The 57,117-nt window shown below is 71.9% G+C and carries 48 protein-coding genes and 1 pseudogene (1 of these 49 cut by a window edge); 29 read left to right on the forward strand and 20 right to left on the reverse strand.

Annotated features, from left to right (window positions below):
- The 7 genes from ACWD0A_RS20300 to ACWD0A_RS20330 form a co-directional block, all read right to left on the reverse strand.
- Positions 1–863, reverse strand: partial view of an acyl-CoA dehydrogenase family protein gene (locus ACWD0A_RS20300; RefSeq protein ID WP_307712602.1) — the 5' portion only. The gene continues 343 nt to the left of window position 1, outside the view; the window shows 863 of its 1,206 coding nt (coding positions 1–863); its start codon is at positions 861–863; the stop codon falls past the left edge of the window.
- Positions 864–865: 2 nt separating this feature from the next.
- Positions 866–1,378, reverse strand: a complete 513-nt coding sequence (locus ACWD0A_RS20305) for a MaoC family dehydratase (protein WP_451299950.1) — start codon at positions 1,376–1,378, stop codon at positions 866–868.
- 16 nt (positions 1,379–1,394) lie between these two features.
- Positions 1,395–2,369, reverse strand: coding sequence for an HpcH/HpaI aldolase/citrate lyase family protein (locus tag ACWD0A_RS20310; RefSeq protein WP_451299952.1), 975 nt, complete (start codon positions 2,367–2,369; stop codon positions 1,395–1,397).
- Entirely contained in the window at positions 2,366–4,378 is a 2,013-nt protein-coding gene (locus tag ACWD0A_RS20315; protein WP_307712599.1) for a protein meaA, read from the reverse strand. The genes ACWD0A_RS20310 and ACWD0A_RS20315 overlap by 4 nt, the downstream gene beginning before the upstream one ends.
- A gap of 17 nt (positions 4,379–4,395) precedes the next feature.
- Positions 4,396–5,733, reverse strand: coding sequence for a crotonyl-CoA carboxylase/reductase (gene ccrA / locus ACWD0A_RS20320; RefSeq protein WP_451299954.1), 1,338 nt, complete (start codon positions 5,731–5,733; stop codon positions 4,396–4,398).
- A 384-nt stretch (positions 5,734–6,117) separates the two neighbouring features.
- Complete coding sequence (locus ACWD0A_RS20325; RefSeq protein ID WP_451299956.1) at positions 6,118–6,969, reverse strand: TetR family transcriptional regulator; 852 nt, start codon at positions 6,967–6,969, stop codon at positions 6,118–6,120.
- Between the two features lie 97 nt (positions 6,970–7,066).
- Positions 7,067–8,848: a 3-hydroxyacyl-CoA dehydrogenase family protein gene (locus tag ACWD0A_RS20330; RefSeq protein WP_451299958.1), complete on the reverse strand. Its 1,782-nt coding sequence runs from the start codon at positions 8,846–8,848 to the stop codon at positions 7,067–7,069.
- Positions 8,849–9,181: 333 nt separating this feature from the next.
- Between ACWD0A_RS20330 and ACWD0A_RS20335 the strand changes: the two genes are divergently transcribed.
- The gene (locus tag ACWD0A_RS20335) at positions 9,182–9,748 is read left to right on the forward strand and encodes an adenylosuccinate lyase (protein WP_451299960.1); all 567 of its coding nucleotides are present in this window, start codon (positions 9,182–9,184) and stop codon (positions 9,746–9,748) included.
- Positions 9,749–9,850: 102 nt separating this feature from the next.
- Here the strand turns inward: ACWD0A_RS20335 and ACWD0A_RS20340 are convergent, their stop codons facing one another.
- On the reverse strand, positions 9,851–10,882 hold the full coding sequence (locus ACWD0A_RS20340; protein WP_451299962.1) for an Rv2578c family radical SAM protein: 1,032 nt from the start codon (positions 10,880–10,882) through the stop codon (positions 9,851–9,853).
- A 140-nt stretch (positions 10,883–11,022) separates the two neighbouring features.
- Here ACWD0A_RS20340 and ACWD0A_RS20345 point away from each other — a divergent pair, with 140 nt between their 5' ends.
- The 15 genes from ACWD0A_RS20345 to ACWD0A_RS20415 all read left to right on the forward strand — a co-directional run bounded on the left by ACWD0A_RS20345 (position 11,023) and on the right by ACWD0A_RS20415 (position 30,770).
- A complete protein-coding gene (locus tag ACWD0A_RS20345) occupies positions 11,023–11,466 on the forward strand; it encodes an SRPBCC family protein (RefSeq protein ID WP_451300067.1) in 444 nt (147 codons plus the stop codon).
- Positions 11,467–11,678: 212 nt separating this feature from the next.
- Positions 11,679–14,078, forward strand: a complete 2,400-nt coding sequence (locus ACWD0A_RS20350; RefSeq protein ID WP_451299964.1) for an MFS transporter — start codon at positions 11,679–11,681, stop codon at positions 14,076–14,078.
- 188 nt (positions 14,079–14,266) lie between these two features.
- Positions 14,267–16,660: an ATP-binding SpoIIE family protein phosphatase gene (locus ACWD0A_RS20355; RefSeq protein ID WP_451299966.1), complete on the forward strand. Its 2,394-nt coding sequence runs from the start codon at positions 14,267–14,269 to the stop codon at positions 16,658–16,660.
- Between the two features lie 185 nt (positions 16,661–16,845).
- Positions 16,846–18,090, forward strand: coding sequence for a hypothetical protein (locus tag ACWD0A_RS20360; protein WP_307712589.1), 1,245 nt, complete (start codon positions 16,846–16,848; stop codon positions 18,088–18,090).
- Positions 18,090–19,685, forward strand: a complete 1,596-nt coding sequence (locus ACWD0A_RS20365; RefSeq protein WP_451299970.1) for a substrate-binding domain-containing protein — start codon at positions 18,090–18,092, stop codon at positions 19,683–19,685. The genes ACWD0A_RS20360 and ACWD0A_RS20365 overlap by 1 nt, the downstream gene beginning before the upstream one ends.
- Positions 19,669–20,442, forward strand: a complete 774-nt coding sequence (locus ACWD0A_RS20370; RefSeq protein WP_451299972.1) for a hypothetical protein — start codon at positions 19,669–19,671, stop codon at positions 20,440–20,442. Before ACWD0A_RS20365 ends, ACWD0A_RS20370 begins: the two co-directional genes overlap by 17 nt.
- Positions 20,443–20,480: 38 nt before the next feature.
- Entirely contained in the window at positions 20,481–20,990 is a 510-nt protein-coding gene (locus tag ACWD0A_RS20375) for an Lrp/AsnC family transcriptional regulator (RefSeq protein WP_177149154.1), read from the forward strand.
- Positions 20,991–21,129: 139 nt separating this feature from the next.
- Complete coding sequence (gene ddaH / locus ACWD0A_RS20380) at positions 21,130–21,960, forward strand: dimethylargininase (RefSeq protein WP_451299974.1); 831 nt, start codon at positions 21,130–21,132, stop codon at positions 21,958–21,960.
- On the forward strand, positions 21,957–23,183 hold the full coding sequence (gene rocD, locus ACWD0A_RS20385) for an ornithine--oxo-acid transaminase (RefSeq protein ID WP_451299976.1): 1,227 nt from the start codon (positions 21,957–21,959) through the stop codon (positions 23,181–23,183). The genes ddaH and rocD overlap by 4 nt, the downstream gene beginning before the upstream one ends.
- 82 nt (positions 23,184–23,265) lie before the next feature.
- A complete protein-coding gene (locus ACWD0A_RS20390; protein WP_451300069.1) occupies positions 23,266–24,102 on the forward strand; it encodes a M55 family metallopeptidase in 837 nt (278 codons plus the stop codon).
- The gene (locus tag ACWD0A_RS20395) at positions 24,095–25,429 is read left to right on the forward strand and encodes a M20/M25/M40 family metallo-hydrolase (protein ID WP_451299978.1); all 1,335 of its coding nucleotides are present in this window, start codon (positions 24,095–24,097) and stop codon (positions 25,427–25,429) included. Before ACWD0A_RS20390 ends, ACWD0A_RS20395 begins: the two co-directional genes overlap by 8 nt.
- 13 nt (positions 25,430–25,442) lie before the next feature.
- Positions 25,443–27,440 (forward strand): prolyl oligopeptidase family serine peptidase, encoded by a 1,998-nt coding sequence (locus ACWD0A_RS20400; RefSeq protein ID WP_451299980.1) that lies wholly within the window; start codon positions 25,443–25,445, stop codon positions 27,438–27,440.
- Positions 27,437–28,372: a S66 peptidase family protein gene (locus tag ACWD0A_RS20405; protein ID WP_451299982.1), complete on the forward strand. Its 936-nt coding sequence runs from the start codon at positions 27,437–27,439 to the stop codon at positions 28,370–28,372. The genes ACWD0A_RS20400 and ACWD0A_RS20405 overlap by 4 nt, the downstream gene beginning before the upstream one ends.
- A gap of 153 nt (positions 28,373–28,525) precedes the next feature.
- A complete protein-coding gene (locus ACWD0A_RS20410) occupies positions 28,526–30,307 on the forward strand; it encodes a CocE/NonD family hydrolase (RefSeq protein ID WP_451299984.1) in 1,782 nt (593 codons plus the stop codon).
- A 112-nt stretch (positions 30,308–30,419) separates the two neighbouring features.
- The gene (locus ACWD0A_RS20415) at positions 30,420–30,770 is read left to right on the forward strand and encodes a hypothetical protein (protein WP_451299986.1); all 351 of its coding nucleotides are present in this window, start codon (positions 30,420–30,422) and stop codon (positions 30,768–30,770) included.
- 6 nt (positions 30,771–30,776) lie between these two features.
- Here ACWD0A_RS20415 and ACWD0A_RS20420 read toward each other — a convergent pair whose 3' ends face one another.
- Complete coding sequence (locus ACWD0A_RS20420; RefSeq protein WP_451299988.1) at positions 30,777–31,217, reverse strand: ATP-binding protein; 441 nt, start codon at positions 31,215–31,217, stop codon at positions 30,777–30,779.
- Positions 31,218–31,402: 185 nt separating this feature from the next.
- On the opposite strand from ACWD0A_RS20420, the pseudogene ACWD0A_RS20425 reads away from it, so the two are divergent.
- A pseudogene (locus ACWD0A_RS20425) lies at positions 31,403–32,238 on the forward strand (helix-turn-helix domain-containing protein).
- Positions 32,235–32,447, forward strand: coding sequence for a DUF397 domain-containing protein (locus ACWD0A_RS20430; RefSeq protein ID WP_451299990.1), 213 nt, complete (start codon positions 32,235–32,237; stop codon positions 32,445–32,447). Before ACWD0A_RS20425 ends, ACWD0A_RS20430 begins: the two are co-directional and overlap by 4 nt.
- On the opposite strand, the gene ACWD0A_RS20435 is transcribed toward ACWD0A_RS20430, so the two are convergent.
- On the reverse strand, positions 32,439–35,288 hold the full coding sequence (locus tag ACWD0A_RS20435; protein ID WP_451299992.1) for an AfsR/SARP family transcriptional regulator: 2,850 nt from the start codon (positions 35,286–35,288) through the stop codon (positions 32,439–32,441). The genes ACWD0A_RS20430 and ACWD0A_RS20435 overlap by 9 nt on opposite strands.
- Before the next feature lie 151 nt (positions 35,289–35,439).
- Here ACWD0A_RS20435 and ACWD0A_RS20440 point away from each other — a divergent pair, with 151 nt between their 5' ends.
- The gene (locus ACWD0A_RS20440; protein WP_451299994.1) at positions 35,440–36,081 is read left to right on the forward strand and encodes a L,D-transpeptidase; all 642 of its coding nucleotides are present in this window, start codon (positions 35,440–35,442) and stop codon (positions 36,079–36,081) included.
- Positions 36,082–36,173: 92 nt separating this feature from the next.
- Positions 36,174–36,773 carry a hypothetical protein gene (locus ACWD0A_RS20445; RefSeq protein ID WP_451299996.1) on the forward strand — a complete coding sequence of 200 codons (600 nt, stop codon included), beginning with the start codon at positions 36,174–36,176 and terminating at the stop codon, positions 36,771–36,773.
- A gap of 103 nt (positions 36,774–36,876) precedes the next feature.
- Here ACWD0A_RS20445 and ACWD0A_RS20450 read toward each other — a convergent pair whose 3' ends face one another.
- Positions 36,877–37,941 carry an adenosine deaminase gene (locus ACWD0A_RS20450; RefSeq protein ID WP_451299998.1) on the reverse strand — a complete coding sequence of 355 codons (1,065 nt, stop codon included), beginning with the start codon at positions 37,939–37,941 and terminating at the stop codon, positions 36,877–36,879.
- A gap of 42 nt (positions 37,942–37,983) precedes the next feature.
- Entirely contained in the window at positions 37,984–38,730 is a 747-nt protein-coding gene (locus ACWD0A_RS20455) for a GntR family transcriptional regulator (RefSeq protein WP_451300000.1), read from the reverse strand.
- A 224-nt stretch (positions 38,731–38,954) separates the two neighbouring features.
- On the opposite strand from ACWD0A_RS20455, the gene ACWD0A_RS20460 reads away from it, so the two are divergent.
- Complete coding sequence (locus ACWD0A_RS20460; RefSeq protein ID WP_451300002.1) at positions 38,955–40,412, forward strand: MFS transporter; 1,458 nt, start codon at positions 38,955–38,957, stop codon at positions 40,410–40,412.
- A gap of 451 nt (positions 40,413–40,863) precedes the next feature.
- Entirely contained in the window at positions 40,864–41,421 is a 558-nt protein-coding gene (locus tag ACWD0A_RS20465; protein WP_451300004.1) for a GNAT family N-acetyltransferase, read from the forward strand.
- A 9-nt stretch (positions 41,422–41,430) separates the two neighbouring features.
- Here the strand turns inward: ACWD0A_RS20465 and ACWD0A_RS20470 are convergent, their stop codons facing one another.
- Together ACWD0A_RS20470 and ACWD0A_RS20475 are read right to left on the reverse strand one after the other, a co-directional pair.
- Positions 41,431–41,781, reverse strand: coding sequence for a VOC family protein (locus tag ACWD0A_RS20470; protein WP_307712574.1), 351 nt, complete (start codon positions 41,779–41,781; stop codon positions 41,431–41,433).
- Between the two features lie 53 nt (positions 41,782–41,834).
- Positions 41,835–42,644: a methyltransferase domain-containing protein gene (locus tag ACWD0A_RS20475; RefSeq protein ID WP_451300006.1), complete on the reverse strand. Its 810-nt coding sequence runs from the start codon at positions 42,642–42,644 to the stop codon at positions 41,835–41,837.
- A gap of 146 nt (positions 42,645–42,790) precedes the next feature.
- Here ACWD0A_RS20475 and ACWD0A_RS20480 point away from each other — a divergent pair, with 146 nt between their 5' ends.
- Positions 42,791–43,234: a protein-tyrosine phosphatase family protein gene (locus ACWD0A_RS20480; protein WP_451300008.1), complete on the forward strand. Its 444-nt coding sequence runs from the start codon at positions 42,791–42,793 to the stop codon at positions 43,232–43,234.
- 157 nt (positions 43,235–43,391) lie between these two features.
- On the opposite strand, the gene ACWD0A_RS20485 is transcribed toward ACWD0A_RS20480, so the two are convergent.
- Positions 43,392–44,894, reverse strand: coding sequence for a phosphatase PAP2 family protein (locus ACWD0A_RS20485; protein ID WP_451300010.1), 1,503 nt, complete (start codon positions 44,892–44,894; stop codon positions 43,392–43,394).
- 230 nt (positions 44,895–45,124) lie between these two features.
- On the opposite strand from ACWD0A_RS20485, the gene ACWD0A_RS20490 reads away from it, so the two are divergent.
- A complete protein-coding gene (locus ACWD0A_RS20490; protein WP_451300012.1) occupies positions 45,125–46,342 on the forward strand; it encodes an aminotransferase class I/II-fold pyridoxal phosphate-dependent enzyme in 1,218 nt (405 codons plus the stop codon).
- Positions 46,343–46,362: 20 nt separating this feature from the next.
- A complete protein-coding gene (locus ACWD0A_RS20495; RefSeq protein WP_451300013.1) occupies positions 46,363–47,403 on the forward strand; it encodes an MBL fold metallo-hydrolase in 1,041 nt (346 codons plus the stop codon).
- Positions 47,404–47,427: 24 nt separating this feature from the next.
- Here ACWD0A_RS20495 and ACWD0A_RS20500 read toward each other — a convergent pair whose 3' ends face one another.
- Together ACWD0A_RS20500 and ACWD0A_RS20505 are read right to left on the reverse strand one after the other, a co-directional pair.
- Complete coding sequence (locus tag ACWD0A_RS20500) at positions 47,428–48,087, reverse strand: DedA family protein (RefSeq protein WP_451300015.1); 660 nt, start codon at positions 48,085–48,087, stop codon at positions 47,428–47,430.
- Complete coding sequence (locus ACWD0A_RS20505) at positions 48,084–48,866, reverse strand: MBL fold metallo-hydrolase (RefSeq protein ID WP_451300017.1); 783 nt, start codon at positions 48,864–48,866, stop codon at positions 48,084–48,086. The genes ACWD0A_RS20500 and ACWD0A_RS20505 overlap by 4 nt, the downstream gene beginning before the upstream one ends.
- Positions 48,867–49,010: 144 nt before the next feature.
- Here ACWD0A_RS20505 and ACWD0A_RS20510 point away from each other — a divergent pair, with 144 nt between their 5' ends.
- The 4 genes from ACWD0A_RS20510 to ACWD0A_RS20525 all read left to right on the forward strand — a co-directional run bounded on the left by ACWD0A_RS20510 (position 49,011) and on the right by ACWD0A_RS20525 (position 53,860).
- Positions 49,011–51,173: an alkaline phosphatase family protein gene (locus tag ACWD0A_RS20510; RefSeq protein ID WP_451300019.1), complete on the forward strand. Its 2,163-nt coding sequence runs from the start codon at positions 49,011–49,013 to the stop codon at positions 51,171–51,173.
- A gap of 2 nt (positions 51,174–51,175) precedes the next feature.
- Positions 51,176–52,306, forward strand: a complete 1,131-nt coding sequence (locus ACWD0A_RS20515) for an APC family permease (RefSeq protein WP_451300021.1) — start codon at positions 51,176–51,178, stop codon at positions 52,304–52,306.
- A complete protein-coding gene (locus ACWD0A_RS20520) occupies positions 52,266–53,309 on the forward strand; it encodes a zinc-dependent alcohol dehydrogenase family protein (RefSeq protein ID WP_451300023.1) in 1,044 nt (347 codons plus the stop codon). The genes ACWD0A_RS20515 and ACWD0A_RS20520 overlap by 41 nt, the downstream gene beginning before the upstream one ends.
- 131 nt (positions 53,310–53,440) lie before the next feature.
- On the forward strand, positions 53,441–53,860 hold the full coding sequence (locus ACWD0A_RS20525) for a hypothetical protein (protein WP_451300025.1): 420 nt from the start codon (positions 53,441–53,443) through the stop codon (positions 53,858–53,860).
- Here ACWD0A_RS20525 and ACWD0A_RS20530 read toward each other — a convergent pair.
- The 3 genes from ACWD0A_RS20530 to ACWD0A_RS20540 all read right to left on the reverse strand — a co-directional run bounded on the left by ACWD0A_RS20530 (position 53,850) and on the right by ACWD0A_RS20540 (position 56,614).
- Positions 53,850–54,653, reverse strand: a complete 804-nt coding sequence (locus ACWD0A_RS20530) for a helix-turn-helix domain-containing protein (protein WP_451300027.1) — start codon at positions 54,651–54,653, stop codon at positions 53,850–53,852. The two genes, ACWD0A_RS20525 and ACWD0A_RS20530, sit on opposite strands and share 11 nt — an antisense overlap.
- 33 nt (positions 54,654–54,686) lie before the next feature.
- Entirely contained in the window at positions 54,687–55,106 is a 420-nt protein-coding gene (locus ACWD0A_RS20535; protein ID WP_451300029.1) for an SsgA family sporulation/cell division regulator, read from the reverse strand.
- Positions 55,107–55,558: 452 nt separating this feature from the next.
- A complete protein-coding gene (locus tag ACWD0A_RS20540) occupies positions 55,559–56,614 on the reverse strand; it encodes a phosphatidylinositol-specific phospholipase C domain-containing protein (protein WP_451300031.1) in 1,056 nt (351 codons plus the stop codon).
- Between the last annotated feature and the right edge of the window lie 503 nt (positions 56,615–57,117).

Genomic DNA, 57,117 nt, shown 5'->3' on the forward strand with positions numbered 1-57,117 from the left:
CCGAAAGTGTGACGCTGCTGGGCATACGAGACACCCAGCTCGAAGGCGCGCTGCGCGACACCGCAACCACGGGCGGCGACGTTCACGCGGCCGACCTCCACGCCGTCCATCATTTGGTAAAATCCTCGGCCGGTGACCCCGCCGAGCACCCGATTGGCCGGAATGCGCAGTCCGTCCATGATGAGCTCGGTCGTGTCGACGCCCTTGTAGCCCATCTTGTCGATCTTCCCGGGGATGGTGAGGCCCGGACGGACCTCGCCGAAGCCCGGCTCCTTCTCGACGAGGAAGGTCGTCATCGACTTGTGCGGGGCCGTGCCCTCGGGGTGTCCTTCGTCACTCCGGCACAGGACCGCGACGAGGGTGGACGTGCCGCCGTTCGTCAGCCACATCTTCTGGCCGTTCAGGACGTACTCGTCGCCGTCCTTCACGCCCTTGGACGTGATCGCCGAGACGTCCGAGCCGAGGCCCGGCTCCGACATCGAGAACGCACCGCGCACCTCGCCGAGCGCCATGCGCGGCAGGAAGGTGTCCTTCTGCTCCTGCGTGCCGTGCTGCTTGAGCATGTACGCCACGATGAAGTGCGTGTTGATGATGCCCGAGACGGACATCCAGCCGCGGGCGATCTCCTCGACGCACAGCGCGTACGTGAGGAGGGACTCACCCAGGCCGCCGTACTCCTCGGGGATCATCAGGCCGAACAGGCCGAGCTCCTTGAGGCCGTCGACGATCTCTTGCGGGTACTCGTCCTTGTGCTCCAGCTCCGTGGCGACAGGAATGATCTCCTTGTCGACAAAGTCACGGACGGTGGACAGGATCTCCTGCTGGACATCGGTCAGACCTGCGGTCTGGGCGAGTCGGGCCATGACTACTTCTCCTGCGCCTTCAGCTCGGGGCGGCCGGGCTGCTCGCCGCCGCGCTCCTTGATGTACGTCTCCGTCGGGACCATCACCTTGCGCCGGAAGACGCAGACGAGGGTGCCGTCCTGCTTGTAGCCCTTGGTCTCGACGTAGACGATGCCGCGGTCGTTCTTCGACTTCGACGGGTTCTTGTCGAGGACCGTGGTCTCGCCGTAGATCGTGTCGCCGTGGAAGGTCGGCGCCACGTGCCGCAGCGACTCGATCTCCAGGTTGGCGATGGCCTTGCCGGAGACGTCCGGCACGGACATGCCGAGCAGCAGCGAGTAGATGTAGTTCCCGACGACGACGTTCTTGCCGAAGTCCGTCGTCTTCTCCGCATAGTTGGTGTCCATGTGGAGCGGGTGGTGGTTCATGGTGAGCAGGCAGAAGAGGTGGTCGTCGTACTCGGTGACCGTCTTCCCGGGCCAGTGCTTGTAGACGGCCCCGACCTCGAACTCCTCGTAGGTGCGTCCGAACTGCATGTCGCTCAGGGCCTTTCTAGTTGGCGGGGATGTCGAACTTGGTGGTGCGCTGCATGCCGGCCGCGCGCCCCTTGCCGGAGATGACCAGAGCCATCTTGCGGCTGGCCTCGTCGATCATCTCGTCGCCGAGCATCGCCGAGCCCTTCTTGCCGCCCGCCTCGGACGTGTAGTAGTCGTACGCGTCCAGGATCAGCTCGGCGTGGTCGTAGTCCTCCTGGGAGGGCGAGAAGATCTCGTTGGACGCCTCGACCTGGCCCGGGTGCAGCACCCACTTGCCGTCGAAGCCGAGCGCGGCGGCGCGCTGGGCGACCGCGCGGTAGCCGTCGATGTTGCGGATCTGGAGGTAGGGACCGTCGATCGCCTGGAGGTTGTTGGCGCGGGCGGCCATCAGGATCTTCATCAGGATGTAGTGGTACGCGTCGGCCGGGTAGCCGGGCGGCTGCTCGCCGACGACCAGGGACTTCATGTTGATGGAGGCCATGAAGTCGGCCGGGCCGAAGATGATCGTCTCCACGCGCGGCGACGCCTGGGCGATGGCGTTGACGTTGTTGAGGCCCTGCGCGTTCTCGATCTGCGCCTCGATGCCGATCTTGCCCAGCTCGAAGCCCATGGTCTTCTCGATCTGGGTGAGCAGCAGGTCGAGCGCGACGACCTGCTCGGCGGTCTGCACCTTCGGCAGCATGATGCAGTCGAGGTTCTGGCCGGCGCCCTCGACGACGGTGACGACGTCGCGGTAGGTCCACTCGGTGGTCCAGTCGTTGACGCGCACGACCCGCGTCTTGCCCGTCCAGTCACCCTCGTTCAGGAACTTCACGATGGTGTGCCGGGCCTCCGGCTTGGCGAGCGGCGCGCAGGCGTCCTCCAGGTCCAGGAAGACCTGGTCGGCCGGCAGGCCCTGGGCCTTCTCCAGGAAGCGCGGGTTCGAACCGGGCACGGCCAGGCAGGAACGGCGCGGGCGGAGACGGTTGACCGGGTGCACAGGCGTGCTCATGCGTGGACCTCCAGGGGGTCGAGCTTGTTCGCTTGACGGATCTCGTCGACGATACGGCCGATGATCTCCGTGATTCCGAAGTCCTTCGGAGTGAAGACGGCGGCCACACCCGCCGCCTTCAGTTCGGTGGCGTCGGCATTCGGGATGATGCCACCCACGATCACCGGGATGTCGGCCGCGCCCGCCTCACGCAGCCGCTTCAGCACGTCCGGCACCAGCTCGGCGTGCGAGCCGGACAGGATCGACAGACCGACGCAGTGCACGTCCTCCGCGAGGGCGGCGGAGACGATCTGCTCGGGGGTCAGCCGGATGCCCTGGTAGACCACCTCGAACCCGGCGTCGCGGGCCCGTACGGCGATCTGCTCGGCGCCGTTGGAGTGGCCGTCCAGGCCGGGCTTGCCGACGAGCAGCCGCAGCCGCCCCGCACCCAGCTCCTCCGCCGTGCGGGCCACCTTCTCGCGTACCAGCGCGAGAGGGGTGCCCGCCTCGGCGGTGACCGCCACCGGGGCGCTGCTGACGCCCGTCGGCGCACGGAACTCGCCGAAGACGTCACGCAGCGCCCAGGCCCACTCGCCGGTGGTGACGCCCGCACGCGCACACTCGACGGTGGCCGCCATCAGGTTCTCGGTGCCCGCCGCGGCCTTCTTCAGCGCCGCGAGGGCTTCCGCGGCGCGGGACTCCTCACGGCCGGCGCGCCACTCGTGCAGCTTGGCGACGACGCGTGCCTCGTTCGCCGGGTCGACCGTCATGATCGCCGTGTCGAGGTCCGCGGTGAGCGGGTTCTCCTCGGTCGTCTCGTAGATGTTGACGCCGACGATCTTCTCGTCGCCGGCCTCGATCCGCGCGCGCCGCTCGGCGTGCGAGGAGACCAGCTGCGACTTGAGGTAGCCCGACTCGACGGCCGCCATCGCGCCGCCCATCTCCTGGATCCGGTCGATCTCCGCCAGGCACTCCTCGACGAGGGCGTCGACCTTGGCCTCGATCACGTGCGAACCGGCGAAGATGTCCTCGTACTCCAGCAGGTCCGACTCGTGCGCCAGCACCTGCTGGATGCGCAGTGACCACTGCTGGTCCCAGGGGCGGGGCAGACCCAGCGCCTCGTTCCAGGCGGGCAGCTGCACGGCACGCGCGCGGGCGTCCTTGGAGAGCGTGACGGCCAGCATCTCCAGCACGATGCGCTGGACGTTGTTCTCCGGCTGCGCCTCGGTCAGACCGAGCGAGTTGACCTGGACGCCGTAGCGGAAACGGCGCTGCTTCTCGTTCTCGATGCCGTAGCGCTCACGCGTGACCTTGTCCCAGATGCGGCCGAAGGCGCGCATCTTGCACATCTCCTCGATGAAGCGGACGCCCGCGTTCACGAAGAACGAGATCCTGGCGACCACGTCGCCGAACTTCTCGGCCGGCACCTGGCCCGAGTCCCGCACGGCGTCCAGCACGGCGATCGCGGTGGACATCGCGTACGCGATCTCCTGCACCGGCGTGGCCCCGGCCTCCTGCAGGTGGTAGCTGCAGATGTTGATCGGGTTCCACTTGGGGATGTGGGCCACCGTGTACGTGATCATGTCGGTGGTCAGGCGCAGCGAAGGACCGGGCGGGAAGACGTGCGTCCCGCGCGACAGGTACTCCTTGACGATGTCGTTCTGGGTCGTGCCCTGAAGCCTGGTGATGTCCGCACCCTGCTCCTCAGCGACCACCTGGTACAGCGCCAGCAGCCACATGGCCGTGGCGTTGATGGTCATCGAGGTGTTCATCTGCTCCAGGGGGATGTCCTGGAACAGCCGGCGCATGTCGCCCAGATGGGAGACCGGCACACCGACCCGGCCGACCTCGCCGCGGGCGAGGATGTGGTCGGGGTCGTAACCGGTCTGTGTCGGCAGGTCGAAGGCGACCGACAGTCCCGTCTGGCCCTTGGCGAGGTTGCGCCGGTACAGCTCGTTGGACGCCTCGGCGGTCGAGTGACCGGCGTACGTCCGCATGAGCCAGGGCCGGTCCTTCTTGCGCTCTGTCATCTGGGAACCCCGGCCCCTCAGACGTTCCGGAAGCGGTTGATGGCGTCGATGTGCTTCTCGCGCATCTCCGGGTCCTTGACGCCCAGACCCTCCTGCGGGGCGAGCGCGAGGACGCCGACCTTGCCCTGGTGGAGGTTGCGGTGCACGTCGTACGCGGCCTGGCCGGTGTCCTCGAGGGAGTAGACCTTCGAGAGCGTCGGGTGGATCTTGCCCTTGGCGATCAGGCGGTTGGCCTCCCACGCCTCGCGGTAGTTGGCGAAGTGCGAGCCGATGATCCGCTTCAGCGACATCCACAGGTAGCGGTTGTCGTATTCGTGCATGTAGCCCGAGGTCGAGGCGCAGGTGGTGATGGTGCCGCCCTTGCGGGTGACGTAGACGCTCGCGCCGAACGTCTCGCGGCCGGGGTGCTCGAAGACGATGTCGATGTCCTCGCCCCCGGTGAGCTCGCGGATGCGCTTGCCGAAGCGCTTCCACTCCTTCGGGTCCTGGGTCTGCTCGTCCTTCCAGAACTTGTAGCCCTCGGCGTTGCGGTCGATGATCGCCTCGGCGCCCATCGACCGGCAGATGTCCGCCTTCTGATCGCTGGAGACGACGCAGATCGGGTTGGCGCCGCCGGCGAGCGCGAACTGCGTGGCGTACGAGCCGAGTCCGCCGCTCGCGCCCCAGATCAGGACGTTGTCGCCCTGCTTCATTCCGGCGCCGTTGCGGGAGACGAGCTGGCGGTACGCGGTGGAGTTCACGAGTCCGGGCGCTGCTGCCTCCTCCCAGCTGAGGTGCTTGGGCTTGGGCATCAGCTGGTTGGACTTGACGAGCGCGATCTCCGCGAGGCCGCCGAAGTTGGTCTCGAAGCCCCAGATGCGCTGCTCGGGGTCGAGCATCGTGTCGTTGTGGCCGTCGGAGGACTCCAGTTCGACCGAGAGGCAGTGCGCGACGACCTCGTCACCCGGGTTCCACGCGTTCACGCCCGGACCGGTGCGCAGGACGACGCCCGCGAGGTCGGAGCCGATGACGTGGTAGGGGAGGTCGTGGCGCTTGGTGAGCTCCGACAGCCGTCCGTAGCGCTCCAGGAAGCCGAAGGTGGACAGCGGCTCGAAGATCGAGGTCCACACGGAGTTGTAGTTGACCGAGGAGGCCATCACGGCCACCAGTGCCTCGCCCGGGCCGAGCTCCGGCACGGGCACGTCGTCGAGGTGGATCGACTTGCGCGGGTCCTTCTCCCGGGTCTCGAGACCGGCGAACATCTCCGTCTCGTCCTTGTGGACGGTGATCGCGCGGTACGACTCGGGGAGCTTCAGTGCGGCGAAGTCGGCGGACGTGGTGTCCGGCGACTGGATCGCGTCCAGGATTTCCTTCACGGTGTTGCCTCCGGCGAGAAGCGTCCATGGGCGGACGCTGAGGGGTACGTCGGGTGGTGCTGCTGTGGAGGTGTGCCGTCGGTTCGGCGGATGATGCTGCTGGCAGCGCTGGTGGGCGCGAAAGGTGCCTGTGACGCAGGCGTCCGGGCGGGGCAGCCGCGAGGGTTGCTGGGACAGCCGGCGTACGAGTGTGCTCTGCACGCCGGCCGCCCGGACAACATCAACGTATGGCACGCCGTGCCAGGTGGCAAGACACTCCGTGCCAAGAATTTCTCTCAGATGCAATCCGCTGGACACATATGAGCGATGATCGATCGAATGAGGGAGCAAAAATGGCGAAGACCGCCCGAATCGGGCGGTCTTCGCCTGGGTGAGCCGGGAGGCTCAGCCCTCCTTCAGCGCCTGTTCGATCGTGCGCATGACCTCGCTGAGCGGTGCGTCGGTGCGGGCCACGGCCACCAGGACCTCACCCTCGGTGCGCACGTCCGCCGACGGCGGCTCGGCGGCCGGGGAGGTGTGCGCCGCCTTGCGGCCGGCTCCTATGCCGGTGCCGAACGTGTCGCGGACGATGGCGAACGCGTGGTCCAGCTGGGCCTCGACGTCGCCCTGCCCGCCCGCCCGCAGCCAGCGGCGCAGCACGTGGTTGTGCGCCGTCACCACCGCGGATGCGGCCACCTCCGCCAGCAGCGGGTCGTCGTTGCCGTCGTGGTGGTCCCGCTCGTCGAAGTGGGCCAGCAGATAGCGCGTGAACAGCCGCTCGTAGCGGGCCACCGAGGCGATCTCACGCTCCCGCAGCGTCGGCACCTCACGGGTCAGGCGGTAACGCTCGACGGACACGGCCGGGGAGGCCGCGTACATCCGCATGACCTCCTTGATGCCCTGGCACACCGTGTCGAGCGGGTGCTCGTGGGGCGGAGCCGCGTTCAGGACCGCCTCGGCCCGCACCAGGGTGTCGTCGTGGTCGGGGAAGATGGCCTCTTCCTTGGAGCGGAAGTGGCGGAAGAAGGTCCGGCGCGCCACTCCGGCCGCCGCGGCGATCTCGTCGACCGTCGTCGCCTCGTACCCCTTGGTCGCGAACAACTCCATGGCCGCCGCCGCGAGTTCGCGGCGCATCTTCAGGCGTTGCGCGGCGGCGCGGGAGCCTGCGGCACTTTCCGGAGCGTCGGACGCGGCGCCGGCGCGGCCGGGCCGGCGGGCGGGATCAGCGGGCTGGGGCATGACCTGAACGTACTGCATTCGCACAGCCGGGCGCGCCCGCGGGTCGGGCCCGGCCCGTTCGGACGCGGCGGGCGGACTGCCCGGACCGAGCAGCCCGCCCCACGCGCCGTCGGGATCAGCGCCGGGCATGTTCGCGGAAACCGCGACCCGTCTTGCGCCCCAGGCACCCCGCGGCCACCAGGTGCTCCAGCAGCGGCGCGGGCGCGAGGCCCGGGTCGCGGAACTCCTGGTGCAGCACCTTCTCGATGGCCAGCGAGACATCGAGGCCGACGACGTCGAGCAGCTCGAACGGGCCCATCGGGTAGCCGCCGCCCAGCTTCATCGCGGCGTCGATGTCGTCGAGGGTGGCGTAGTGCTCCTCGACCATCTTGATCGCGTTGTTCAGGTACGGGAAGAGCAACGCGTTCACGATGAATCCGGCGCGGTCGCCGCAGTCCACCGGGTGCTTCCTGATCCTCGTCGTGACCTCGCGGACCGTCGCGTGGACGTCGTCGGCGGTCAGGACCGTCCGCACGATCTCGACCAGCTTCATCGCCGGCGCAGGGTTGAAGAAATGCATCCCGATCACGTCCTGCGGCCGGGAGGTGGCGCGTGCGCAGGCCACCACGGGCAGCGAGGAGGTCGTGGTGGCCAGCACCGCGCCCTGCTTGCACACCTTGTCGAGCGTGGCGAACAGCTGCTGCTTGATCTCCAGGTCCTCGGCGACGGCCTCGACGGCCAGATCGACGTCGGAGAAGGCGTCCAGCGAGCCGGCGGGCGTGATGCGCGCGAGCGTGGCGTCGCACGCCTCCTGGGTCATCCGGCCCTTGCTCACCGAGCGGTTCAGCGACTTGGTGATCAGGCCCTTGGCGTTCTCGGCCTTCTCCAGGCTGCGGGCCGCGAGGACGACGTCGTAGCCGGCCTTGGCGAAGACCTCCGCGATTCCGCTCGCCATGGTGCCCGAGCCGGCCACGCCGACCGAGCGGACCTCACGGCCCGCGGCGGCCGCGGCCGCACCGAGCGGCGTGAGCGCGTCCGTGACGACCTCGGCCGAGCCGGGGGCGGCGTACGTGTAGAAGCCGCGGCCCGCCTTGCGGCCGGTCAGGCCCGCCTCGCTGAGCTGCCCCAGGATCGGCGCGGGGGCGTGCAGCCGGTCGTGCGAGGCGGCGTACATCGCGTCCAGCACGGTGCGCGCGGTGTCGATGCCGATCAGGTCGAGCAGGGCGAGCGGGCCCATCGGCAGTCCGCAGCCCAGCTTCATGGCGGCGTCGATGTCCTCGCGGGAGGCGTACCGGGCCTCGTACATGGCGGCGGCCTGGTTGAGGTAGCCGAACAGCAGGCCGTCCGCGATGAAGCCGGGCCGGTCGCCGACCGCGACCGGCTCCTTGCCGAGGTCGCGGGCGAGGGCGGTGACGGCCTCGACGGCCTGCGGCGATGTCAGCACCGAGGAGACGACCTCGACCAGCTTCATCGCCGGAGCGGGGTTGAAGAAGTGCAGACCGAGCACGCGCTCCGGGCGCTGGGACTCGGCGGCGAGCCGGGTCACCGACAGGGCGTTCGTGCCGGTGGCGAGGATGGCGTCCGGGCGGACCACGGCGTCCAGCTCGCGGAAGACCTGCTGCTTGGCCTCGTACGACTCCGGCACGACCTCGATCACGAGGTCGGCGTCCGCCGCGGCCTGCAGGTCGGAGAAGGTGCGGAAGCGTGCGAGGGTGTTGCGGCGCTCCTCTTCGGTGATCCGCTCGCGCTCCACGGCGCGGGCGGTGGAGGCCTCGAGGGCGGCGACCGCCTGGCGGGCGGCGGCTTCGCTGACGTCGATGCCGATGACCTCACGGCCGGCGCGGGCGAGGACCTCGGCGATGCCGGTGCCCATGGTGCCGAGACCGACCACGGCGATGGTGTGCAGAGGGCTGTCCATCGGGGGACTCCAGGGATGAGTGACGACTGATGAGGAGCGCGCGCGGAGGAAGCCGTACAGGCGTGGGAACGCCAACGGGCGCATGGCGCACGGGTATTCGCGTGGGCCGACGGACTCTGTCCCGTGTCACGTCGTACTGATGGCAGAACTGCCGAACCGACTTCCCCCATAGCCTTCGGCATGGGGGTGCCACCAGCCGCGGCTGCGTCACCAGGCCGCGGCGGGTGCGGGGGTTACCCGCTCACATGAGATTAACTTGCGGGTAACGAGCGCGCCACCCCTCGGGGGGTGTGATCTGGATCGCCGTGCCGGCCCGCCGATACCCTGACCGCCATGGACGAGGAGTTGCGGTCGCTCGCGACACGGCTGCGCGACGAGGCGGGCGGCGGTCCGGCGTACGAACGGCTGCTGGCCACCTCGGACCGGGAGGAGCTCGCTGCGGTCCTCACCGAGCACGAACGCCCCCTGTGGGCGCGCGAGATGGCCGCCTTCCGCCTCGGCTGCGCCGGTGACCGGCGGGCCTTCGAGTCCCTGGTCCTCCTGCTCAACCACCGCGACCCCGAGCGGTGCGTCTCCGCCGCCCACGCGCTCGGCCGGCTCGCCGACCCCCGCACGCCGCGCGCGGCGGCCGCACTCGCCACCAACGAGCTGCGGGTCGCGTACGCGCTGGTGCCGGTGCGGCTGCTGACCCGGCTGCGGGCGCCCGAATCGGTACCGGCGCTGATCACGGTCCTCGGACGGCGGCTCGCCCCCGGCGATCCGCACTGGCGGGTCGCCCTCGCCTGTGTGGAGGGCCTCGGCGCCCTCGGCGACCCGCGCGCCGGCGAAGTGCTGCGCGGGGCCCTTTCCCATCCGCGCCTGACGGCGGCGGCCTCGGCGGCCCTGGCCCGGCTGGAGTGACGCCCGGGGTGCGGTGGGCGCCGGGGGCGCCGTCCGGCGAGGGCGCGGCGGCGCCGTGCGTCGGCGCGGACGCCGGGTCATGGGCTCATCCTCGCCCGTGATTCACAACAGGGTCAGCTGGGTGGGCTCCGGGACCGACGGCTCCGGGCGCACCGGCAGGCGGCGGTGGCCGCCGGGCCGGGCCGAAGGGCCGATCCCGAACTCGGCCGCCAGTTCGTGCACATGGCGGGTGATACGGCGCTGGTACCACTTCGGGGCGTACGCGCCCTCCGCGTACAGCCGCTCGTAGCGGGCGATCAGGTGCGGATGGTGTTCGCGCAGCCAGGCCATGTACCACTCGCGGGCGCCCGGCCGCAGATGCAGTACGAGCGGGGTCACCGAGGTGGCGCCGGACGCGGCGATCGCGCGGACGGTCGCCCGCAGCTGGTCCGGGTGGTCGCCGAGGAACGGAACGACCGGCGCCATCAGCACGCCGCAGCCGATCCCGGCGTCGGTCAGAGCGCGTACGACGTCGAGCCGGCGCTCGGGCGAGGGCGTGCCCGGCTCGACGGTGCGCCACAGCTCGCGGTCGGTGAAGCCGACCGAGACGGAGATGCCGACCTCGGTGACCTCGGCGGCCTGCCGCAGCAGGTCGAGATCGCGCAGGATCAGCGTGCCCTTGGTCAGGACGGAGAACGGGTTCGCGTGGTCGCGCAGCGCCGAGATGATGCCCGGCATCAGCCGGTAGCGGCCCTCGGCACGCTGGTAGCAGTCCACGTTCGTGCCCATGGCGACATGCGCGCCCTGCCACTGGCGGGAGGCGAGCTGACGGCGCAGCAGCTCGGGGGCGTTGACCTTCACGACGATCTGGGAGTCGAAGCCGAGTCCGGTGTCGAGGTCCAGGTAACTGTGGGTCTTGCGGGCGAAGCAGTACACGCAGGCGTGCGTGCAGCCCCGGTAGGGGTTCACCGTCCATTCGAACGGCATCCGGGAGGCTCCGGGCACCCGGTTGAGGATCGAACGCGCGCGGATCTCGTGGAAGGTGATGCCCCGGAACTCCGGGGTGTCGAAGGTCCGGGTGGTCACCGCCGATGCCCCGAACAGGGCGGCTTCCCCGCTGGTGGCGGGTCTGTCGGCCAGATTGTCCCAGCGCATGGGGGTGCCTCCTCGCTCGCTCCGGGCTCCAGAATAGAACACCTGTTCCCATGATCGCCGCAACCGTGATTTGGGAGGGCGCGCGGGAGGTGATTGGCTAGCGGAGCATCCCGATGGAGCGACTGCTGGAGGAACAGGACATGGCGCAGGTCGAGGCCACCACGGAACGGATCATCTCGGCGGACGCGGAGACGGTGTTCGACGCGCTGGCCGACTACGAGGGCACCCGCGCGAAGCTCCTGCCCGAGCACTTCAGTGAGTACGAGGTGCGCGAGGGCGGCGACGGCGAGGGGACCCTCGTCCACTGGAGGCTCCAGGCCACCAGCAAGCGCGTCCGCGACTGCCTGCTGGAGGTCACCGAGCCCACCGACGGCGAGCTCGTGGAGAAGGACCGCAACTCCTCCATGGTCACCACCTGGCGGGTCACCCCTGCCGGTGAGGGCAAGTCCAAGGCCGTCGTCACCACCGTCTGGACCGGCGCCGGCGGCATCGGCGGCTTCTTCGAGAGGACCTTCGCGCCCAAGGGACTCGGCCGGATCTACGACAGCGTGCTGGACAGGCTCGCAGCCCACGTCGAGAAGTAGCCTCACCGGATCGGGTGGTTTTCCCCGCGGTCCGCACATGCGTCCCCGGCGCACCGGGTCGCGGGAAAGCCCCTGATGAGCGCCCCAAGTGCGCCTCGTGCACGCCCTGTTGGGGAGATCTCGAACGCCCTGCCGGGAGTGCGCCCGACTTGCTCCCCCTTCATGCGCAATGCGAAGAATGACGCCGCGCAGCGTGACGAGGGGAGCAGGACGTGAGCGGCAGCACTCTGGTGAAGGACGAGCAGCCCGCCGCCGGTCCGGCGGACCCGCCGCCTCCCGTACCCGCCGCGCCGGAGCCGCTGAGCCCCCGCCGCGTACGGCTCGTCTTCATGAGCCTCATGCTCGCGCTGCTCCTGGCCGCGCTCGAGCAGATGATCGTCGCCACAGCGCTGCCGAAGATCGTGGGGGAGCTCCAGGGCCTGGACCGGATGCCCTGGGCGATCACCGCGTATCTGCTCACGGCCACGATCGGCCTGCCGGTCTACGGAAAGCTCGGCGATCTCTTCGGCCGCAAGGGCGTGTTCCAGTTCGCCATCGTCGTCTTCGTGATCGGGTCGGCACTGGCCGGCTGGTCGCGCAGCATGAACGAGCTCATCGTCTTCCGCGCCGTCCAGGGCGTCGGCGCCGGCGGCCTCATGATCGGTGTGCAGGCGATCATCGCCGACATCGTCCCGGCACGCGAACGCGGCCGGTTCATGGGACTCATCGGCGCCGCCTTCGGACTCGCCTCCGTCGCGGGGCCTCTGCTCGGCGGCTTCTTCACCGACCATGCGTCCTGGCGCTGGTGCTTCTACTTCAACGTCCCCTTCGGGCTGATCACGCTGGCCGTGGTCTCCCTCGTGCTCAAGCTGCCGAAGCCCGCCGCCCGGGCCCGGCTCGACGTCCTCGGCACCCTGTTCCTCGCCGCCGCCTCCACCTGCCTCGTCCTGCTGACCAGTTGGGGCGGCACCGAATACGCCTGGGACTCGCGCGTCGTCCTCGCCCTGGCCGCGGGCGCCGCCGCGAGCACCGTCCTCTTCCTCGTCGTCGAGCGCTTCGCGCCCGAACCGCTCATCCCGCTGCGGCTGTTCCGCGACTCCGTCTTCACGCTCACGTCCCTCGTGGGAGCGGTCGTGGGCATCGCGCTCTTCGGGGCGGCGAGCTACCTGCCCACCTTCCTGCAGATGGTCGACGGCGCCAGTGCCACCGAGTCCGGCCTGCTCATGCTGCCGATGATGGGTGGCATCGTCGTCGCCTCCATCGTCTCCGGCCAGCTCATCAGCCGTACGGGCCGCTACCGGGTCTACCCCGTCGCCGGCAGTGCCCTCTCGGCCGCGGGCATGTGGCTGCTCTCCCGGCTGGAGGCGGACACGCCGCGCCTCGAGTACAGCCTCTGGCAGGCGGTCCTCGGCATCGGCATCGGACTCGTCATGCCGGTGCTGATCCTCGCCGTCCAGAACGCCGTGCCGCCCGCCGACCTCGGCACCGCCACCAGCGCCCACAACTACTTCCGGCAGATCGGCGGCAGCGTCGGCGCCGCCGTCTTCGGCACCCTGTTCGCCGACCGGCTCACCGACGCGCTCGCCGGCCGTGTCCCGGCCGGCGTCGGCCTGCCCGACCCGGAATCGATCACCCCGCAGCTGGTCCACGCCATGCCGCCCGCGCTGCGCGAGGGCTACATCCAGGCGTACGCGGACGCGATGCCGCGGATCTTCCTGTACCTCGTGCCGGTGCTCGTCCTCGGCCTCTTCCTCGCCTTCTTCCTCAAGGAGAAACCGCTGGTGTCCCACAACGCCTCCACCGCCGAGCCCGCCGCCGTCCCGCACGCCCGCACCGCCGTGCGGGCCGCCCCCGGACCGGCCGCCGCCCCCGTCGCGGGCGTCCCCGTCTGCGGCACCGTGCAGCACCACGACGGGAGCACCGTCCCGCGCGCCGCGCTCACCCTCATCGACGTCCAGGGGCAGCAGATCGGCCGCGGCGCGAGCGGCGAGGACGGCCGGTACGCGCTGAGCGTGCCGGGCTCCGGCTCGTACGTGATGATCGCCGCCGCGGGCGGCCACCAGCCCCAGGCCGTGACGGTCACCGTCGGCGAACGGCCCGTCGAGCTCGACGTCGTGCTCGGCGGAGCGGGCCGGCTCGCGGGCGTCGTCGTCACCGCCGACGGCTCCCCGGTCCGCGACGCGGCCGTCACGCTCACCGACGTGCGAGGCGAGGTCGTGGCCTCCACCCGCAGCGGCCGGGAGGGCGGCTACGTGATCAGCGAACTGGTCGCGGGGGAGTACACCCTCGCCGCCAGCGCCCCCGCCTTCCGGCCGGCCGCGCACCCCGTGAGCGTGCAGCCGTCCCGCGAGACCCGCCAGGACATCGAACTGGCCGGCGGGGCGGTGCTGCGCGGCACCGTGCGCGCCGGGGACGGCCGGCCGGTCGACGACGCCCGGGTCACTCTCCTCGACGCGGCCGGCAACGTGGTCGACACGCTCACCACCGGACCGGACGGAATGTTCCGCTTCGTGGACCTGTCGTCCGGCGAGTACACGGTCATCGCGGCCGGTTACCCGCCGGTCGCCACCGTGCTCCAGGTCGCGGGCGGCGGACGCACGGAACGCGACCTCCAGCTCGGGCACGCCGACTGAACCGGTCCCGGCCCGCGGCAGGGGGCGGCGCACTCGGCCCGCCCGCGCCGCGGCCGGACCGGTGGAGAGCTTGACCGACGTCAATTGTGCGCGGGCGCACCACCTGTTGGGCCGTTGCCCGGCGCATGCACCACACAGCGCCGTACCGTGGTGACAAGGTCCCGGATCCGGGAAGGAGCGCTCCGCCCATGGACAGTGGTGTTCCGTCGGCCCCGCCGCAGGAGTACGCGGCCGCGGGGCGGATTCCGCTTGCGGTGGTCGTCGTGGACGGCGACGGCCTGGTGTCGCACTGGTCCAGCGGCGCCCGGCGTCTCTTCGGCCCGGCGCGCGAGGCCGCGATCGGCCGTCCCGCCGTCGAACTGCTGCCCGTCTTCGGAGCGTTGGCGGCCGACGCCGCCGACGACTTCGTCGACGGCTACGGCGGACAGGCCCTGCACGGTGCCCTCGGCGGCCTCACCGACTACCCGGCGGCGGGCCGCGCCCGGCTGTCCGATCCCGGCCAGGACCGTATCGACGTGCTGTGGTGGGCCTACCCCATGGTCGGGCCCGGCAGGGAACGGCTGGTCGTCCTCGCGGCGGACGCCGGCCAGTTCGCCGGAGCGGACGAGAGCGTCGAGCGCATCGCACCCGGCTTCGCCCTGCACACCGACTTCCCCGGCTTCGGCGAACTGGCGCGCGGGCTCCCCGAGATCATGCCCAGCATGAGCGTGCGCGAGTCGAACCGGATCGTCTCCCAGATCCTCGACCTTGGCTATCCCGTACTGGAGTTCAGCCACCACGACCGGGTGCCCGTCACCCCTGACTGGGGAGTGCCGCGCAGGGCCGAGCGCCTCGCGCGCCGCCGTGCCGCCGAGGAGGCCGTCGCGGCCGGGCATCCCGTGGACGCCGCGGATCTGGAGCAGGACCTCGAGTACGCGGCGGTGCGCGAGCGCCTGGAGTTCCTGAACGAGGTCAGCGGACGCATCGGCTCCTCCCTCGACCTCGCCCGCACGATCCACGAGGTCAGCGCCGCGGTCGTGCCCCGGTTCAGCGACGTGGCCTGCACCTACCTGCGGGAGGAGGTCGTCGCCGGCGAGGGCTTCTCGGAAGGGGAGCCCGACGCGACGACCATGTGGCACCGTGTCGCCTTCGAGCACGTCGACGAGCCGGGGCGCTGGGACGACGTCGTGCCGGTCGGCGAATCCATGCCGTTCCCCGCGCACACGCCCTTCTTCCAGTGCATGATCACCGGCGAGCCGGTCCTGGTGCCCCGCATCACCGAGGAGATGGGCACCGCGATCGCCGAGCAGTTCGACAAGCGCGACATGCGTCCGCTCATCAACGGCCGTTCGATGCTCATCGCACCGCTCAAGGCGCGCAACGTCGTCCTCGGGTGCATGATCCTGCTGCGCCACCCCGAGCGGCCCGAGTTCAACGACATGGACCGCGTCACCGGCGCCGAGCTGGCCGCCCGCGCCGGACTCGTGATCGACAACGCGCGCATGTACACCTACCAGGAGAACGTCGCCGAGACCCTCCAGGACTCGATGCTCCCTCAGGTCACCCCGCGCATGGCCGGCTGTGACACGGCCACCCGCTATCTGCCGGGCACGCTGCTGGGCCGGGTCGGCGGCGACTGGTTCGACTCCGTCAAGCTGCCCGGTTCGCGTACCGCGCTCGTCGTCGGCGACGTCATGGGCCACGGCCTCAACTCGGCCGCGATGATGGGCCAGCTGCGCACCGCCGTGCAGACCATGGCCGCCCTCGACCTGCCGCCGGAGCAGCTGCTGCGGGGCCTCGACGACCTGGCCCAGCGCATGGGCGAGCACTACCTCGCCACCTGCCTCTACGCCGTGTACGACCCCATCCGCGGCGAACTGCACCTGGCGAACGCGGGCCACATCCCGCCCGTGATCGTCCGCGCCGAGGACGGCCGCAGCGAACTTCTCGACCTGCCCACCGGAGCTCCGATCGGCGTCGGCGGCGTGCCGTTCGAGAGCGTCCGCGTGCCCGTCTCGCCCGGCGACCGGCTGGTGATGTGCACGGACGGCCTGGTGGAGGTGCGCGGCGAGGACATCGGCGTGGGCCTCGCGACGCTCTGCGAGTCGGCCGCACACCCGGCCGCGTCCATGGACGACGCCTGCGACACCATCATCCGTGCCCTCAACACCCGCGGCGGCCGCAAGGACGACGTCGCGCTGCTGATGGCCCGCCTGAACGGCATCGAGCCCGATTCGGTCGCCACCTGGGAGCTGTCGCTCGAGCCGCGCGAGGCTGCCCGTGCCCGCCGGCTCGTCCGCGGACAGCTCGCCGACTGGGGGCTCGACGCGCTCACCGAGACCGCGGAACAGCTCGTCGGCGAACTCGTGGCCAACGCTGTGCGCCACACCGACGGTCGGCGCGCCGAGCTGCGTCTCGTACGGGCCGGGACGCTGCTGTGCGAGGTCGCCGACGAGGACCACACCCTGCCGACGCTGCGCGGCGCACGGCCGGAGGAGGAGGCGGGGAGGGGCCTGCGCGTGGTCAGCGCCCTCGCGCGGGAGTGGGGCACGAGCCGTACGGCGCGGGGCAAGACGGTCTGGTGCGAACTGTCCCTGCCGTGACGGCCCGGCGGGCGGGTGCCCGGGGCGGATGGGCCGATCCGTCCGAAGCCGTCGTCCGTCCAACAGGCTTTTCGACAGGGGGAGTCGAACCGTTCACCTGACGGTGGCAGTGAGGTCTCCGGGGAGTCATCCGGAGGCGAAAGGATGTTTCTTGAGGTGACGCCGGGGACGAGGGGGAGGCGCCGGTGGAGGTCGGGGAGAGACGGACAGCCGAGGAACCGCGGCTGGGCATCAGACGGGAGTCACGCTCGTCCTGGTCGCGGCGCAGCTTCCTGCTGACGGTCCTCCCGCTGCTGGCCGCCGTGCTGACGGGCACGACGGTGCTGGCCGTGTCGGGGAACATCCTGCTGCCCCTCGAACGGGTCGTCACGCTCGAGGGGAAGATGGCCTCCAAGCGTGACTTCTTCGAGGACGAAGAGGTGCAGCGCATCCTGATGAAGCATCACATACGGGTGCACATCACCAGCTCGGGCTCGCGCGAGGTCGCCGTCCACGACATCTCCTCGTACGACTTCGTCTTCCCCTCCGGGCAGCCCGCCGGCGACCTGATCACCGGCGAGCGCGCGGCGGCGAACCGGTACGCCAAGGTCCACCGTCCGTTCGTCAGCCCCATCGCACTCGCCACCTACCGCGAGTACGCCGAGACGCTCGCCGACGCGGGCATCGCGACCGCGCAGCGGGGGCCCGGCTCCGACCAGCCGTTCTACTACGTGCTGGACATGCAGAAGTTCCTCCAGCACATCCACGACAAGCGCCGCTGGAACGACATCGGGGTCCGGCGGCACGGCATCACCAACGCCAACCGGATCGTCGCCCAGACCCCCGACGTCTGCGGCTCCAACTCCGCGGGAACCTACCTCGCGCTGGTCGCCTTCACCTGGAACGGCGGCGGCGACGAGGTGCCGGACACGGACCGGGAGGCCGACGAACGCGGCCGGGACATCCGGCACCTCATGGAGCAGGGCCTCCCCGCCGCCGACGTCTTCCGCACCTACATCTCGCCCGAGGGCAAGAACATCGCCCCGGTGGTGGTGGCCTACGAGCACCAGTACCTCGCCTACCAGGTGCAGTACCGCAACCGGTACGACAAGCCGGACGCACAGCGCGTGCTGCTCTACCCGTCCGGACAGTTCGTCACCCAGCCGCAGTTCATCGCCCTCAACAGGGACGGCGACCGGCTCGGCGAACTGATCACACGCGACCCGGAGCTGCGGCGCCGCGCCATGGAACTGGGCTTCCGCATCCTCGACCCCACCGGCCACGTCGCGGGCGACCAGCTCACCGGCTTCCTCCGGGAGCGCGAAGTCCCCGCGCCCGCCATCGACGGCGACGACACCAGGTCGGAGATGCCCCGGCTGCGCTTTCTGGAGCGCATGATCTCCGCCGTCGGGGACTGCCCCGCCGCCGACGTCGCATCCGGGCAGCCCTGATGGCGGCGCCCGGCCGCGCGACCAGGCTGGTCGCCCTGTGCCTGGCGGCCCTGTGGCTCGCCACGACCACCGCCTGCTCTCCGAACCGCCCCGACCCGGTCACCCTGAGCGTGCTGGCCAGCACGGAACTCGCCGACATGGCGCCCCTGCTGGACGACCTGCGCCGCGAGACCGGCATCAGGCTGCAGATGGACCACCGGGGGACGCTGGACGCCAGCAACGAGCTGGCCGGACCCGGGCCCCGTCGGCACGACCTGGCGTGGCTGTCGTCCGACCGGTACTACCTGCTGAGGGCCAAGGCGAACGGTGCGAGCGGCGAGAAGCCGCTGGCGACCAACACCATGCGGTCGCCCGTCGTCATCGGCATGAAGCGCGCCGTCGCCGACCGGCTGCGCCGGAACACCCCGGACGGCCAGATCTCCTGGTCCGACGCGGCCGACGCCGCCGCCGACGGCTCCCTGCGGTTCGGGATGGCCGACCCGCGCCGCAGCAACAGCGGCCTCGCCGCGCTCGTCGGCGTGGCGACCGCCGCGGCCGGCACCGGCACCGCCCTGCGCCCGGCGGACGTCTCCTGCGACCGGCTGCGCGGCTTCTTCACCGGACACGCGCTCACCAGCGACGCCTCGGGCTCGCTCGCCGACGGCTACGTGGCCCGCCAGGGCGAGCTGAACGCCCTGATCACCTACGAGTCCGAACTGCTCGTGCTCAACAGGAGCGGTCGGCTCCGCGAACCGCTGGAGATCGTCTATCCCAAGGACGGGATGGTCCTGTCCGACTACCCCCTGCTCCTCCTCGACCCGGCCAAGCGCGCCGCGTACGACCGGCTGGTGGAGTGGCTGCGCAGCGAACCCGTCCAGCAACGGATCATGGAACGCACCATGCGCCGCCCGATCGACCCGGCGGTGCCCCGCATCGCGCCGCTGCGCGAGGGCGTCGGCAACGCGCTCTACTTCCCCGACGACCAGAGAGTCGTCGACCGGCTCCTCGCCGACTACGGGGACCCGCACCGCGACCGCACCGCCCAGGTGATCTTCCTGCTCGACTTCTCCACGTCGATGCGCGGGAAACGCATCGAACGGCTGCGCGCCACCTTCGACGGACTCGCCGGCGCGGACGACTCGCCCTCGGGCAAGTTCGTGCGGTTCTACCGGGGCGAGACGCTGACCGTGATGCGCTTCGGCGAGCGCGTACTGGACGAGCGCAGCGTCACGTACGAGGGCCAGGACGACCTGGACCGCCTGCGCGGCTTCGTCGCGTCCGACGACTTCGACGACAGCACCGCCGTCTGGTCCTCCCTCGAGACCGCCTACCGCAGCGTGTCCACGGCCCTGCGGCAGCGGCCGGGGCGCAACGTCTCCATCGTTCTGATGACGGACGGCGAGAACAACACCGGCATAGGTCTCGACGCCTTCGTCCGCCGCCACGCGCGGCTGCCGGAGGAGACCCGCGCGGTGCGCACCTACACCGTCCGCTACGGCGAGGCGGACGACGAGGAACTGGACCGGGGGGCACGGGCGACGGGCGGCCGCATGGTCGACGCCACCGGCCGTTCCCTCCTCAGCGCATTCAAGGAGATCCGTGGGTGTGTTCACTGAGGCATGGTGGGGTGTGTGGTGGCCCTGGATGCTCCTGTGGCTGATGACGGCCGCGGGCGCCGCTGTGCTGCTCGTCCTGACCGTGAGGCGGCTGGTCCGGGGCGGACGCGGCGGCCGGGACCTGACGTACAGCATCTGCTTCTACCTGCACGACCGGTCCGTCATGGACCACTACCAGATGCGCGGCTACGCGGCGGCGCTGCGCAAGGAGGTCGAGCAGCGCACCAGTGACAGCAAGGACGGCAGCGTACGGGCGAAGGTCTTCGGGCTGAGCGCGGGCGGCGGGCGCAAGGACAACAGGGAGATCGTCAGCAAGTACATGGAGGTCGCCGAACCGATCTCCGTCATCGGCGTCATCATGGACGTCCTGGAGAAGAAGGACGTCATCGTCCATGTCGACCTCGTGGGGGAAACAGTACGGCGCAACGCCGCGCTCGCCCGCGCGCTGGCGAACGATCCCCGGTCCGGCGCCTCGCCGGCGCAGACCGTGCGGCTGCGCGACATCGAGGACTTCGTGCTCATCCGCGGCCGGTTCCGCAAGATCGGCGAATCGCCCGAGTCCACGGTGCTCCTCGCCCCCTACGGCGACACCGACGACCCGTCGTCCGGTCCGCGGGTCCGCGTCACCTGCGCGACCGAGGGGCTGCGCAACGAGGTCCCGCAGGGCACGTTCTCGGCGCGCTGTCTGGGCAAGGTGCAGGACTGGAACGCGGCCGACTCGGTGCTCGAAGTGCAGGCCATGGCCATCTTCCGATAGTGTCCGCGCGCAGCAGGGCCGTCCGGAGGAACACCGCCATGACCAACAGATCCGCGCCGTTCGACGAGCTGGACCGCAAGATCGTCGCCGCTCTCGTCGCGAACGCGCGGACGAGCTTCACCGAGATCGGCGCGGCGATCGGCCTCTCGGCGACCGCCGTCAAACGACGCGTCGACCGCATGCGCGAGGCCGACATCATCACCGGGTTCACCACGACGGTCCGCCCCTCCGCCCTCGGCTGGCGCACGGAGGCGTACGTCGAGGTGTACTGCGACAGCGCGGCGCCGCCGCGCCGTCTCGCGGAAGTCGTGCGCGACTACCCCGAGATCATGGCCGCGATGACCGTGACCGGCGGCGCCGACGCGCTGCTGCACGTGCGGGCCACCGACGTGGAGCACTTCGAGGAGGTGCTGGAGCGTATCCGGGCGGAGCCGTTCATCCGCAAGACGATCAGCTACATGGTGCTCTCCCACCTGCTCACCTCCAGTCCGGAGGCCGGTGCGGGAAGGGCCGCGACCATGGAGGAACCCCCTTCCGGCGAGGCGTGAAGCGAACCGCCGCCGGGACACCCGAAAACGCAGCATTCCTGCGCGTACACGCAGCTCTTGTTTCTTGTCGCCGCTCCGTCCCGATTCCTACCGTTGAGACGTCCACCGGACATCGAGACGAAGCGGGAGGAATCCCTCGGTGCCACAAAGACGTGTGCCCCGGCCCAGGCGTTACCTGGTCTGTGAACCCCGGTACTACGACGTGCAGTACGCCATCAATCCCTGGATGCGCGAGGGCGGCGAGGTCGACCACGACCTGGCCCGCGCCCAGTGGCAGACCCTCGTCAGCACCTACCGAGACCTCGGCCACACCGTCGAGCACGTCAGGCCGGAGCCCGGCCTCGTGGACATGGTGTTCGCCGCGAACTCGGCGCTCGTCCTCGGCGGACGGGTCTTCGGCTCCCGGTTCCACGCACCGCAGCGCAGGCCCGAGGAGGCCGCGTACGAGACCTGGTTCAAGGCCGCCGGATTCGAGGTCCACCGGCCCGAGTCGGTGTGCGAGGGCGAGGGCGATCTGGTGCCCGCGGGCGACTTCGTCCTCGCCGGCACCGGCTTTCGCACCACCCCGGCCGCGCACCGCGAGGTGCAGGAGTTCTTCGGCGTCCCGGTGATCGGCCTCCAGCTGGTCGACCCGTACTTCTACCACCTGGACACCGCTCTGTTCGTCCTCGACGACGGGGAGGCGGGCGGCCGTGCCCACATCGCCTACCACCCCGAGGCCTTCTCGCCCGGCAGCCGCGAGGTACTGGCGCGCCTGTTCCCCGACGCGGTGACCGCGACCCGCGAGGACGCGATGGCCTTCGGGCTCAACTCCGTCTCCGACGGCCGCCACGTCCTCGTCGCCCCTCAGGCCGAAGGGCTCATCGGCCGCCTCGAAGCCCACGGTTACGTCCCCGTCCCCGTCGACCTGTCGGAGTTCCACAAGGCCGGCGGCGGCATCAAGTGCTGCACCCAGGAGATCCGCGCATGACCCTCACGCCCGAACGCACCGAGCGCTCCTCCGCCGAGCTGATCCGCGCCGAGGAGGCCACCCTCGCGCACAACTACCACCCGCTGCCCGTCGTCGTCGCCCGGGCCGAGGGCGTCTGGGTGGAGGACGTCGAGGGCCGCCGCTACCTCGACATGCTCGCCGGCTACTCGGCACTGAACTTCGGCCACCGCCACCCGGATCTGATCGCCGCGGCCCACCGCCAGCTCGACGAGGTGACCCTCACCTCCCGCGCCTTCCACAACGACAGGCTCGCCGGTTTCGCGGAGGGCCTCGCCGCCCTCACCGGGCTCGACATGACCCTGCCGATGAACACCGGGGCCGAGGCCGTCGAAAGCGCCATCAAGGTCGCCCGCAAATGGGCGTACGAGGTCAAGGGCGTCGCACCCGACCGGGCCACGATCGTCGTCGCCGACGGCAACTTCCACGGCCGCACCACCACGATCGTCAGCTTCTCCACCGACGAGACCGCGCGCGGCGGCTTCGGTCCGTTCACGCCCGGCTTCCGCATCGTCCCCTACAACGACCTCGCGGCGCTCGAGGCGGCGATCGACGAGACCACCGCGGCCGTGCTGATCGAGCCCATCCAGGGCGAGGCGGGCGTCCTCATCCCCGACGACGGCTACCTGACCGGCGTGCGCGACCTGACGCGGCGCGCGAACTGCCTGTTCATCGCGGACGAGATCCAGTCCGGCCTCGGCCGCACCGGCACCACGCTCGCCGTCGACCACGAGTCCGTCGTGCCCGACATGCTGCTGCTCGGCAAGGCGCTCGGCGGCGGCATCGTCCCCGTCTCCGCGGTCGTCGCCCGGCGCGACGTGATGTCCGTGCTGCGCCCCGGCGAACACGGCTCCACGTTCGGCGGGAACCCGCTGTCGGCGGCCGTCGGTTCCGCGGTCGTCGACCTGCTGGCCACCGGCGAGTACCAGCGCAGGGCGGCGGACCTCGGCACCGTCCTGCGCGACGGCCTCGCCGCGCTGACCGGACGGGGTGTCGTCGGCTTCCGCGCCCGCGGCCTGTGGGCGGGCGTCGACGTGGACCCGGCGGTCGGCACGGGGCGCGAGATCAGCGAACGGCTGCTGGCCGAGGGCATCCTGGTCAAGGACACCCACGGCTCCACCATCCGGATCGCCCCGCCGCTCACCATCACCCGCGAGGAGCTCGAGGCCGCGCTGGCCTCCCTGGAAAAGGTGCTCGGCGGATAGCCGCAGGAACCCCCTGAACAGCCACTCCCCGGTTTACACTCGCGCCCCTGGGCACCGTGCACCCGTGGAACGGAGAGTGGCTGTGAAGATCCTGATCAGCGCCGACATGGAGGGTGCCACGGGGGTGACCTGGCCCGCCGACGTCCTGCCCGGCACCCCCCAGTGGGAACGCTGCCGTTCCCTGTTCACCTCCGACGTCAACGCCGCCGTCCTCGGCTTCTTCGACGGCGGCGCCGACGAGGTCCTCATCAACGAGGCGCACTGGTCCATGCGCAATCTGCTGCTCGAACAGCTCGACGAGCGCGCCCAGATGCTCACCGGACGCCACAAGTCGCTGTCCATGGTGGAGGGTGTCCAGCACGGCGACGTCGACGGCATCGCCTTCGTCGGCTACCACACCGGCGCCGGTTCCCAGGGCGTCCTCGCCCACACCTACCTCGCCAACTCCATCACCGGCGTATGGCTGAACGGAGTCCGCGCCGGCGAGGGACTGCTCAACGCCCATGTCGTCGCCGAGTACGGCGTCCCCGTCGTCCTCGTCACCGGCGACGACCTCACCTGCGAGGACGCGCTCGGCTACGCGCCCGGCGCCCTCAAGGTCGCCGTCAAGGACCACGTCTCGCGTTACGCGGCCGTGTGCCGCACCCCGGCCAGGACCGCGTCCGAGATCCGGGCCGCCGCCAAGGAGGCCGCCGCGCTCGCCGTGCGGCACGAACCGGTGCGCGGCGGACCCTTCACCGTGGAGCTGGAGTTCGACGCCGAGCACCTGGCCGCCGCCGCGACCGTCGTCCCCGGCGTCGCCCGGACCCACGGCGAGAGGCGCGTCGCGTACACCAGCGAGACGATGTACGAAGGCATTCGCACGTTCAAGGCGGTCACGACGATCGTCTCCGCCGCCGTGGAGGAGCAGTATGGCTGACGTGACGACGACGCCCATGGACGCCCAGGCCCTCGACGAAGTGGTGACGTTCACCTCCGAACTCATCCGCATCGACACCACCAACCGCGGCGCAGGCGACTGCCGCGAGCGGCCCGCCGCCGAATACGTCGCCGAGCGGCTCGCCGCCGCCGGACTCGAACCCGCCCTCCTGGAGCGGACACCGGGCCGGACCAACGTCGTGGCCCGCATCGAGGGCGACGATCCCTCCGCCGACGCACTCCTCGTCCACGGCCATCTCGACGTCGTTCCCGCCGAGCCCGCGGACTGGACCGTCCACCCCTTCTCCGGCGAGGTGCGCGACGGGGTGGTGTGGGGCCGCGGCGCGGTCGACATGAAGAACATGGACGCGATGGTCCTCGCCGTCGTACGGGCCTGGGCGCGGCACGGCATCCGGCCCCGGCGCGACATCGTGATCGCCTACACCGCCGACGAGGAGGCCAGCGCGATCGACGGCTCCGGCTATCTCGCCGACAGCCACCCCGGCCTCTTCGAGGGCTGTACGGAGGGGATCAGCGAGTCCGGAGCCTTCTCCTTCCCGGTCCCCGGCATGACGCTCTACCCCATCGCGGCCGGCGAACGCGGCACGGCCTGGCTGAAGCTCACCGCGCGCGGCACGGCGGGCCACGGCTCCAAGGTGAACCGGGCCAACGCGGTGACCAGGCTCGCCGCCGCCATCGCCCGGATCGGCGAGCACGAGTGGCCGGTGCGGCTCACCCCCACCGTACGGGCGGCCCTCGCGGAACTCGCCGTGCTGCACGGCATCGACACCGATGTGCACGCGCCGGACTTCGACGCCGACGCGCTGATCGCCAAGCTCGGTCCCGCCGCGGCCCTGGTCGAACCCACCGTGCGCAACAGCGCCAACCCGACGATGCTGGCAGCCGGATACAAGATCAATGTGATTCCCGGTCAGGCCACCGCGTACGTGGACGGCCGGATGCTGCCCGGTGCCGAGGACGAGTTCACGGCGACCATGGACCGGCTGACCGGACCGGACGTGGACTGGGAGTTCCACCACCGCGAGGTGCCGCTCCAGGCGCCCGTCGACTCCCCGACGTTCGCCGGACTGCGCGCCGCCGTCGAGCGGTTCGACCCGGACGGCCGCACCGTGCCGTACTGCATGCCGGGCGGCACCGACGCCAAGCAGTTCTCCCGGCTCGGCATCACCGGCTACGGCTTCTCCCCGCTGAAGCTGCCACCCGGCTTCGACTACGCGGCCATGTTCCACGGTGTCGACGAACGCGTTCCCGTGGAGGCCCTCCACTTCGGCGTCCACGTGCTCGATCACTACCTGCGAAGCGCCTAGGGAGAAACGGCACATGGTACCCACCGGGCGCTACGGAACCTGGCCCTCACCGATCGGCGCCGCCCTCGCCGCCTCGCACGACGGGCAGCCGGACCACCTCGGCATCGTCGGCGACGAGGTGTGGTGGACCGCGCCACGCCCGGCGGAGGGCGGCAGGCGCACGCTGATGCGCCGGCGCCCCGACGGCCGTGAGGATGCGGTGCTGCCCGCACCCTGGAACGTGCGCAGCCGGGTCATGGAGTACGGCGGCCTGCCCTGGGCCGGGACCGGGCGGGCCGACGGCGGTCCGCTGATCGTCTTCGTCCACTTCCCGGACCAGCGGTTGTACGCGTACGAGCCGGACCTGCCCGGCGCGCGGCCGCGTCCGCTCACCCCCACCGCGTCCGTCGGCGGTGGACTGCGGTGGGCCGAACCGCAGTTGCGGATCGAGCAGGGCGAGGTCTGGTGCGTCCTGGAGGAGTTCACCGGCGAGGCGCCCACCGACGTACGCCGCGTGATCGCCGCCGTGCCGCTCGACGGCTCGGCCGCCGACGACCGCGGCGCCGTCCGCGAACTCAGTGACGACCGGCACCGCTTCGTCACCGGCCCCAAGGTGTCGCCCGACGGCCGGCACGCCGCCTGGATCGCCTGGGACCATCCCCGGATGCCGTGGGACGCCACGGTCGTGATGCTCGGCGAGGTGACCGAGGGCGGACCGTTCACGGAGGTGCGCACGGTCGTCGGCGAGGCGGACGAGTCGGTCTGCCAGGTCGACTGGGCCCCGGACGGCTCCCTGCTGTTCGTCTCCGACCGTGCCGACTGGTGGGAGCTGCGCCGCATCCGTCCGGAGGGCGCCGCCTTCGGCCACGCCGCCGTCCTGTGCCCGGGCCGGGGGGAAGAGTTCGGCGGGCCGCTGTGGAAGATCGGCTCGCAGTGGTTCCATCCCCTCGACAACGGGCTGGTCGCCGTCGTCCACGGCAGGGGCACCACCGCGCTCGGGATACTGGATCCGGAGACCGGTGAGCTCGTCGACGCCGCTGGCCCGTGGAGCGAATGGGCCGCCACGCTCGCCGTCTGCGGCGACCGGGTGATCGGCGTCGCCGCCAGTCCGCGCAGCGCGTACGAGGTCGTCGAGCTCGACACCCGCACCGGCCGGACCCATGTCATCGGCAGCGCCCACGACGACCCGGTGGACCCCGCGTACTACCCCGAGCCGCAGATCCGCACCTTCACCGGCCCCGACAACCGGGAGATCCACGCCCACATCTACCCGCCGCACAGCCCGGACCGGGTCGCACCCGACGACGAGCTGCCGCCGTACGTGATCTGGGCGCACGGCGGTCCCACCGGCCGCGCCGCCCTCGTACTCGACCTGGAGATCGCCTACTTCACCTCGCGCGGCATCGGTGTCGCCGAGGTCAACTACGGGGGCTCCACCGGCTACGGCCGTGCGTACCGGGACCGGCTGCGCGAGCAGTGGGGTGTGGTGGACGTCGAGGACTGCGCGGCCGTCGCCGAGGCGCTGGCCGACGAGGGCACGGCCGACCCGCGGCGTCTGGCGATCCGCGGCGGCAGCGCCGGCGGCTGGACGGCGGCCGCCTCGCTCGCCACCACGAGCGTGTACGCCTGCGGGACGATCATCTATCCCGTCCTGGACCTGCTCTCCTGGGCGAGCGGAGAGACGCACGACTTCGAGTCCCACTACCTCGAGTCGCTCGTCGGCCCGCTCGCCGAGGTCCCCGGCCGCTATCGGGAACGGTCGCCGCTCACCCACGTGGACGGCATCACCGCACCGTTCCTGCTGCTTCAGGGCCTGGACGACGTCATCTGCCCGCCCGCGCAGAGCGAACGGTTCCTGGCGCAGATGGCCGGACGCGGTGTCCTCCACGCGTACATCGCCTTCGAGGGCGAGGGCCACGGCTTCCGCAGGGTGGAGACGATGGTCCGCGCGCTGGAGGCCGAACTGTCCCTGTACACCCGGGTCTTCGGCATCACCCGGTCCGACATCCCCGCGCTGGAGCTCAGGAAGTGACGAGTGAACCGCTCAGCCGGCCCGCCCGGCTGAGGCCGGGCGCCAGGGTCGCCGTCGTCGCGCCCAGCGGTCCCGTGCCGGACGAGCGCATCGACGCGGGCCTCGGCATCCTGCGCGACTGGGGCCTCGACCCCGTCGTGATGCCCCATGCTCGCGACACGCACGACCGGTTGGGGTACCTGGCGGGCGACGACGAGGCCCGCGCCCGGGACCTGACCGAGGCGTGGTGCGATCCGTCCGTCTCCGCGGTGATCTGCGCCCGCGGCGGCTACGGTGTCCAGCGCATGGTGGATCTGGCCGACTGGACGGCGATGCGGGCGGCGGGCCCCAAGGTGTTCGTCGGCTACAGCGACGTGACCGCACTGCACGAGGCGTTCGCCGTACGGATGGGGCTCGCGACGCTGCACGGGCCGATGGTGGGCGCGGTCACGTTCCTGAAGGACGCCCGCACCCAGGAGTCGCTGCGGGCCACCCTGTTCGAGCCGGAGTCGGTGCGCACCGTCGAGGGCCTGCCGCAGGCCCGCACGATGGCGCCGGGGAGGGCGGAAGGTGTCACCCTCGGGGGCTGCCTCGCCCTGCTGGCCGCCGATGTCGGCACTCCGCACGCCCGGCCGTCCGCCCGTGGCGGGCTCCTGCTGCTGGAGGACGTGGGGGAGGAGGACTACCGCATCGACCGCATGCTCACCCAACTGCTGCGTTCCGGATGGCTGTCGGGCGTCGGCGGGGTGCTGCTGGGGTCGTGGGCCGAGTGCGGGCCGTACGAACAGGTGCGGGCGGTGCTGCTCGACCGGCTGGGAGGACTCGGCGTACCGGTGGTGGAGGAGTTCGGCTTCGGACACGGCGAGACGGCGCTGACGATGCCGCTCGGCGTACCGGCCACGCTGGACGCGGATGCCCGGACGCTCACGCTGGAGGTACCGGCGCTGCTCTGACGGCCGGTTGAGGCACCGGAAGGCCGGAGGCCGCTGCTGAATTCCCGTCAAGAAGTCGCTGCACGAGCGTTGACCTGTGTCTGACGCGTGTCACAGCATGGGCGCGGCCACCTACTTACTGGTCGGTATGGCGTCCTCGATGTGGAGGTCCTCGTGTCACGTGCCCCGTCCGGAAGCCGCAAGCCTCTCGTATGGGCCGCGGGGACGGCGCTGCTCGCGCCCCTCGCCCTCGCGTCCCCCGCCACGGCCGCCGCACCCACCGGCGAATTCACGGTCACCGCACTGAAGTTCACCGTCGAGGCGGGCGGCAGGACCTGCGTCGTCGACGCCGACCTCTACCGCCCGGCCGGCGTCGGCGCGAACCGGACCGCTCCAGCCGTACTCACCACCAACGGCTTCGGCGGCAGCAAGTCGGACGGGACGGCGGACACGGCCAGGGCGTTCGCCGCACGCGGCTACGTGGCCATGGCCTACTCCGGGCTCGGCTTCGGCAGATCCGGCTGCCTCATCTCCCTCGACGACCCGGAGACCGACGGCCGGGCGGCCTCCCGGCTGATCGACTTCCTCGCCGGTACGCGCCCCGCCGACGACGGCACCACGATCGACTTCGTGACCAGGGACGGCAGCGGTGACCCGCGGCTGGGCATGATCGGCGGCTCGTACGGCGGCGCGATCCAGCTCGCCACCGCCGCCGTCGACCGCCGCGTGGACGCACTCGTCCCCCTGATCACCTGGAACGACCTCAACCGCTCGATCGATCCGAACAACGCCAGGGGCACGACCGTCCCCGGCGCCTTCAAGTGGCAGTGGGCGGACGGCTTCTGGCTCATCGGCGAGGGACAGCCGCTGACCAACCCGAGCCTCGACCCGTCCCGCTTCAACTCGCTCGACTGCCTGCACTTCGTCGCCCAGGCCTGCGACACACTGCGCCTGCTCAACTCCGGCCGCTACCCGGCCGACCGCGTCGACGCCATGCAGAGCTTCGCCCGCAGTGTGTCACCCGTCTCCTACCTGTCCCGGGTCGAAGCCCCCACCCTGCTCGTCCAGGGCCAGGCCGACAGCCTGTTCACCCTCAACGAGGCGCAGGCCAGCTACGAGACGCTCAGGGCCCAGGGCACCGAGACCAAGATGATCTGGCAGTCCTGGGGCCACAGCGGAGGCATGACGGACCCCGCGTCCGGCGAGCTCAACATCGGCGAGGGCAATCTGGAGACCAGCTACGTGGGGCGGCGCATCCTCGCCTGGTTCGACCGGTACCTGCACAGGAACGCGAACGCGGACACCGGTCCCGCCTTCGCCTACTACCGCGACTGGCAGAGCGGCTACGGCGAGGCGCGCGCCGTCCCGTCCCTGTCCCAGAAGCTCTACCTCTCCGGCGACGGCAAACTCGTCGACACCCGCGCGAAGGTCGCCCGCGGCAGCCGCACCTACGCCAACTGGCTCGTGCCCACCAGCCACTCCGAGTCGTCCCTGTCCGGCATCGTCGGCCTGCCCGACCCGCAGCCGTACGACACTGCGGGTACCTACCTGGGCTGGCGCAGCGAACCGCTGAAGGCCCCCGTCGACGTGGTCGGCGCGCCCAGGGCCCGGCTCCAGGTGGTCTCGCCGAAGACCGAGCGCGTGCAGCACTCGAACGACGCGGCCGACAAGCTGGTGCTGTTCGCCAAGGTCTACGACGTCGCCCCGAACGGCACGAAGACCCTCGTCAACCGCCTGGTCGCCCCGGTCCGGGTGCCGGACGTGACCAGGCCGTTCACGGTCGACCTGCCGGGCATCGTGCACCGCTACGAGACGGGCCACCGGCTGGAGTTCGTGATCGCGGCGAGCGACACGGCGTACTTCGGCAACCGGGGCGTCAAGCCGGTGACGGTCGTGAGCGCGCCCGAGGACACGGGGGTGCTGGAACTGCCCGTGGTGCGGGGGAGGTTGCCCTGACGGGGGCTGCTCCGAGGGCCGGTGTCCGCCATGACTTGTACGGTGGACGAGACGCGGCACTGATCAGACAGAGGGGGACGGCAGTGCTCAGGCACGACTACCGGTTCGCACCGTGGGGAACCGACTGGTGATCCGGCTCGGCAGGAACGGCCTGGTGGTCGTCTCCGTGTCCTTCGTCGCCCTCTCCGGCTACACGGCCACCGAGGTCATCGAGCGGAGCGCACCACCTGTCACGCCGCCGTCGCCGTACGCCTCGCGGCCAACGGCCGACTGCGGCACGCCGGAACTCGAACCCGTCCGCTGCCCCAACGGCGGGGGAGACGGCTGCCCGGACGCTGAGCCCTCGCCGAGCGGCAGCGCCACTGCACTGCCCGAGGCTGTGCCCGCGCCCATCGGGACCTACTCGGCCCCGATGGGCGAAGCCCGCCTTGTCGTCTGCGTGGAAGCCACGTACCCGGACTGATCGGTGTCAGAACTCGGCCCAGACCGTCTTGGTGAACTGGTCGTTCACCGTGTGACCCCAGTGCTGCGCATACGCCCCCACGAGCAGCAGCCCGCGCCCCGATGTCGCCGCGGTCGCCGCGGTCGCCGGGGCCGTCCCGGCATGCGGGAGGCGATCCGGCCGCGTGTCAGTGACCTCGACGCGGATGACCTCCGGCAGGAGGCGCAGCGCGAGGCGGAAATCGCGACCGGGTGTGCGGCCGTGCGTGATCGCGTTCGCGGCCAGCTCGGCCGTGACCATCGCGACCGCGTGCGACGTCCCCGTCGCGTGCGGGATGCCCCACTCGGCGAGCTGCTGCACCGCGAGGTGGCGGGCGAGGCGCGCGCCGCGAGGTGTCGAGCTGAGCCGCACGGCGAACGTGCCTTCGGGGGAAGGCACTTGAGGGAGTGACTCAAAGTCCGTATTCATGGCGTCACCGTCTCGTCGCGCGGACAGCCCCATCCAGGTCGGGCATGCGTACCCGAAGGTGTTGTACGGGTCGGGCGCGGTCCTGTACGGGTGGTGGGCCGTGTCGACGGAGTGCCCAGGGCCGTTCAACCGGTGTCAGGTACAGGCACAGGCACAGACACGTTGGCACGTGGGGGCGTGGGCTCATGGCGAACAGCCGCACGAAGAAGCGGAACAAGGACGACGACCGGCCGGTCATCTGGGTCGGCTACGGCAAGCTGCTCAAACTTTTCCGGGAGCGGGCGCACTACACACAACAGGCTCTCGCGGATGCCGTCGGCTACTCGTACGAGCAGGCAGCATCGATCGAGCAGGGCCGCCGCCCAGCGAAGGCCGCGTTCACGGACGCGGCAGAGCGGGTGTTGTGCGCCGGAGGGGCGCTGGCGGTCCTCCAGGACGACGTGGACCGGGCAAAACTGCCCGCGTTCTTCTGGGACTTCGCGCTGATCGAGACGAGGCGGTGAGCAGGTTCTCGTACGACCCGCTGCTCGTGCCGGGTCTGCTGCAGACGGAGGAGTACGCGCGGGCGCTGTTCGCCGGACACTGCCCGCCCTTGGACGACGAGATCATCGAGCAGCACACGGAGGCGCGGCTGGGCCGGCAGAAGCTGCTGACGCGTACGCCGCTCGTCGATCTGTCGTTCGTGATCGAGGAGGCGGCACTGCGCAATCCGATCGGCGGGCCGGAGGTGATGCGCGGGCAGCTTCGACGTCTTCTGGCGGTCCGTGCGTTACGGAACGTGGAGGTCCAGGTCATGCCGTCCGGCAGGGGCTTCCATCCCGGACTGAACGGCGCGTTCGTCGTACTGGAGACCTTGGAGCACCGGCAGGTGGGGTATGTGGAGTCCCAGGAGACCGGTGTCGTCGTCAGCGACCCCGCAAGCGTCAGTGCTTTCGGCTTACGGTATGGCAAGCTGCGCTCGCAGGCCCTGAACGCCGAAGAGTCTGCGCGTCTCATCGAGCGTCTGACAGGAGAGGCATGAGCACCGAGCAGTCTGCACACGGTCCGGAACGGCTGAACTGGTTCAAGAGCAGCTACAGCGGGTCAGGCGGCGGCGACTGCGTCGAGGTCGCCGCGTCCGTCGACGCCGTCCACGTCAGGGACTCCAAGAACACGGCCCGCCCGGGACTCCACGTGTCCCGGGCGAGCTGGGCGCGGTTCGTGAGCGGGGCAGTGGCAGCGTCATGCTGAGTGCATCTTGGCAGTGATCCGGTCGATGTCGGCGTCGTAGTTGCCCAGCTCCCTGAGAATCGTCACCGACTGCCGCCAGTAGTCGCGGGCCGCGTCCTCGTCGCCCATGGCGCGGTGGACGTCGCCGAGGTGGTCCAGGTTCTCGAAGAGGTTGAACCTGTGGCCGTTCTCCTTGTTCAGCGCGAGGCTCGACCGGTAACACATGACGGCCGCTTCGTAGTCGCCGAGGTGCTGGCACGCGAACCCCAGGCTGTCCCAGGTGTTGGCCTCGCCGCGGCGGTCTCCCAGCTTCTGCTGGATGGCGAGGGCTTCGCGGCAGTGGTCAGCCGCAGACTCGTACTCGCTCAGCTGCGCGTAGTCCCAGCCGACCGCGTTGAGCGCTCTGGCCTGGCCGGCCAGGTGGCCGGCCGCCTGGAACAGCTCCAGGGCGAGAAGATCATGGTGCAGGGCCTGTCGCTGATCACCGAGCCGGTCGCAGATCCAGCCGAGTACGAGGCGGGTCTGGGCCTCGCCCTCGCGGTCCTCCAGGACGTGGTAGAGCTCCAGAGCACGCGCGAGGTGATCGTCAGCCTCGTCACGGCGGCCGATCTCGTTGAAGGCACAGCCGAGTTCACGATGGGCACGTGCCTGCTCCGAGGGATCGTCAAGGGCGGTCGCGGCTTCGAGGGCGGCCGTCTGGGTGGCGATCACGTCGTGCCATTTGCCTTTCCGGCCGTGATACGTGCTCAGAGTCCAGGCCAGTTGGCACGTGTGGCGGTGCAGTTCGGCCCGGAGGGTCTGCTCGACCGTCGCCGCGAGCACCGCGTGCTCGGTCTCGAACCACTGCAGTGCCTCCCGGTCGTCGGCGTGCCGAACGGGCGCCGCCCCAGGGACCGCGGCGGCCAGGGTGATCGGGTCACGGTGCGGCCAGAGCAGCCGGTCACAGGCGTGAGCTGTGTGCAGGGAATGGTCGACGCCGCGCAGGAGGGCCTGCGGCGCTTCGGGGTCTTCGGCGGACAGCTCGATGGCGTACTCGCGCAGCAGATCGTGGAGTGTGTAGCGGCCCGGGGCGTGTTCCGACACCAGGTGGGCACGGGCGAGTTCCACGAGCAGCGACCGTGTCTCGCGCGGGCCGAGGCCGGCCACGGCGGCAGCGGCGGGGATGGCAATATCCGGTCCCGGGTGCGTCCCGAGCAGCCGGAAGAGCCGGCGCGGGCCGGCGGCGAGTGCCGCGTACGACCACGAGAACACGGCCCGCAGGTCGGCGGACCGGTCTCCGCCGTCGAAGGCGTCGAGGCCCTCCCAGGCGGCGTCCAGCTCGGAGGCGAGGGCCTGGAGCGGGAACGAGGGGTTGGCCGCGGCGCGTGCGGCCAGGATGCTGATCGCCAGCGGCAGGCCGGCGCAGCGTTCCAAGATGCGGGTGGTGTCCCGGGGTTCGGCGCCGACGCGCTCGGATCCGAGGTGGCGGGTGAGCAACCGCCGGGCCTCGTCGGGCTCCAGGGCATCCAGCGCGAGCGGCCGGGCGCCGTGCGCACATGTCAGCCCCGTGAGCTGCCGCCGACTGGTGACGACCACCGTGCAGGACGAGCCGCCCGGCAGGAGGGGCAGTACCTGGTCGGTGTCGTGGGCGTTGTCGAGCAGGATCAGCATCCTGCGGCCGGCGGTCAGGGTGCGGTAGAGACCGGCCTGCGCGTCGGCGCCGGCCGGGATCGCGCCGGGAGCTGTGCCGAGTGCTTCGAGGAAGGCGCGGAGCACCTCGTCGGGGGGCGTGGGGCGACCGGTGGCGTCGAACCCCCGGAGGTTGGTGTAGAGGTGCCCGTCGGGAAACCTGTCCAGGTTGTCGTGGGCCCACCGCAGGGCCAGACAGGTCTTGCCGACGCCTCCCGTGCCGGTGATCGCGGCGATGCCGACGGTGGTTTCCGCCTCGCCGTCGCGGTCCACCAACTCGTCCAGGCAGGTGAGTTCGCGGGACCGGCCGACGAAGGCCGCGGGCGGAGCCGGCAGTTGCTGCGCCACAGGCACCGGCGGCGGTACGGGCCCGGGCGACGGCTCGGCGAGGGACGGCGGCGCGGCTGTGTCCTGGGCGGACGCGGAGGCCGGGCCGGTGGCAGTCGGCCGGACGGCGAGGGACGGGGAGGATCGCAGGATCTCCTGGTGGAGCTGCTGCAGGGACGGGTGCGGACTGGTCCCGAGCTCCTCAGCCAGCCTGTCGCGGATGTCCCGGTAGACGGCAAGTGCGCTGGAGGGGCGGCCGCTTCGGTACAGGGCGAGCATGTACTGGCCGGCGAGGCGCTCGTCGAGCGGGTGCTCGGCCGTCAGCGCGACGAGTCCCGCGATCAGCTCGGCGTGGTTTCCCCGGCTCAGCTGGATGTCGTTGCGGTCGAGCTGGGCGGTGATGCGCTCCTGGGCCAGGACGTCGCGCACATCGCTCAGCCAGGGGGTGTCGAGCGTGCCGAAGGCCGGTCCCCGCCACAGTCCGAGCGCGTCGTCGAACAGCGCCGCAGCGGCGACCTCGTCGGTGGCGGCGCGCGCCCGCGTGACCAGGTCACGGAACCGGTGAAGATCCACGGCCCCCGGATCCATGGTCAGGAGGTACCCGCCCGCCTGCCGGTCGAGGCTCACGTCCTCGGCGTCGCCGAGGAGACGGCGTAATCGGGAGAGGTAGCTGTACAGGCTGCCGCGGGGCTCACGCGGAGGGCTGTGCCCCCAGACCCGGTAGGTGAGTTCGTCGACCGGGACGTGGCGGTTGGCGTCGACGACCAGAACCGCGAGGACGCACCGCTGGCGGGCGGGACCGAGGTCGACCGGTCTGCCGGAAATTCGTGCCTCGACGGAGCCGAGCACGCCTAACTCAGTGTCCATCCGTTTCTCCTCCCCCGGCCGCACATGTTATCCAGCGCACGGTATGACCAGCGGGCCAAGGATTCGCCAAGGTTCGCACAGGATCGGCCATCCAGGATCGAGCCGCTCCCCGACGAACGCGGGGGATTCCGAGAACTGGAGGAGCGGAACAGTGAACCGACTCACGAGTGCGGCTTTGACGGGTGTCCTGCTGGCGGGCGGCGTCATGGCCGTCGCACAGCCCACCCAGGCGGCGCCGGCGCCGGACGGCGTGGTGGCCGCCGACGCACCGGCCGTCGCGAAGGCCGCCGGCAAGACCAGCAAGTACTACTTCCTCTTCGACAAGAACTGGTCCGACCCGACCCAGTCGCGGCTGTACTACATGAAGAGCCGGCCAGGCAAGGACAAGATCGTCAGGAGCTACCGGGCCGGCTCCGGCAACGGCAGCACGAACGAGTGCGCCAAGAACGCCGGGTGGCTGCCGACCGGGACGTACAACGTCGGCAAGCAGACGACGAGGAAGGACGGCGGGCCCAAGGGCATCAACGGCTACGCCATCCCTGTCTCGAACAAGTGGTGCAAGCCGAAGCCCGGCCAGCGCAAGGTCCAGCGCGACGCGTTGTTCATCCACAGCGAGATGCGCTCCAACGGCAAGCCGGGCCGGCCGACGAACGGCGACAACCCGTACGCCTGGGACGGACCGAGGGACTACTACTCCCTCGGCTGCATCAAGCTCTCGGACAAGCACATCAGGGACCTGTTCCGCACGGCGAACAAGTACGGCTGGCCGAAGCAGCTCAAGGTCGTCAACTGATCCTCCGCAGCGGCCCCGGCAGGGCCGTCACGCCCTGCCGGGCCCGCTGCGCCCATCCCGGCTGATCGCACACCCGGAAGGAACCACAGCGCATGCAGCCCACCAGGCTCCTGGCCTCCGTCGTTCTCGCGTCGTCGCTCACGGCCGGCGCGGCCCTGCCTGCCGTCGCCCAGCCCGCCGCGCCGCGCACGGTCGCCGCGACCGCCGCCGCCGCGACCGCCGCCGCCGTACCGTCGGCCCAGGCGTCGGCGAAGAAGATCGCCAAGAACAACGGCATCAAACTGCTCAACCACCACGTCAGCGGTGTGAAGGACCCCCGCTCGACGGCGAAGGCCAACATCAAGGACACCGCGCGCGGCAAGAAGGCCTACACCAGCAGATACGCCCACCCACGGGGCGCGAAGGTCCCGCTGAACGCGAAGATGCTCCACTCCATGCAGCAGCTGAACGCCAAGAAGCGGTTCACCTTCCGCGTCACGGCGATCGCCGGCGGCAAGCACTCGCCGAACTCGGCCCACTACAAGGGACGGGCGTTCGATGTCGACATCGTCAACGGCTCGTACGTCTCCACCCGCGGCCCCGGCCTGACCAAGGCGAAGCGTCTGATGAAGGCGTGCAAGTCGTACGGCGCGAAGCTCGTACTGGGCCCGGGGGACAGGGGGCACAGCACTCACGTCCACTGCCAGTGGTGACGCGGGTAAGCGCCCACGCCTGACGCACACCCCGACCGCCGCCGGAGCCACCGGCGGCGGTTCGGTGTCGTGCGGCCGTCCGCGGCCGGACTCGCGACGCGCGTCAGCGCAGCGCCGCGTAACCCGGGCGGATCACCTCGTCGATCAGACGCCGCCGCTCCGGCAGCGGCAGGAACGCCGCCTCGGCCGCCGCGACCGTGAACTCCTCGAAGACCTCGGGGCCGTAGCCGAACGCCTCCGCCATGTGCACGAACTCCAGGCTCATGTCCGTCCCGGACACCAGGCGGTTGTCGGTGTTCAGGGTGACGCGGAAGCCGAGGCGGCGCAGCAGGTCGATCGGGTGGGTGTCGTACGACTTCGCCGCGCCCGTCTGGAGGTTGGAGGTCGGGCAGACCTCCAGCGCGATGCGGTTGTCGCGCACGTACGAGGCGAGGTGGCCGAGCGTGGCCGTGCCGTCGTCGTGGACCGTGATGTCGTCGGTGATGCGCACCCCGTGGCCGATGCGCTCGGCACCGCAGACCTGCACCGCCTCGTGGATCGACTCGGCGCCGACCGCCTCGCCGGCGTGGATCGTGAAGTGGCAGTTGTGGCGCTTGAGGTGCTGGAACGCGGGCAGGTGCCGGGCCGGCGGGTTGCCGATCTCGCCGCCCGCGATGTCGAAGCCCGCGACGCCGCGCTCGCGGTGCGCGACGGTCAGCTCCGCTATCTCCAGCGAGCGGTCGGTGTGCCGCATACCGGTGAGCAGGGCGCGCACCGTGATGCGCCCGCCCGCGCGCCGCTCGCCCTCGCGCAGACCCGCGTTCACCGCGTCCACGACCTCGTCGAGCGTGAGCCCGCCCTCCTGGTGCTGCTCGGGGGCGTACCGCACCTCGGCGTACACGACGCCGTCCGCGGCCAGGTCCTCCGCGCACTCGGCGGCGACGCGCTCCAGCGCCTCGCGGGTCTGCATCACCGCGCAGGTGTGGGCGAACGTCTCCAGGTAGCGCTCCAGCGAGCCGGAGTCCGCGGCGTCGCGGAACCAGACGGCGAGGGCTTCCGGGTCCTCGGTGGGAAGGGCCCGGTAGCCGCAGGCGCGGGCCAGCTCGATGATCGTGGCGGGGCGCAGACCGCCGTCGAGGTGGTCGTGGAGGACCACCTTGGGAGCGCGCTGGATGTCAGACAAGTGCATGCATCGGGAGTGTACGGCACCTCCCGCCGATGCGGGGGCGCGTCAGTTCGACTGGAGGACCGGCAGTGCGGGCGCCCCCGTCGGCAGCATGTGCTTGGCCGCCAGGAGCGGGACGCCGTCCACCCGCACCACCTGCGTGACCAGCACGGCGGGCGTGTCCGCCGGGCGCCCCAGCTGTTCGCCGCGGCGCCGGCCGAGCAGCGTCGCGCTGATCCCGCTGTGCGCGGTCAGCGGCGTTCCCCGTGAGGCTGCCGCCAGCACCGAGAGCATCGAGGAGGCCGCCTGCGGTGCCGACCGCAGCGCCTCGGCGAAGTCGGGGTGGTGCCGCTGAAGGGTCTCCTCCGCGGCCGCCCACTCCTGGCTGAGCGCCGCCGCCGCACCGTCACCGGTCAGCAGCGACTCCCAGAAGCGCAGCTCCGCCGCGGCGGGCGCGAGCAGGTGCTGGGTGGTGAAGTCGGTGGGCTCCTCGACGGTCCGCAGCAGGGGCCGCACCCGCAGCGCCTGCCCCGCGCCCAGCAGGTCCTCCAGCGGCTGGATGTGCTCGTAACCGCGCCTGGGCGGGCTGTCGTTGACCGTGCGGCCCACGCCCCTGCGCACCGAGAGCAGGCCGTCCTCCTGGAGCAGCAGCAGCGCCTCGCGCAGGGCCGGCCGACTCACGCCGAGCTCGGTGGCCAGGCGCGGCTCCGAAGGGAGGGTGGACCCCGGCGGATAGGTGCCGTCGTGGATGGCGTCCGCGATCCGCTCGTACAGGACCACGACCGGTCTCCGCTGCTGCCCGCTGACTGCCACTGGCCCTCCTCGGCTCACTTGTCAGCAAGTTATGCGAGCGCGCGCCCCCGGAGCAACGCGGGGCCGCCCTAGTCCTGTCCGGACGGTACGAGCCCGTTGTGCGTCACGTCACGAAGGGCTTGACGTTCTACGCACGTAGATTCCACCCTGTGTGGCGCAGCTTGTCTGACAAGGCTGCTGTACCTGTTCCATCGAGGCATGACATCCAAGGCAAAGGGGCCGACATGTCGACCACGCTCGGCCGGAGGCGTTCCGGGTCCGAATCCGATCTCGCGGGCCGGGGCCCGATGCTGCTGGCCATGGTCCTGGCCGTGCTCGGCTACCAGATCAACGCGACCATGCTCAGCCCCGCACTGCCCGATGTGATCGAGCGCCTCGGCACCACCACGGCGGCCGCGGGCCTCTCCCAGACGCTGTTCTTCCTCATGGCCGCCATCGGCCAGGTCACCCTGGCCCGCCTCAGCGACCAGCGCGGCCGCAAGCCCATGATGATCGTCTGCGCGTTCGTGCTCATCGCGGGCAACCTGCTGTGCGTCTTCGCCCCGAACATCGAGATCTTCATCGCCGGCCGCATCCTGCAGGGTGTCTCCGCCGCGATGTTCACGCTCGCCTTCCTCACCCTGAACCAGCTGCTGAGCCCGGCCGGCTTCGGCAGGGCCGCGGGCATCATCACCGCCGTCAACGGCGGACTCGCCGGTGTCGACGCCGTCGCGGGCGGCCAGATCGCCGACACGATCGGCTTCCGCGGCATCTTCGTGTGCTCCACGCTCATCGCCGTCGCCGGCCTGATCGGTGTCCGCAGGTACGTCCCCGACGTGCCGCCGACCACGGCGGACGCCCCCTTCGACGCGCGCGGCATCACCGCCCTGTCGATCGGCCTCACCGGTGTGCTCGTCGGCCTCGCCCAGGGCGCGGCCTGGGGCTGGACCTCCCCGCTGACCCTGGCCTTCCTGCTCGGCGGACTGCTGGCCCTCGTCGTCTTCGTCGTCTCGCAGAAGTCCGCGGCCAACCCGGTCATCGACATCGACGTGCTCGCCTCCCGCCGTGCCTGGCCGCTGCTGCTCACCACGATCTGCACCCTCGGCGGCGCCTTCGGCGCGATCGCGCTCACCATCCCGCTGTTCTCGCAGGACGCCCGAGTCGGCCTCGGCCTGTCCGCCGTGGCCGCGGCCTTCCTCTTCCTCACCCCCATCCAGCTCATCGGCGTGATCTCTGCGCCCCTCACCGGCCGGCTGGGACCGAAGGCCGGCTGGCGCAGGATCGTGGTGGCCGGAGCGGTCGCCAACTTCGTGATCTTCGTCTTCGCCACGCTCTTCCTGCACCACGAGTGGATCCTCGTGGCCTCGCTCGCCGCGCTCGGCGTGACGTACGGCGGCTTCATGCTGACCGGTCTCAACGGCCTCGCCGTCACGACCGCGCCCAAGGACAAGCCCGGCTCGCTCTCCGGCCTGAACGGCGCCTGCTTCGGCATCGGCGCCTCGCTCGGCATCGCCCTGGCGTCGGCCATGATCACGGCGGGCAGCGACGCCCACGGGCCCACCGCGGCCGGCTATCAGCACGCCATGTACGCGGCGCTGGCGCTCCTCGGCATCGGTGTCGTCGCCTCCCTGCTCATCCAGCGGCCCGACCCGGCGGACGCCGAGGCCGACGGCGAGGCCCCGCTCGTGCTCGCCCACCACTGATCCCGGCGCTCCGGCACCGCTCGCCTCCGCCGAACCGGGGCTTCGCCCGGACTCGTCGGCCCCGTACGGTGCTGCGGCCCAGCCCCGCACCCGTCCGGCCCGGACAGCGCTTCGCGACCAGAACCGGGCCTTCGGCGGCATGGGCGGGCGCCCCCGGAGCTGGATGTCGCGCGGCGGCATCCAGTTCCGGGCGGGCACCCCCTGGCTTCGCCGGGGGCCCCTCCCACGGCCGCCGGGCCGTGGCAGGAACCTGCGGCGCCGACCGGGCACAGCGGAGGCGGACCGTCCACAGCCGCCGGGCGTGGCGGAGCCGAACATGTCCCGCAGCCGCCGGGCGTAGGCGGAGGGCCGGGGGCGGTGCCCCCAGCGGACGCCGCCGCAGCCCGGGGCCAGGGCACGGCGGACGCCGCCGTCCCCGGGCCCGGGGCATCACCCCCGCTAGGCTGGCGCGATGCCGCCGACACCCGCCTCCCGCGCCGTGACCGGTGCCCGGATCGTCCTGCGTCCCTTTACCCACGACGACGGGGCGGAGTTCACAGCACGCGCCCGGCAGAGCACCGGGCACCACCGGCCCTGGCTCTTCCCGCCGCTCACCGCGGACGCCTACGCCGCCTACGCGGGGCGGCTCATCGAGGACCCGGCGAGAGCAGGCTTCCTCGTCTGTGAACGAGACACCGGCGCCATCGCGGGCTTCATCAACATCAACAACATCGTCGAAGGCGCGTTCCTCAGCGGCGCGCTCGGCTACGGCGCCTTCGCCCACGCCGCCGGACGCGGCCTCATGGGCGAGGCACTGCGCCTCCTCCTCGCCCACGCCTTCGGCCCGCTCGGACTGCACCGCCTGGAGGCCAACATCCAGCCGGGCAACACCGCCTCCATCGGCCTCGTACGGTCGGCCGGGTTCCGGCTGGAGGGTTACTCGCCGGACTTCCTCCACGTCGACGGCGCCTGGCGCGACCACGAACGCTGGGCGATCACCCGCGAGATGACCGCGCCCGCCAGTCGTTGATCCGTTCCGTCAGGCCGCTTTCTGGTCCACGTACTCGAAGACCGACCCGTCCGGGTGGACGGCGATCAGGTTGCGCCCCACCGGGGTCGGCACCGGACCGGCGACGACCTGGGCGCCGCCTGCGGTGAGCGACTCGTACGCCTCGTCCACGTCCTTCACCGCTATCGTCGCCGCCACCTTGCGCAGCACCTCGAGCTCCGACTCCGGACCGCTCATCAGCAGGAAGCAGCCGATCGCCGCGACACGCACGCCGCCCCGCTCGAAACGCAGCGGCGGCGCGCCCGTGAGCCGCTCGTAGAAGGCGGCCGACTCCTCGAGGTCGTCGACGCAGATACGAAGAGTGGTTCCGAGGATCTCCATGCACAGGAGGGTAGTTGGGGTCGGAGGGCCCTGTCAGGTGCCCCACGAGACGCTCAGACCCGGCACAGGATCTCGCCGTGAGGGACCAGGAACCAGGCGTCGTCCTCGGCGCCCCAGGCGCGCCAGGCGTCCGCGATCGCGGCGAGCTGCCCGGCGTCGGCATGGCCGCCCTCCACCGCGATCCGCGCGTACACCGAGGCGGTCGTGCGGTCCGCCCACAGACCGCTCCACCACGTCCGCTCCTCGGGCGTCGCGAAACACCAGGTGCCCGCGCTCGCCGTGATGTCGGTGAAGCCCGCGGCGCGGGCCCAGGACAGCAGCCTGCGGCCGGCGTCGGGCTCGCCGCCGTTGGCGCGCGCCACCCGGGAGTACAGCTCCTGCCACTCGGTCAGTACCGGCAGTTCGGGGAACCAGGTGAAGGCGCCGTAGTCGCTGTCGCGTGCCGCGACGACGCCGCCGGGACGGCACACCCGTCGCATCTCCCGCAGAGCCTGCACCGGATCGCCCACGTGCTGCAGCACCTGGTGGGCGTGGACGACGTCGAAGGAGTCGTCGGGGAAGTCGAGGTCGTGGACGTCGGCGACCGTGAAGCGGACGTTGTCGAGACCGCGTTCCTCGGCGTGCCCACGGGCCTGCGCCAGCACGTCCTCCGCGGCGTCCACCGCGGTGACCCGTCCCGGCGCGACGAGTGCGGCGAAGTCCGCCGTGATCGTGCCCGGTCCGCAGCCGACGTCCAGCACGCCCAGCCCCGGCCGGAGTTCGCCGAGGAGGTACGCCGCGGAGTTCTCGGCGGTCCGCCAGGTGTGCGAGCGCAGCACGGACTCGTGGTGCCCGTGGGTGTAGACGGCGGTCTCCTTCGGCATGGCCGCTCTCCTTCGCTGAGGTGGGTGCTCACCGTATCGTGTGCGTCCTGAATGACGAGATAGGTATCTCGAATAGTGGACACGATTCGGGGGGCACATCGGGCGGTGGGCCGGACAACGGCCCCGCAGGAGGCGATAATCGGCTGATGACAGAGACCTGGAACCCGACCGCACCCGGCGTGCTCCGGCTCCCCTCCGGCAGGCTCGTCCGGGGCCGCGGCCTGCGCCGCCCGCTGCCCGAGGGACAGCGGCCGCAGTTCGCCGTGTACCTGCTGGGCAAGCAGCCGCCGCACGCCGACTGGGAGGCGCGCTGGCTGCGCTGGCCGGACTTCCGCCTCCCCACGGACCGTGACCGGGCGCGCGAACTGCTGCGCGAGGTGTGGGAACGGGCGGCGGCCGAGCGCGTCGAGATCGCGTGCGGAGGCGGCCGCGGCCGGACAGGAACCGCCCTGGCCTGCCTGGCCGTTCTCGACGGCGTCCCGGCCGGCGAGGCTGTGGCGTACGTCCGTGCCCACTACGACCGCCACGCCGTGGAGACGCCGTGGCAGCGGCGCTACGCCGAGCGCTTCGCGGACGCCGCGAGAACCTGAACGGAAGGGCCCCGGCGACCAGCACCCCCGTGGCCGGCCGCCGAAGCGCGCTGTGCCATGGTGCGGGACGCGAGGGGAGCACGTCGATCCGATTTTTCCGGGCGGCACACGTCCAGCCCGGAAATCGTCGTCTCCCGGAGCCCTTTCCGGCCGACCGTCAGAGCAGCTCCTGCGGCCGGTAGACCGTCAGCGCGCCCACCAGCTTGTCCACCGTCAACTCGGGTGGCGACGGGGCCACTTCGCCGTCGTACGCCAGCGGTGTGCCCGGTGCGAGACCCTCGATGCGCACGTGGCGCAGCGGCCGGGCCGCGTGCACCGGCGACCGCTTCAGCCTGCCCGCGAGCGCGGCGCCCAGCAGCCGCCAGCCCGGAGCACGCCCGCCGTGCACCACGCGGACGTCGAGCAGACCGTCGGCCAGATCGGCGCGGTGACCGGGGGTGGGGCCGACGCCCCGGTACACCCCGTTGCCCGCGAACAGCAGCCACATCGGGCGGCGCCGCCCCTGCACCTCGGCCTCCAGCGGATGTTCACCCCGCAGCACCCGGGACGCCGCCAGCACACCGGCCGGCCAGGCGCCGATCCGGGGCGACCAGCGCTCCCGGACGCGCACCAGCTCGGGATACACGCCCAGGCTGAACGTGTTGAGGAAGTAGCCGGGGGCCGCGCTGCCGCCGGGCCCCGGAGTGAAGCGCCCCAGGTCCACTCCGACGGCCTCCCCGGCCTCCACCGCCCGGCAGGTGTCGCGGACGGACTCTATGCCCAGGTCGTAGGCGAAGTGGTTGAGCGTGCCGCCGGGGAAGACCGCGAGCGGGAGGCCGTTCTCGGCGGCCACGGCGGCCGCCCGGTTGACCGTGCCGTCACCGCCGACGATTCCCAGGGCCCGGGCGCGGCCCGTGGCCTTGGCGAGCTGGGCCGCCAGCTCGTCGGGGGCGCATTCCACGACCTCCGCGAGCGGCAGTTCGCTGCGCACCTCCACGGCGCAGTCCGCGGATCCCGACTCGCGGTTGACGACGACCACCAGGCCGTCACCGCCCCGCAGCGCGGGTGCCTCTGCCGCGGGGCGGGCCGGTGCGGGCAGCTGGGACCGCGTCGGCACGAGGCCGCGCACCGCGAACGCGGCGCCCACGCCGAGCGCCGCGCCCACGAGCACGTCGCTCGGATAGTGCACGCCCGTGTAGACGCGGGAGAACGCGACGGACGCGGCGACCGGCGCGACGGCGGCGCCCCAGCCCCTGGACTCCAGCGCGACGCCGGTGGTGAAGGCCGCGGCCGACGCGGCGTGCCCGGAAGGGAAGGACGTGGTGAACGGATGCCGCTTCAGCTGCCGTATCACCGGCACGGCGTCGAGCAGGGGCCGGTTCCTGCGGACGGAGCGCTTGCCGACGGTGTTGATCAGTGCCGACGCCACCGCGAGGGACGCGACGCCCCGCACCGCCGCCCGCCGTGAGCGTGCCCCGCGTCCGGCCAGGGCGATTCCGGCTGCCGTCCCGAACCAGAGCAGCCCGTGGTCGGCGCTCCTGCTGAGCCGCGGCAGGACCGGTTCCGCGCCCGGCCAGGCGCGCTCGGCGACGGCACGGTGCAGCTGCCGGTCCCAGGTGCCGAGGAGTGCGGCGATCCGCCCGCGGAGGTGCGTGATTTCCTGTGCGTCGACTTCTGGCATGCCTCGCGGATACCCCACGGGTGCGCGCCCCACGCCGTGCCCGACCCGTCCGGCCCCGCGCAGGCGGTTGTGACGGGGGCTCGGCCGGCCCCGCGGCCACCGCCCGCGCGGCGGCATCGGCCAAACCTTCGTATAAAGGGCTAGGAGGCGGGCAGGCGTCCGGCATCCGCAGAGCGGAGGCCGGGCCCAGGCCCGCGCCGGTGAGCGCGGGAGCGTGTGGAGGTGGCGCGATGCAGGGCACGGCGTCCGAGGGACGTGGCCCCGTCCGGTACGGGCCGCACGCGCCCGAGACCGGGCTGCCGGTGCCGCAGGGCATCGCCGCCGTCCTGGCCGGAGCCGCGGGCATCGCCCGCAGCGAGCCGCCCGGCGGCGGTCCGGCACTCCGCGAGGCGGCCTGCGGGTACTGGCAGCGGCGCGGCCTGCCGAGTGGTCTCTCCGAGGTCGTCGCCGCCTCCGGCGCACAGCCTCTGCTGTTCGCCCTGCTGGGCGCGTACGACGGCGACGTGCTCATGCCCCGCCCCTGCCCCGCTTGGTGGACGCCGCAGACACGGCTGCTGGGCCGCCCGGCCTACCACGTGCCGACCCCGGCCGAGTGCGGCGGCGTGCCGGACCCGTTCGCGCTGCTGGAGACCGTACGGCGGGTGCGCAGCGAGGGCGGCAGGCCACGACTGCTCCTGCTGTGCGTCCCCGACGACCCCACCGCCACCGTCGCCCCGCCGGAGACCGTGCGCGAGGCCTGCGAGGCCGCCGTCGGCGAGGGGCTGCACATCATCAGCGACGAGACGTGGCGCGACACGCTCCACAGGCCGCGGGACACCGTCCTGGTCAGCCCGGCGGAGATGTGCCCCGGCGATGTCACGGTCATCAGTGATCTCGCGGGCGCCCTCACGCCTCAGTCCTGGCCCGTCGCGATCGCCCGCTTCCCGCCCGGCGAGGAGGGCGCCGCCCGGCGCGCCCGCACTCTGGACTTCCTCACCGCGCTGGGCGCCGCCGTTCCCGCGCCCCTCTCGGCCGCCGCGGCCCATGTGCTGGACGAGCCGCCCGAGACGGCCGAACGCGCGTTCCGTGCCGCCGCCCTGCACGCGCAGGTCGCCGCGGCCGTGTACCACGTCGTGCTCGTGGCCGGCGCCGTTTCCCGCCCTCCGCAGGCGGGCCGCCATCTCTACGCGGACCTGGGCCCGTTGCGCGGCCGGCTGGCCGAGCGCGGCGTCGGGGACTCCATGGAACTGGAGGAGTACCTCGGCAACCGGCTCCATATGTCCGTCCCCGGCGGGCACCGCTTCGGCGACGAGCTGGGCGCGCTGCGGGTGCGGCTGTCCACGGGGCCGCTGCTCGGCGCGACCGCCGAGGAGCAGCTGGCCGCGCTCGATTCACCCACCCCACTGGAACTGCCCCATGTCGAGCGGGCATTGCACAACCTCGGATCGGCCTTCGACGAGCTGCGCTGACGCGTTGACGGGAGACCAGGATGACGGAGCAGGCAGAACAGACCGGACCCGCACAGCATCCGGCGGACACGCGACCGGGTCGTACGGGGCTTCCGCCCCGCACGACCCGCCTCCTCGGCGAGGTCCGCATCTGGCCGAGATCCTTCGCCGACCGGCTGACCGCCCCTCTCCCGGGAGTCCGGGCACTCGCCAGGCTCGCCAGGGAGGGCGCGGTACGCCCCGGCCCCGCGGGCCTGCGGGACATCCCGCTGCTGCCCTTCGCACCGGGCCCGCTGCCCGAGGCGGACGTCACCACCGTCGCCGTCACGTGGGCCGGGCACGCGAGCTGGGTGCTGCGCATCGGCGGGCTCACCGTCCTCACCGACCCCGTCTGGTCCCGCCGCATCCTCGGCACCCCGGCGCGCATCACTCCGGTGGGCGTGCGCTGGGAGGACCTGCCGCCCGTGGACGCGGTCGTCATCAGCCACAACCACTTCGACCACCTCGACGCGCCCACGCTGCGGCGGCTGCCCCGCCGCACCCCGCTGTTCGTGCCCGCGGGACTCGGCCGCTGGTTCCGGCGGCGCCGCTTCACCCGGGTCACCGAACTCGACTGGTGGGAGGGTGCCGAACTGGACGGCGTGCGCTTCGACTTCGTACCGGCCCACCACTGGTCCAAGCGCACCCTCCTCGACACCTGCCGCTCGCTGTGGGGGGGCTGGGTGCTCACCGATGCCCCGGGCCGCTCGGTGTACTTCGCGGGCGACACCGGATACGGGCACTGGTTCCGGGAGATCGGCCGCCGCCATCCGGGCATCGACCTGGCGCTGCTGCCCATCGGGGCGTACGCCCCGCGCTGGTGGCTCAGCGATGTGCACACCGACCCCGAGGAGGCCGTGCGCGCCTTCGAGGACCTCGGTGCGCGGAACATGGCGCCCATGCACTGGGCGACGTTCGTGCTCTCCGCGGAGCCTGTGCGGGAACCGCTGGAGCGGCTGCTGGCGGCCTGGGACCGCACGGGCCGGCCGCGCCACGAGCTGTGGGACCTGCCGGTGGGCGGCTCGCGGGTGCTGGCCGCGTGACCCGGGGCCACGCCGGGCCGGCGTTCACGCCTCCCGGCGAGTGCCGATCCGGCGCAGCCTGCGCCACACCCAGGGCGCCCCGCTGACCAGCACGGTCAGGGCCACGGCCGCGAGCACGCCCTGCCACGGCTCGGCGAACAGCGACCCGCCCAGGATGCCGATCAGTCCGTACGTCGCCGCCCACGCCAGGCACGCCGGAGCATCCCCGCGCATGAAGCTGCGCAGTCCCATCCGGGCCAGCAGGCAGGCGAGCATGACGGGGATCCGCCCGGCCGGCACCAGACGCGACAGCACCAGCACCGCCACCCCGTGCCGGGCCAGCTTCTCCTGGGCCTGCTCCAGCCGGTCGGGCGCCGCGCGTTCGCGCAGTGCGGAGAGCCAGCGCGAACCGTTCTTCGAACGCACGCCGCGCCGGCCGAGCCAGTACAGCGTCACGTCCCCGACGAAGGCGGCCAGAGACGCGACCAGGAAGACGAACAGCAGGGCGGAAGGAGCCGTCTGATGGACGGCCACCACCGCCGCGGAGCTGACCAGCGCGCCGGTCGGCACCACGGGCACCAGCGCTCCGAGCGCCACCAGCAGGAACAGCGAGGGATAGCCGACGGCCTGCTGCGTCGACTCCGGCGGCAACAGCGGTGCCGGGAGCGCGAGCTGGGCCGCCGTCGCCGGGATCCCGGGGATCACCGCCCGGCCTCCGGCCTGACGCGCTCGCCGTGCCCGAGCCGGTGCACGGCCACTCTCGGCGCCAGCCGGGCCGCCTTGCGGACGAACTCGTCGCCCGGTGCGTAGAACTCGTGCGGCCGGACGCCGTCCATCCCGATCGGCCAGTACGTGCCGTAGTGCACGGGCACGGCGGCGCGGGGCGCGAGCGAGGCGAGCGCCTGGGCCGCGCGCCCCGCGTCCAGGTGGCCGTGGCCCAGGTACGGACCCCAGCCGCCGACGGGAAGCAGCGCCACGTCGACCGGGCCGACCTCGTCGGCCATGGAGTCGAACAGGCCGGTGTCGCCCGCGAAGTACGTGTCGGCCTCGCCGCTGACCACATAGCCGAGCGCGGGGGAGCGGTGCGGCCCCAGCGGCAGCCTGCGTCCGTCGTGCAGCGCGGGCACGGCCCGTATGCGCAGCTCGTCGACCCGCACCTCGTCGCCCGGCGCGACCTCGGTCACGCGCAGGCCGGCCGCCGCGGCGACCCGCCGCAGCCCCGGCACCGAGCGAGCCGCCCCGCGCGGCACGACCAGGCGCGTCCCCGGCGCGAGCCGCGCGAGGGAGGGCAGATGGAGGTGGTCGGAGTGCAGGTGCGAGACGAGCACGGCCTCGGCGACGGTGGCCTCGGCGGGCGGCAGCGCGCCGCGGCGCCTGCGCAGATGGGCCAGCCGCCGCACGAGCAGCGGGTCGGTCAGCACCCGGACCCCCGAGTCCTCGATCGTGCAGGTGGCATGACCCCACCAGGTGATCTCCACCGGCACGCGACGCCTCCTCGCAGCAGCTCCCCGTCCCCGTACGAGCGTAGTTGTCCGGGGGCCCGTCCGTGCGGGTCCCCGGCGGACCGCCGCTTGAGGGGCCGCGCTGTGACACGCTGGAGTCCTGCTCCAGGGGTGAGGTGAGCACGCGTGGTCGAGGGGCGGTGGCGCACTGCCGGAAGAGCCGTCTTCCGGGTCGTGGTGGTGTGGGGCGTGTCGACCGCGACCATGCTGGCGCTCGCAGGGCTGCTGCCCGACTTCCGTCTCCAGTCCCCCGACGGCGACAGCATCACGCGCACGGCGGTCACCGCCGGCTGGGGCGCAGGCGCCTTCGGTCTGCTCGGAGCCCTGGTGTGGCCGGTGATCGTCCGGGCCCTGCTGCTCGTACCCGCGCTCGTGCTCGGCCTGCTCGTCTTCTTCCTCAACGGCTCGCTGCTGCTCATCGCCCTGTGGCTGATCCCGGACGGCCGCGGGGCGGCGGACCCGGAGACCGCCGTCGTCGTGGCCGCCGTCATGTCCGCCGTCGCCTCCGCGACCTCCACCGCGCTCGCCGTCCGCGACGACGACGCCTACCGGCGCCGGCTCTCGCGCCTGGCCCACCGCCGCAGCCGCCGACGCGGTGACGGCTCCGGGCGATCGCGTGCGCCCGGCACGGTCTTCGTCCAGCTCGACGGCGTCGGCCACGACGTGCTGCTGCGGGCGGCCGGGAGCGGCGTGATGCCCACCGTGGCGAGCTGGCTCGGCGACACGCACCGCCTCACGCCCTGGCGGACCGACTGGTCCAGCCAGACCGGTGCCAGCCAGCTCGGCATCCTGCACGGCTCCAACCACGACGTGCCCGCCTTCCGCTGGTACGAGAAGGACCGGCGCCGGATCGTGGTCAGCAACCGCCCGGCGAGCGCGGCCGAGCTGCAGCGCCGCGCCGTCGAGCGGACCGCCGACGGCGGGCTGCTGACCGTGGACGGCGCGAGCCGCGGCAACCTGTTCAGCGGCGGCGCGGACCAACTCGCCCTGGTGCTGTCCGTCGCGGCACGCCGTGGCCGGGCCAACCGCTCGCGCGCCGGTTACTTCGCGTACTTCTCCGATCCGGCGAACGCCGTCCGCACCGCCGTGTCGTTCGTCGCCGAGGTCGCCCGCGAGATCGGCGAGTCGACGCGCGCCCGGCTGCGCGGCGACGAGCCGAGGGTCGGCCGCGGCGGGCTCTACCCGTTCATCCGCGCGTTCGCCACCGTCGTCGAACGCGACGTGGTGGTCGCCGCGGTGATGGGCGACATGCTCGCCGGACGCACCGCCGTCTACGCCGACCTGGTCGGCTACGACGAGGTGGCCCACCACTCCGGGCCGCACAGCCGCGACGCGCAGGCGGTGCTGGAGCGGCTGGACCGGTCACTCGCTCTGATCGCCAAGGTCGCCGAGCACGCGCCCCGCACCTACCGGATCGTGCTGCTGTCCGACCACGGCCAGAGCCCGGGGAGCACCTTCGAGGACGCGTACGGGCTGACTCTGCGCGATCTGGTGCGCGCGGGCTGCGGACTGCCGATGCCGCGCCGCGCCGAGCGCTCCAAGAGCGGGGCGGAGGCCCGCGACGCCGCCCGGAACGCGCTGCGCACCGCCCTGCACCGGGACGTGGACGAGGACGGCGAGCTGGAGCAGGCCGGGGCCGGCTCCGACCCGGTCGTGCTCGCGTCGGGCAATCTCGCGCTGATCTCGTTCCCCGACGTGCCCCACCGGGTGAGCCGGGAGGAGATCCAGCGCCGGTACCCCGCCCTGCTGCCGACCCTCGCCGACCACCCGGGCATCGGATTCCTGCTCGTGCGCAGTGAGCGGCACGGGTCGGTGGTGCTCGCCGCGGGCGGTGCGGCCGTGCCGCTCGCCGACCTCGAGGAGGGCGACGGCGCCGGGCCGCTCGCCGCATTCGGCCCGGGCGCGGTGGACGCCGTCCGGCGCACCGACGGGTTCCCGCACGTCGCGGACATCATGGTCAACTCGATGTACGACCCGAGGACGGGCGTGGTGCACGCCTTCGAGGAGCAGATCGGTTCGCACGGGGGGCTCGGCGGGGAGCAGTCGAAGGCGTTCCTGCTGTCCCCGCTGGAGCTGTCGCCGCCGGTCCCGCCCGGCCGTGAACTGGTCGGTGCGGAGCAGGTGCACCGGGTGCTCAGGCGCTGGCTGCGGGAGTGCGAGGGCCCGCAGGTCCCGATCGGGACGCCCGCCGCCCCGCCGGAGGACGTGCCGGATTTTTCCCGGTGGGACCACCAAACGGAAGAAGGAATTCCGGTTATTGAGGGTCCCGTGCCGGACGAAAAGATGTGATTTTGTCCAGCCTCTCCCGTACCGGACCATGTCCCGGTCCCCAGGAACACCGCGTACCGGCGCTCGCCGTCGCCGGCGTCGGCTACCTCGACGTGCTGATCCCCGTGCACGACTCGCTCGCCGCCACGATCGCCGCCGCCCTCGCCCTGCAGTGGCTGCCCGCACTCGCCAACCTGGCCGGCACCCGCTACGTCGGCGCCGTCCAACTCGTCGCCACCGTCCTGAAGTTCGCGCCCCTGCTGCTCGTCGCCGTCGGCGGCCTGTTCTTCTTCGACGCCGACGCGCTCGGCCCCTTCCGCGCCACCGACGACAGCATGGCCGGCGCGCTCTCGGCCTCCGCCGCGATCCTGCTCTTCAGCTACCTCGGCGTCGAGTCCGCAGCGGTCGGCGCCGGCGAGGTCCGCGACCCCGAGCGCAACGTCGGCCGCGCCACCGTCCTCGGCACCGTGGCGGCCGCCGTCGTCTACCTGCTCGGCACCCTCTCCGTCTTCGGCACCGTCGGCCAGGAGAACCTCGTCGGCTCCACGGCCCCGTTCACCGACGCGGTCGACGTCATGTTCGGCGGCACCTGGGGCGGTACGGCCGTGGCCTGCGCGGCGCTCGTGTCCATCTTCGGTGCGCTCAACGGCTGGACCCTGCTCAGCGCCCAGACCCCCTACGCGGCGGCCCGGGACGGCCTGTTCCCCAAGGTGTTCGCGACCAAGCGGCGCGGCGCGCCCACCGCCGGCGTCCTCGCCACCGTCGTCCTGGCCTCCCTGCTGACCGTTTACAACTACACCGCGGGCTCCGAGGGCGTCTTCGAGATCCTCGTGCTCGTCACCACGTTCACCGCCACCGTGCCCTATCTGCTCGCGACCGCCGCGCAGATCTCCTTCCTCCTGTCCGGACAGTCCGAGCGAGTCCACCGCGGCCGGCTGGTCCGCGACGCGGTCCTGGCCTTCGCCGCGTTCGGGTTCTCCATGTGGCTGGTCGCGGGCTCCGGGTACGCGGCCGTGTACCAGGGAGTGCTCTTCCTCTTCGCCGGTGTGCTGGTGTACGCCTGGATGTCGGCCCGAAGGATCAAGGCCGCCCGGCAGCAAGGAGAGGAAGCGGATGCGAGCCGTCGTGTTCCAGGAGTTCGGCAAGCGGCCTGAGATACGGGAGGTGCCCGACCCGGTCCCCGCGCCCGACGGCGTCGTGGTCAAGGTCGAGGCGACCGGGCTGTGCCGCAGCGACTGGCACGGCTGGATGGGCCACGACAGCGGGATCGCCCTGCCGCACGTCCCCGGGCACGAACTGTCCGGCGTGATCGCCGCCGTGGGCGCCGGTGTGACCGGCTGGTCGGCCGGCGACCGCGTCACCGTCCCGTTCATCTGCGCCTGCGGCCGCTGCCCGGCCTGCTCCCGCGGCGCCCAGCAGGTCTGCGAACGCCAGGAACAGCCCGGCTTCACCCACTGGGGCTCCTTCGCCGAGTACGTTCCCGTCCACCACGCCGACACCAACCTGGTGGCTCTGCCCGACGGCATGCCGTACGCCACGGCCGCGAGTCTCGGCTGCCGGTTCGCGACCGCCTTCCGGGCGGTCGCCGGCCAGGGCCGCGTACGCCCGGGGGAGTGGGTGGCCGTGCACGGCTGCGGCGGAGTCGGCCTGTCCGCGGTGATGATCGCCGCGGCGGCCGGGGCCCGCGTCGTCGCCGTCGATGTGTCGCCCGGAGCGCTGGAGATGGCGCGCACCTTCGGCGCCGAAGTGACCCTCGACGCATCCGCGCTGCCGGGCGGCGTCCCCGAGGCCGTCCACCAGGCCACGGGCGGCGGCGCCGACCTCTCGCTCGATGCCCTCGGCGCGGCCGTGACCTGTGAGAACTCCATCCGCAGCCTGCGCAGTCAGGGCCGCCACGTCCAGGTCGGCCTGCTCCCCTCGGGAGCCCACGTCCCCATGGACCGCGTCGTCGCCCTGGAACTGGAGATCCTCGGCAGCCACGGCATGGCCGCGCACGACTACCCCGCCATGATGGCGATGGTCGCCTCCGGCGCACTGCGCCCCGAACTGCTCGTGATGGCCGAGATCACCCTCGACGCCGTGCCCGACGCGCTGATGGCACTGGACACCGCGCCCGCCACGGGCGTCACGGTGATCACCCCACACGCCACGCCCTGAGGCCCCTTACCTGCGACGTAATCGACGGTCCCCCAGCCGGACGGCAGTCTGAGGGCACCGGAGCCCGGGCGGCGCACTCCGTCCGGACTCCGGGTCCCGTCCGCAACGACCTCGATGGAGGCTGATCCGTCATGTCCCAGGCCCTGCTCGCCGGCATCTCCCGTACCACCGAGCCCCGGACGATGCTGCGCCGTTTCCTCGCCGTGGACGCCGCCGTCACCGGGGCCAACGGGCTCGCGTACGCCGCCGCGTCCGGGCCGATCGGCCGCTTCCTCGGGGTCGACGACGTGCTCCTGCTCGGCGTGGGGATCTTCCTCACCGTGCTGGGCACAGCCGTCGGTCTGCTCGCCGCCCGGCCCCACCCGCCCGTGCCGCTGGTCAAGGCGGTCATCGACGCCAACATCGTCTGGCCGCCGGTCAGCCTCGCCGCGCTCGCGCTCTGGCTGGAGCCGACCCCGGCCGGCGCGGTGTGGACCGTCCTCCAGGCCGTGACCGTGGCGGGACTCGCGGCCCTGCAGTGGTCGGCGCTGAAGGCGACGGCTAGGGCGTGAGCGACTGCAGGTACGCGACCGTCGCCGGGTCGGCCGGGAGGAACGTCTCGATGGCCAGCTCGGCGACGGTCACGTCCAGCGGGGTGTTGAACGTCGAGATGGACGAGACGAACGACAGGACGCGCCCCTTGTGCTCGATCCGCAGGGGGAGTGCGAAATACGGGTAGGGCGTGGGGTCCTCGCGGTCGTCCGGGCCGCCGCCGCCCTCGGGCAGGGGGTACGCGGTGACCTCGTCGTACAGCTCACGCAGCGTCGCCGAACGGGCGAGCGCGATCTGCCGCTCCATCTGGGCCAGCAGATGACCGCGCCACTCGCGCAGGTTGCGGATGCGCGGGGCGAGCCCCTCGGGGTGCAGTGTGATCCGCATGCCGTTCAGCGGAGGCGTGAGCAGGTGCTCGGGCAGGCCGTCGAGCAGCATCGCGATGCCGCGGTTCGCCGCCACCACGGTGTACGAGCCGTCGACGACGACGGCCGGATACGGCTCGTACCCCTGGAGCAGCCGTTCGATGCCCTCGCGCAGGGCGCCCAGGGAGTCGACGGGGGTCTCCGCGTACCGCGGGGCGTAACCGGCGGCGAGCAACAGCGCGTTGCGCTCCCGCACGGGTACGTCGAGGTGCTCGGCGAGCCTGAGGATCATCTCCTCGCTGGGCCGTGAGCGGCCCGTCTCGACGAAGCTGATGTGGCGCGCCGAGGAGTCGGCGCGCAGCGCCAGTTCCAGCTGGCTGATCCGGCGCCGCTCGCGCCAGCCCCGCAGCAGCGGCCCTACACCCGTACCGGAAACGACAGTTGTCATACCCCGACCGTATTACGGGCTGCCCACGGCCTGTCAGCCCCTCGCCTCCCCGAGCAGCGCCGCGAGCGCCTGCTCGATGTCCATGGCCGCGCTCTCGGCCGAGGCGGGCACGGCCGCGTACGCGTGGATCAGGAAGCGGCGCAGGGTCGCGGTGTCGAACTGGAGCAGCGCGACGCCCTCCGGCGAGCGCAGCTCGACCATGGTCTGTACGCGCCCGCAGGGCCAGATGTGGACGTCGCCCTCACCGGAGGGGGCGCGCAGTCCGGAGTCGAGCAGGCTGCGGGCGAAGGTCCACGTGACACCCGTGTCGTTGAGACAGGCCTCCGGCGGGAAGATCATGCGGACGGCGAGCGGGTCGGTGGCGCGGTACAGCAGAATCACCGGCACGGCCAGGGAGTGGGGCGCGTCGCTGATGAGACGGGCCACGACGGATTGCTCGATGGAGGGTGACATCGCTCGCTCCTCTTGGTGCTGTGCGGTCTGCTCCTTCTGCATGGGACGACGTCACGGCAGGGCTCACCCGTACGCGAGCTACACCAGTGGCGCGTGTGACCTGCATCACCCACCTTCGAACTCCGGAGCCCGAATGGCCAGACCTTTGCGCCATCGCATTTCCCCGTAAAAGGGGCGACCGCCCGGTAGGGTCCGCTGATTCCGTGCTTCGGGTCCGATCGTCCGCTTTTCGGGCGGTGTGCCGGTGGCCGAAAACCGCCGACGCGGGCATGGAGGGGAAGGGGAGCCCCAGCCGGACGGGGGTTTCCGGCCGGGGCGGTCAGAGGGCGGGGGCCTGGGACGCCGTCCCGGCCGCACTCACACATAGGTGAACGATAAACCACCAGTGGGCGTTCCCGTCGCTCCCCAGGCCCTCGTGTGATGTGCGTTACTCCGAGTAAAGCTCTGGCCGTCTACCGGGCTCCCCGGGGCGTCACCGTCGCCAGTACCGAGGGCAGCGGGTACCAGTCGGCCGACACCACGCTCGCGTGCCGGCCCGCGAGCAGCGCCACCCGCTCCCGCGCCTGCGCCTCGGTCGGCCGCGTGCCGTCGATCGCGGGCGCGACCTGGTGCGCGGCGGTCATGACGACCAGGTAGTGGTTGCGGTCGTACCAGGCGGTGTCGACCGAGCCGCCCGCATACGTGCTCGCGTCACCGTCGAACACGACGAACCACGGCCGGAGCGACGCGTCCGCGTACCGGGTACGCGGGTCGCCTGCGGCGGCCTTGTGCACCGCCGGGAAGGCGCCCGCCTCGCGGAGGCGGCCCGCCGCCCTGAGGTCACGCAGATGCCCGGCGTACTCGCGGTCGGTCCAGAGCGAGTCGGCCGGATTCCCCTGCTCGACCGTGCCCGGGATGAGCTCGACGACGAACCTGCCGGCCATCGCGGAGCGGGCCGGCCAGCCGTTCGCCCGTACGGCCGTGTCCAGGTCCGGATGCCCGCCGGCCAGGTCGGCCGGCCGGAACAGCGCGTCGCCGAGTTTCGCGGTCAGCAGCGCGTCCAGTTCGTCCGGGCCGCGGCCGAGGTTGTTCCGGAAGCCGTCCTTGAGCTCGATCTTCACGAGGACGGGCCGGTGCCCGGGGTGCGCGTCGTGCCAGGCCCTCATGTCGGCCAGGCAGCCGCCGAGGTCCTGGTTCCTGGGTTTCGTGCGCAGCTCGCCGGCGTGCGCGGCCCCCACGCAGTTGTTGTCGTTCCCCAGCGGGTTGCTGTGCGAGACGCGCCACGACCTGCCGAAGGCGTTCGTCCAGGCGTCGATCTCCAGCATGCCGGCGCCGGAGTCGAGGGCGTCCGCGAAGTACGGGTACTTCGCCTGCTCGTAGGCGTTGTGCACGCCGACCCAGGTGGCGGCGGAGTAGGGCAGCTGCCCCGGGTCCGCGGCCGGTGCGGCCGCCTCGGCGGGAGCGGGAGCGGCGGCGATCAGTCCGGCCGCGACGGCGCCGGTCACGACGGCGCGCAGGAGGTTCCCCATGGGCCTCTGTCCTTGTGTCGAGTGGTCAAGTCGACGGAACGGTAGGCCAGTTGAGCGGCGCGTGGGGAGACAGGACCCGGCCGTTGCGTGGCCCCGGCAGGGGCGCGCCGCATGGGGGCTTCGCCCCCGGCCCATTGGCTTCGGGGTCATCGCACCGGGCCCGTGCTCTCCTGGGCTGCGACCCGGACGGCATGGGCCCTCTGCCCTGGAGGAGGCTGCGCCCCCCTGCACGCACCGCCCTTGGGGCGCTGCCCGGAGCTCCCCTTGCGGGCCTGGTGGCCGTGGAGGAGCCTCCGGACAGGCTGCCGCTGCGCGACACAGCGGCGCGGCCGGGCGAGACGGCCGCCCCCGTGGTTCCGGGGCCGTCCGGCACAGCCGAGGGTGCTCCAAGCCCGCGCGTCCGGCGGCTGGGTCCGGCCGCGCTGGGAGAACTCAGCCCCGCCGGCGTTTGAGGCGCGGGGTTCGGGGCGGAGCCCCGACAAGGGCGCGGTGCCCCAGGGTGG

This window comes from Streptomyces sp. NPDC002867 (genome assembly GCF_053591895.1).

Excerpts from the sequence above, each read along its gene's own strand:
- ACWD0A_RS20305 (WP_451299950.1), bottom strand. The coding sequence starts at position 1,378 with ATGCAGTTCGGACGCACCTACGAGGAGTTCGAGGTCGGGGCCGTCTAC.
- ACWD0A_RS20490 (WP_451300012.1), top strand. The coding sequence starts at position 45,125 with ATGCAGGGCACGGCGTCCGAGGGACGTGGCCCCGTCCGGTACGGGCCG.
- ACWD0A_RS20495 (WP_451300013.1), top strand. The coding sequence starts at position 46,363 with ATGACGGAGCAGGCAGAACAGACCGGACCCGCACAGCATCCGGCGGAC.
- ACWD0A_RS20365 (WP_451299970.1), top strand. The coding sequence starts at position 18,090 with ATGGCGGCGCCCGGCCGCGCGACCAGGCTGGTCGCCCTGTGCCTGGCG.
- ACWD0A_RS20520 (WP_451300023.1), top strand. The coding sequence starts at position 52,266 with ATGCGAGCCGTCGTGTTCCAGGAGTTCGGCAAGCGGCCTGAGATACGG.
- ACWD0A_RS20345 (WP_451300067.1), top strand. The coding sequence starts at position 11,023 with ATGGCGCAGGTCGAGGCCACCACGGAACGGATCATCTCGGCGGACGCG.
- ACWD0A_RS20465 (WP_451300004.1), top strand. The coding sequence starts at position 40,864 with ATGCCGCCGACACCCGCCTCCCGCGCCGTGACCGGTGCCCGGATCGTC.
- ACWD0A_RS20450 (WP_451299998.1), bottom strand. The coding sequence starts at position 37,941 with ATGCACTTGTCTGACATCCAGCGCGCTCCCAAGGTGGTCCTCCACGAC.
- ACWD0A_RS20340 (WP_451299962.1), bottom strand. The coding sequence starts at position 10,882 with ATGCGCTGGGACAATCTGGCCGACAGACCCGCCACCAGCGGGGAAGCC.
- ACWD0A_RS20475 (WP_451300006.1), bottom strand. The coding sequence starts at position 42,644 with ATGCCGAAGGAGACCGCCGTCTACACCCACGGGCACCACGAGTCCGTG.
- ACWD0A_RS20530 (WP_451300027.1), bottom strand. The coding sequence starts at position 54,653 with ATGACAACTGTCGTTTCCGGTACGGGTGTAGGGCCGCTGCTGCGGGGC.
- ACWD0A_RS20430 (WP_451299990.1), top strand. The coding sequence starts at position 32,235 with ATGAGCACCGAGCAGTCTGCACACGGTCCGGAACGGCTGAACTGGTTC.
- ACWD0A_RS20330 (WP_451299958.1), bottom strand. The coding sequence starts at position 8,848 with ATGGACAGCCCTCTGCACACCATCGCCGTGGTCGGTCTCGGCACCATG.
- ACWD0A_RS20395 (WP_451299978.1), top strand. The coding sequence starts at position 24,095 with ATGGCTGACGTGACGACGACGCCCATGGACGCCCAGGCCCTCGACGAA.
- ACWD0A_RS20315 (WP_307712599.1), bottom strand. The coding sequence starts at position 4,378 with ATGACAGAGCGCAAGAAGGACCGGCCCTGGCTCATGCGGACGTACGCC.
- ACWD0A_RS20325 (WP_451299956.1), bottom strand. The coding sequence starts at position 6,969 with ATGCAGTACGTTCAGGTCATGCCCCAGCCCGCTGATCCCGCCCGCCGG.
- ACWD0A_RS20335 (WP_451299960.1), top strand. The coding sequence starts at position 9,182 with ATGGACGAGGAGTTGCGGTCGCTCGCGACACGGCTGCGCGACGAGGCG.
- ACWD0A_RS20420 (WP_451299988.1), bottom strand. The coding sequence starts at position 31,217 with ATGAATACGGACTTTGAGTCACTCCCTCAAGTGCCTTCCCCCGAAGGC.
- rocD (WP_451299976.1), top strand. The coding sequence starts at position 21,957 with ATGACCCTCACGCCCGAACGCACCGAGCGCTCCTCCGCCGAGCTGATC.
- ACWD0A_RS20525 (WP_451300025.1), top strand. The coding sequence starts at position 53,441 with ATGTCCCAGGCCCTGCTCGCCGGCATCTCCCGTACCACCGAGCCCCGG.
- ACWD0A_RS20445 (WP_451299996.1), top strand. The coding sequence starts at position 36,174 with ATGCAGCCCACCAGGCTCCTGGCCTCCGTCGTTCTCGCGTCGTCGCTC.
- ACWD0A_RS20540 (WP_451300031.1), bottom strand. The coding sequence starts at position 56,614 with ATGGGGAACCTCCTGCGCGCCGTCGTGACCGGCGCCGTCGCGGCCGGA.
- ACWD0A_RS20535 (WP_451300029.1), bottom strand. The coding sequence starts at position 55,106 with ATGTCACCCTCCATCGAGCAATCCGTCGTGGCCCGTCTCATCAGCGAC.
- ACWD0A_RS20355 (WP_451299966.1), top strand. The coding sequence starts at position 14,267 with ATGGACAGTGGTGTTCCGTCGGCCCCGCCGCAGGAGTACGCGGCCGCG.
- ACWD0A_RS20485 (WP_451300010.1), bottom strand. The coding sequence starts at position 44,894 with ATGCCAGAAGTCGACGCACAGGAAATCACGCACCTCCGCGGGCGGATC.
- ACWD0A_RS20435 (WP_451299992.1), bottom strand. The coding sequence starts at position 35,288 with ATGGACACTGAGTTAGGCGTGCTCGGCTCCGTCGAGGCACGAATTTCC.
- ACWD0A_RS20375 (WP_177149154.1), top strand. The coding sequence starts at position 20,481 with ATGACCAACAGATCCGCGCCGTTCGACGAGCTGGACCGCAAGATCGTC.
- ACWD0A_RS20470 (WP_307712574.1), bottom strand. The coding sequence starts at position 41,781 with ATGGAGATCCTCGGAACCACTCTTCGTATCTGCGTCGACGACCTCGAG.
- ACWD0A_RS20400 (WP_451299980.1), top strand. The coding sequence starts at position 25,443 with ATGGTACCCACCGGGCGCTACGGAACCTGGCCCTCACCGATCGGCGCC.
- ACWD0A_RS20480 (WP_451300008.1), top strand. The coding sequence starts at position 42,791 with ATGACAGAGACCTGGAACCCGACCGCACCCGGCGTGCTCCGGCTCCCC.
- ACWD0A_RS20310 (WP_451299952.1), bottom strand. The coding sequence starts at position 2,369 with ATGAGCACGCCTGTGCACCCGGTCAACCGTCTCCGCCCGCGCCGTTCC.
- ACWD0A_RS20460 (WP_451300002.1), top strand. The coding sequence starts at position 38,955 with ATGTCGACCACGCTCGGCCGGAGGCGTTCCGGGTCCGAATCCGATCTC.